Source organism: Psychromonas sp., assembly GCF_047632955.1.
Taxonomy (GTDB): domain Bacteria; phylum Pseudomonadota; class Gammaproteobacteria; order Enterobacterales; family Psychromonadaceae; genus Psychromonas.
The window spans coordinates 1-41,714 of the sequence record NZ_JBLIED010000030.1; the positions used below are offsets into that span (position 1 = coordinate 1).

Genomic DNA, 41,714 nt, shown 5'->3' on the forward strand with positions numbered 1-41,714 from the left:
AATTTGATCGTGAGCGTACTCGTGTATCGCTAGGTCTTAAGCAACTTGGTGAAGATCCATGGGTAGCAATCGCTAAGCGTTACCCTGAATCAACTCGTCTAACTGGTAAAGTGACTAACTTAACTGATTACGGTTGTTTTGTTGAGATTGAAGAAGGTGTTGAAGGTTTGGTTCACGTTTCAGAAATGGATTGGACTAACAAAAACATTCACCCGTCTAAAGTTGTTAACCTTGGTGACAGTGCTGAAGTTATGGTCCTTGATATCGATGAAGAACGTCGTCGTATCTCTCTAGGTCTTAAACAGTGTAAACCTAATCCATGGGAAGAGTTCTCTTCAACGCATGATAAAGGTCAAAAAGTTTCTGGTAAGATTAAATCTATCACTGACTTTGGTATCTTCATCGGTCTTGATGGCAACATCGATGGTCTAGTACATCTTTCTGACATCAGTTGGGAAGTTGAAGGCGAAAAAGCTGTTCTAGATTACAAAAAAGGCGATGAGATTGAAGCTGTTGTACTTCAAGTTGACCCTGAGCGCGAGCGTATCTCTTTAGGAATCAAACAGATTGCTATTGACCCGTTCAATAATTACTTAGCAGAAAACAAGAAAGGGTCTATTGTTGTAGGGACTATCTCTGAAGTTGATGCTAAAGGTGCAACTATTACTCTTGCTGATGGCGTTGAAGGTTACATTCGTGTAGCTGATATTGCACGTGAGCGTGTTGAAGATGCATCTACAGTACTTAAAGCTGGTGAGTCTATTGATGCTAAATTCGTTGGTGTAGATCGTAAAAACCGCGTAATTAGCCTTTCTATTAAAGCAAAAGATGAAGCTGATGAGAAAGAAGCAATTGATAGCTTGAAACAACAAGACGAAGCAAGCATGGGTAATGCGATGCTTGATGCGTTTAACGCAGCTAAAGGCAAATAATTATTGAGTGGCTGGTAATCAGCCACTCTTACCTGAATTACTTGGAAAAACATTTCCGATTTTCCAGATAGCTTGGGTAATAATTAGCATTAACTGGAGTCGGTTTACTGTATTCAAATTTGAGCACGAGGTAAGTTATGACTAAGTCTGATCTGATCGAAAGACTAACCAGTAAGCACTTTCAATTGTCGGTAAAAGAAGTGGAAGATAGCGTAAAAGAAACACTATCATTAATGGCTAATACACTTGCTCAAGGCGAACGTATTGAAGTTAGAGGTTTTGGTAGTTTCTCTTTACATTATCGTGCCCCAAGGGTTGGACGGAATCCCAAAACAGGTGATAGAGTTGAACTCAATGGTAAGTATGTCCCTCATTTTAAACCCGGCAAAGCATTGAGAGAGCGGGTAAATGCGACAAATGCTTAACTAAAAAATGGTGCTTTTAAAGCACCATTTTTTTATTTTCAATTCCTCTGCATCCTTTAAAAACATCAATCTTTATTTTTATCTGTTTTGTCTGCAATTCGCGCAATAAAATCTGCAATACATCCATATCAATGATTTATTCCCTGTTTAATATATACTAAACTGGTAACTCATCTTTTTTGCTAAGGTATCGCTATGAAACGTATTATTACTCTAATTATTACAATTTTATTCTTTGTGGTTGCAGCTTTACTCGGTTTAAAAAATCAGCAGTTAGTAAATATTAATTATTTGCTGGCGCAAAGTGAAATGCGTCTTGCTACATTATTAGCAATTATATTTTTAATTGGTGTTATTACATCGGGCATTATTGCCGTACTCTTTTCTTTGAAATTAAAAATAAAAAACAGGCAGTTACTTAAAATGAATAAAAAGCAGAGTAAAGAACTTAATGAGTTACGTGCTTTACCTGTAAAAGATTAACTTTTAGTGCAAGAACTGTTTTTTCTTTTACTTCCTGTTGCTGCCTTATATGGGTGGTATATGGGGGTGCGCAGCGTACATCAAAAGAAACAAAAAAAAGGCAATAAGCTCAGCAGAGATTACGTCCAGGGGTTGAATTTTTTGCTAAGTGATCAACCCGACAAAGCGGTCGATCATTTTATTGCGCTGCTGGAGGTTGATAATGAAACCATTGAGACACATCTCGCATTAGGCAATCTATTCCGCCAGCGTGGCGAGGTTGAACGTGCTATTCGAATTCACCAGAACTTAATTGCACGTCCCTCTCTGACCCTGGAACAACGGGATTTGGCCCTACTGCAATTAGGTAAAGACTTTTATCAGGCTGGTTTATTTGATCGCAGTGAAAAGATATTTATACAGTTAAAAGGATCGCCTGAATATCAGGAGGTTGCACTGGAAAACCTGCTGCTTATCTATCAGCAGCTTAAAGAGTGGAAAGATGCGGTGATGGTGACCGAATCTTTGTTTAAATTATCCAAGGGGATAAAAAAGCGCAGGACATTATCCTACCTCTACTGCAGTCTGGCAGAACAATTAAAAACACCGGATGACGACAAACAAAAAGTTAAACTTTATCAAAAGGCATTAACTATTTTTCCAAATTGTATACGCGCAAATATTGCTCTCTGCGATTATTATCTTGTACAAAATAACCCCCAAAAGGCGTTACAAATTTTACACTCAATTCCTGAATTGGATATTGATTTCACTGAAGTTGTATTAGACAGATTATTAAAATTACATCAGCAGCAGGGCAGTGAACAGGAATTAATAGACTACCTTTATAATATTGTCAGTATCGGCGCAGGAGCCAGTGCCGTTATATTATTAGCTGAACTTATTGCCAAATATCACGGCATTAAAAAAGCTCAGGAATTTATGTTGCAGGAGTTAAGCCGCAATACTACGATGAAAGGCTTTAACCATTTAATGACTTATCATTTACAGTTAGCCCAATCGACAAGTGAAAAAGAAAGTCTCACTTTTTTACAAAAGCTGGTGACAGAGCAGATTAAACTGCGTCCTAAATATCGTTGTCAAAAATGTGGATATTCGAGCAAAAAATTATATTGGCAATGTCCTTCCTGTAAAAATTGGGGAAGAATTAAACCTATTCGCGGGCTGGACGGCGAATAAAAAATGAATGCTTAAAGGCGGGAACGCTGGAAAGCAGGAAGGCTGGAACGCTGTTTAGTTTTCCGGCCTTCTCGTCTTAAAATTCAAATTATAGTTAAAAGACAGGAAATAGAATGAATCAGTTAGTAGATCCTAAGGTAGTGATCGCATTAGACTATCAAGACAAACAACAAGCATTAGATTTTATCAATCAACTGGATCCGACTAGTTGCCGCTTAAAGATTGGTAAAGAGATGTTCACCCATTTCGGGCCTGAATTTGTTAAACATCTGGTTTCCCAGGGGTTCGATGTTTTTTTAGATCTTAAATTTCATGATATTCCCAATACCGTCGCCAGTGCCGTTAAAGCGGCTGCTGATTTAGGAGTGTGGATGGTTAATGTGCACGCCAGCGGAGGACGGCGCATGATGGAGGCTGCAAAAAATATTCTGGCACCCTATGGAACTAAGGCACCGCTATTAATAGCAGTGACAGTGTTAACCAGCATGGATCAAAGTGACTTGTTAGAGTTAGGCATTGAGTTATCCCCGGCGGAACAGGTCAAGCGCCTTGCTAAGCTGGCTAAATTAAGCGGTCTGGATGGCGTGGTATGTTCGGCCCACGAAGCGGCAGAATTAAAAACCTTATTAGGTGCTGAGTTTAAATTAATAACGCCGGGAATTCGTCCGCTGGGCAGTGATGCGGGTGATCAGCGCCGTATTATGACACCCAGACAAGCAATTGATGCCGGTTCTGATTATCTGGTTATTGGCCGTCCAATCACCCAGGCACAAAATCCCGTTGAAGTATTAAAAAATATCAATGATAGTCTGGTTTGATGGTGTTGAGTGATAAACAGATATTTTCTTTCACCATTAACTTGGAATTATTAAATGAAACGATTTGATATTAATAAATATAAAATTGAATTTATGGGAAAGTTTGGCATTGATTTTAAACAATGGATGTCTCCTTCTATTCGAGATTATTATTCGTTATTCATCAAGAATGCGCATCGCAATAAAGGTCAGATTTTATCCTATGTGAAAGAATATGCGGTCTTAAAAGATGGTCATTCTGTCAAAGTAGCGCAAAAACCGGTGCAGTTGTTACCCGAAGCAAGAGAGCTGTTTTTATCTTTGCAAAATCAGATCGGAGAAGAAGTACATGTTGGTGAGTGGGTAACGGTTTCTCAACAGAGAATTGACCAGTTTGCTGATGTAACTGAAGATCATCAGTGGCTGCATAACGATGTTGATCGGGCAAAAAAAGATTCTCCTTTTAAAACCACCATTGCCCATGGTTTTCTTACCTTGTCTTTATTACCGCGTTTAACCGATAGTGTGAATCCTGAAAAACCGCTTTATCCAAATTCTAAAATGACAGTTAATTATGGCCTTAACCAAGTTCGTTTCCCCTATCCGGTTAAAACAGGCAGCGTTATTCGAGCTCATAGTCGTTTGATTAAAGTCACGCCGGTCAAAAATGGTTTAGAAATAGAAAAAGAGATTTCTGTCGAAATACAAAATACCCGTCGTCCAGGCTGTGTCGCCGTCTCTGTAGTGCGTGTTTATTTTTAAATTGAGTATCACAGAGAAACGATATTGGTCAGGTGTCTCTGTTGAACTGCTTGTTGACTGCGTTATTATTTTGTTTTAAATCAATAAAGTTTCAATAAAGCAGAAAACTGCTTGCTAATGGTAATAGTTATCATTAGTATCCTTTTTATCGATAACAATTCCTATTTAGGACAATAAAATGTTTATAAAAAAATTCCTGACCTCTGCTGTTATTTTGTCAAGTTTAAGTGTCGCCAGCTTTGCAGTTCATGCCGAAGAAGTAAATATTTACTCATTTCGTCAACCTTTTCTGATTGAGCCGATTATGGATAAATTTACAACAGAAACGGGTGTTAAAGTAAATATATTGTTTGCTAAAAATGGTCTGATTGAGCGAGTTAAGCGGGAAGGTAAATTATCGCCTGCGGATCTTGTATTAACCTCGGATTTTAGCCGCTTAATGATGATCAATGATGACCATCTTACCCAAGCCGTTGACAGTAAAATACTAAATGAAAATATCCCCAGCCAATATCGCGATCCGAAACAGCATTGGTTTGCATTAACAACCCGAGTACGTAATATTTACTCTTCTGCTGAGCGCATTGGCCCTGCTGCTAATATCACTTACCAAGATTTGGCCAGCCCGGAATTTAAAGGCAAGGTCTGTATGCGTGCAGGCAAGCATCCTTATAATGTCTCATTACTTGCTTCTGTGATTGCTCATGACGGTCAAGCCGCTGCCAAAACCTGGCTGGAAGGCTTAAAAGCTAACCTTGCGCGTAAACCACAGGGTAATGACCGTGACCAAGTCAAAGCGATTAAAGACGGTCTTTGTGATTACGCATTAGGTAATAGTTATTATCTGGGTAAGATGCTTGCCGATCCGCAACAGGTGAGTTGGGCTGAAGCCGTTAATATTAATTTCCCGAATCAGGCAACAACCGGTTCACATGTTAATGTCAGTGGTGTGGTCTTGACTAAGTATGCACCCAACAAAAGCAGTGCCATTAAACTGATGGAGTTTTTGTCAAGTGAAGCTGCACAGAAAATGTATGCAGAAGTTAATTACGAGTATCCGGTAAACAAAAACGTGGCGCCTTCTAAATTAGTCGCATCATGGGGCGAATTCAAAGCAGATTCCATTGCGCTTTCTGATATTGCCAAGCAGCATCAAACCGCTATAAAATTACTGGATGAAGTCAAATTTGATCTCTAGAGTCAATCTTTACAAGTTACTGCCATGGGCAGTAACTTGCCTTTTAATTGCGCCAATATTAGCACTTATTTTAAGTGCTTTTCAGATCGATGACAGCGGTAGTTTTCAACACTTAATTGATACGGTGTTGTGGGATTACAGTTTAAATTCATTGCTGATGATCTTAGGGGTGATTACTCTAAGTTTTATTTTTGCACTGCCCGTTGCCTGGTTTGTTGCCTGTTGCGAATTCCCCGGTCGCAGCATATTACAGTGGGCGTTAATGCTTCCCCTGGCTCTTCCGCCTTATATTGTTGCCATTGTATATACTGACCTGCTGGATTTTTCAGGTCCGGTACAGCATTTTTTGCGCGCATTAATGGGCTGGCAGCATACCTCTGATTATTATTTCCCCGATATCCGCACAATTTCCGGGGCAATCATTATTTTAAGTTTAAGCCTCTTTCCTTATTTGTATCTGTTATTGCGAGGTGCTTTTTTAGGGCAATCCGGTGGATTGTTTCAGGCTGCCCGCACTCTGGGTTTATCTCCGACACGCGCTTTTTTTCGTGTTTCTTTACCGCTTTCTCGTACTGCTATGGCCGTTGGTTTATCATTAATTGCCATGGAAACATTGGGCGATTTTGCAACGGTTCATTATTTTGCAGTCAGCACCCTAACCACGGCCGTTTATAATACCTGGTTGGAGCTCGGCAGTTTGACCACTGCTGCAAAAATATCATCGTTGATGTTATTAGCATTGGTTATTTTAATCAGCCTCGAAAATCACAGCCGGCGCAGACAAAAATTATACCAGCGCAGTGGTGCAACCCATACGGAGTTGCGTTTTGTCTTACGGGGCTGGCGAAAGTGGGGAGTATTAGTTTTTTCCTGGGGACTGTTATTTTTTGCTTTTATCCTGCCCTTAGCCGTTCTATTTTATTATGCGAGCCTCTATTTCAGCCAGTCACTTAACCTTTCTTTATGGACATACACCCTAAACAGCGTCTGGCTGGCAACGATTGTGGCCTCTTTAGCGCTGTTAATCGCATTAATTGTTAATTTTTACCAGCGTTTATCACCGGGAGCATTAGCCAAAGCGACGATCCGCTTATCCTCCTTAGGTTATGCGCTGCCGGGTACCGTGGTTGCAATTGCTGTTCTTATTCCCTTAAGCAGTCTGGATTTGTGGCTCGACGGACAACTCCTTGAGCATGGTTATTCAAGGGTAGGTTTGCTTTTTTCAGGCACGCTGTTTGTGTTAGTGGCCGGTTATTTAGTACGTTTTAGTGCGATAGCCGTGGGCAGTATAGACAGCAGTCTGGCGCAAGTTTCTCCGTCATTAGACAGTGCCTCGCGCACGCTTGGGGAAAGCGCGGCACAAACTATCCGCCGGGTTAATTTGCCGTTAATCAGCAAAGGCATGCTCAGTGCCTTTATTTTGGTTTTTATCGAGGCCATGAAAGAGCTGCCCACGGCTTTATTATTACGCCCGTTTAATTTTGAAACTCTGGCAACTTATGCCTATCAATTTGTTTCCGATGAGATGATAGAATACGCCGCCTTACCCGCTTTATTAATTGTTTTAATGGGGCTTGTGCCTTTTATTGTTGTCAGCCGTTTAATGGAGAAAGCCTCTTAATGTCGACCCTTACTGTTAATAAATTAAGCTGTTTTTATCAAAATAACCAAGTACTTAATTCGCTGGATCTGGCGCTCGCTGATAATGAAATAGTGTGTTTATTGGGAGAGAGCGGCTGCGGAAAAACAACCCTGCTAAGAGCGATTGCCGGGCTGCAGATAGAATTGTCCGGAGAGATAAAAATAAATGCTAAAACAGTGAATAGTATGGGCATTAATATTCCACCGGAAGAACGAAAAGTAGGTTTAATTTTTCAGGATTATGCATTGTTTCCGCACTTAAATGTGTTTGACAATGTCGCCTTTTCATTGCATAAACTCAGCCGCACCGCGCAGCAACAGGTTGTTACTGAAGTATTAACCTTGGTACGCTTAAAAGATTTTGCCGATCGTTTTCCACATCAGCTTTCAGGCGGACAGCAGCAGCGGATAGCGATTGCCCGTGCGCTGGCCTATCAACCTGAACTGATGTTATTAGATGAACCTTTCTCAAATTTAGACCATCATGTGCGTTTTAAGTTAATCGATGAAATCAGACAGTTACTTAAAGCGCATTCCATGAGCGCATTATTTGTCACCCATTCTAAAGAGGAAGGTTTTGCTTTTGCCGATAGAATTGCGTTGATGCAGGCCGGTAAAATAGTGCAAATTGATACTGCGCAAACATTATACAGTCATCCCAACTCAATGTATGTGGCTGACTTTATGGGCTTAAGTAATTATCTTCGAGTAACGGTAAAGGATAAATATTCTTATCAGTCGGATCTTGGTTTATTAAACTGTAATGCGATTATTGAACATTCGGTTAATACCCCCTTGACCCTGTTATTACGACCGGAGCAGCTTGCGGTTGAAGTCGATCCCCTAGGCAAAGGTACTATAACAAAGGTTGATTTTTTAGGTGCATACCAACATATCAGCATTGATTATTTAGGTCAGTCTTATATTGTAAAGCAGAGTAATCATTATGGTAACTGCATGCAGTTGAAGGTCGGGGAGAAAGTATCTTTGGCTGTATTAAGCCATGATTTTGTTGCCTTTGAAAGAGAATAAAATTAATGGCGAATGTTAACCCGCCACTAATTATTTAACATTGCTGGCTGTAAAATTTAATCACTCAGGGCTAAGCTTGGTCATTAACTGGGCTTTTAAGTTTTCTTCCTGCTGCTCAGTCAGTGCATTACCTTCAACCGTTGAAATAATAAAAAGATCCTCCGCACGTTCGCCAATGGTGGTTATTTTGGCCGTAAAAAGAACCATCCCGCTGAACCTGAAAATCTCGCCAATATCCGCTAAAATCCCCGGTGCATCAAAAGCGACCAGTTCAATTTGGGTACGTTTACGACGCGTCGGTAAAAAAGTCACCTGCGGTTCAAATTTGAATTGTCGTTTAACGCGTGCCAGACGAGTTTGTTGTCGGTTGACTTTTTCCGGTGCAAGCAGCGCCATTTCTATCGCTTTCTTGAGACGCTGAATTTTCTCAGGGTCAAGGTGGCTGCCATCTTCTTCTAATACGGTAAAAGTACTTAATGAGAAGTCATCTCTGCTGGAAAGGATTTTTGCATCATGAATATTGAGTTTTTTATTATCAATGATGGTCACCACGCTGGAGAACAACGCCGGCATCTCTTTCTGATAGACAAAAATTTCAGTTGCTTCGCTACTTTTTTGCTCACTGATTAACACCATCGGCAGGCTATGATCTTTATGCGCTAAAAGATTTTTAGTATGCCAAGCTATCTGTTGCGAGCGATAACGGAAAAAGTAATCGAGCTTAAAGCGTTTCCAAAGGGTTTTTGCCTGGGTGTCTGTAATGCCTTGCTCGCGTAAAATAGCGAGACTTTTACGCTGTCTGTCACGGATCAGGTCACGAATATCCGGCGGATTTTCCAATCCGCGGCGCAGTACTTTTAATGTGCTGAAATATAAATCGCGTAACAAAGCGGCTTTCCAACTGTTCCAGGTTTCTTCGTTGGTGGCGCGAATATCAGCAACGGTTAAACATTGTAATAGATTTAAACGTTTTTCATCACGCACTATTTTGGCAAATTTAATGACTACGCGCGGATCACTGATATCGCGACGTTGTGCCGTTACCGACATGGTCAGGTGTTCCTTGACTAACCAGGCGACGGTTTTACTCTCATAGCGGCTGAGTCCGTGTAACTCACAAAATGCCCGCGCATCAACAGCACCCAGTGTGGAATGGTCGCCCTTTTGGCCCTTAGCAATATCATGAAAAATACCGGCTAAAAAAAGCAGTTCAGGTTTATCCAGCTCATTATAAATATCAGTTGTCAGAGGGTAGATCTGTTTATTTGCAGTAAAATTGTAAATATTGTTAATCAGTTTGTGGGTATGCTCATCAACGGTGTAAGCATGAAACAAGTCAAACTGCATCTGTCCGACAATACGGCTCCACTGGGGAATATACGCGGCTAGAACGCCGTATTTATGCATTAGAGTGAATGCCAAACCCATCCCCCGGGGGTGCCTGATAATTTCCATAAAAATATCGCGGCACTCGGGAATGTTCTGCAGCCAGTGCGTTAAGCAGCGGCGCACACCATGGAGTTCACGCAGGGTGGGTGAGTAGATCCCCTTAATTTTTGGGTTTTCAGCGATATGCAGGAATAACTGTAAGATTGATTCTGGTTGCTCGTTGAATAATGATTTGCTTTTAAGTTCAATCATGTCTTCGCGTAATTGAAAGTTTTGATCAATATTTTCAATGTGCGTTGCAATATTGCCTAAAATAGCCTCGTCAAAATATTGCAGTAACATCTCATTGAGCTCTTTTACGCGATGAATAGTTTGATAAAAGGCTTTCATCATCTGCTCAACAGCGGTATTACCGGATCCGGAGTAACCAAGCAGGCGGGATACTTCTGTCTGATAATCAAATAGCAGACGATTATCGGGTCGATTGGTCACCGAATGCAGCGCAAACCGAATTGTCCAGAGCAACGCCTGGCAGTCGACTAACTCACGGTACTCGCCTTGTGTTATGTAGTTGGAACCGGTTAATTCTATCAGGCTGTTAACACCAAAATGACGCTTGGCAATCCAAGCTATGGTTTGAATGTCACGCAAACCACCACTGCCGTTTTTAAGATCCGGTTCGAGGTTGTAACCATCACCGCGGCAATTTTTATGGCGCTTAATTTGTTCCTCTTTTTTAATGGTAAAAAACTGATCCGACGGCCAAAAAGTTTTATCATCAATCAGGGCGGTCAACTCTTCAAAAGTTTGTTGGTTGCCGCTGAGATAACGTGCTTCAATCATACTGGTAGCAACGGTAATATCGGCACTACCCTGTTCAAAACAATCTTTTAGGGTACGTACGCTGTTACCAATATCAAGTTTCAGATCCCATAATTGAGTAATAAAGGCACTTATTTTATTTTCCGAGGCTTCATTAAACCCTTCTTTTGAAAGAATAAGCAGATCAATATCAGATTTCGGGTGCAGTTCTCCGCGACCATAACCGCCAACGGCAACCAGGCAGAGATCATCACATGACGCCAGTCCTAAATGATCCCACAGACGGCTTAAGAGTTGATCAATATAACGGGCACGCAGTGTCACAATTTCGGCTATTTTATGTTTGCGCTTAAAGCTCTCAAGCTGCCATTCGCGGAATTCATTTAAATGATTTTTCAGAAAGGGCAGCGTCAGGTTGTCTTTAGATATATTGTTCGGGGAAAGCGGTTCAAAATCCATGTCCATTTTGACCTCTGATTAGGGCTAATTGATGGGTGCAAAGCACCCGTGATATAAGAGAAAAGTTTAATTCAAAAGACTTAAATTAGTCATGATTAATAATACGTGCGATGGTTTCTTCAGGGCGAAGGGTTAATATTTCGACACCTGTTTCAGTGACTAACAAAGTATGTTCCCATTGTGCCGATAATTTTTTATCTTTTGTAATAACAGTCCAATCATCATTAAGGACTTTACAGGTTTTTTTACCTGCATTGATCATCGGCTCAATGGTAAAACATTGTCCTGCTTTCAGTGTTTCACCGGTTCCGGCTTTACCATAATGCAGCACTTGTGGCTCTTCATGGAAGCCTACACCAACACCATGTCCGCAATATTCACGTACCACTGAATAGCTGTTTTTTTCTGCATGTTTTTGAATTGCTGCACCAATATCGCCCAAACGTGTACCGGGTTTTACTAACTTAATGCCGATATATAAACATTCCTGGGTAATACGCGCTAAACGTTCCGCCATAATAGAGGTTTTACCAACCGGAAACATTTTTGACGTATCACCGTGATAACCGTCTTTAATGACAGTGATATCAATATTCATCATATCTCCTTCCTTCAATGCTTTATCATTGGGAATACCGTGACAGACCACATAGTTAAGAGATGTGCAGATTGATTTTGGAAAACCGTGGTAATTTAAAGGTGCCGGAATAGCTTTTTGTACATCGACAATATAATCATGGCAGATTTGATTTAATTCATTAGTGGTGGCCCCTTTTTTAATAAAAGGTTCGATCATCGTCAATACATCTGCAGCCAATTGTCCGGCAATACGCATTTTTTCGATCTCTTCGGATGTTTTAATGATTCCAGTCATGTTTTATTCTCTTTAATTGTTACTGATAAATTTAACTATTAACTATAAAGAATTTATAGCTATGAAGCCAGCGAAGTTAAACCCTTTTATTGCTATGGGAATAGTTGAGAAAGGTTACTCTTAGGTGATTGTGGATGAACAGGGGTGGGTTTTTTATTGCTTTTAAAGGGGCTGAGTTTTAATCTCAATGGCTATAAAAAAAACCTAAAAACCGTCACTAAAGCAGAAAAAACTCAAGGTTTTGCGCTTGTGGGGGTTATACAAGCGTTTGCCGGTGGGGGATGTAAAAATGCCCCTAGGCATTGATAAATCAGAAGATAGCTCTCATACACTTGACGTTTGATTATATTTTGACCGAGCGCATATTGTTATTCGATTGTGCTTGGTGTATTAATTACTTCCAACTGATTTTACAGTGGTAATAACTATGGAGCGCTTCATGGACAAGATTCAGCTCGATTATAATAAACTTTGCCTCTGCACTGAAGCCTTGAGATGTGCTTTAGAGCATCGGGATATCCACACCCAACGCCACTCTCAGCGGGTAATCGCTTTATCTGAAGCGCTCGGAATCGCCTGTCAATTATCAGCAACTGAAATAGGCATACTTAAAATAAGCGCCTCTTTGCATGATATTGGTAAAATTGGTATTCCAGATAATATTCTCTTAAAACCCGGTACATTGGAGCCAGATCAGTGGCTGATAATGAAAAGCCATGCACAGAAGGGCGAGGATATTATTAAAAAATTAGAGATACAAAACACTCCGGCCATTGCCAACATCGTACGCCATCATCACGAGCATTACGATGGCCAAGGTTACCCTGATCAATTAAGCGGAGAGCAGATACCTATTCTGTCGCGTATTCTTTCCGTGGCCGACAGTTACGATGCTATTACACAATCACGCTCCTACCATCAGGCAAAAACACACCATCAAGCAATGCAAATAATACACGGTGAAAAAGGTACAAAACTCGATCCAAAGATAGTTGATCTCTTTGCGCTGCTGATTGAAACCAGTCAATATAAAGCGCAATAGCAGCGCCGTTCTGTTGTACCTTGCTGAGCATTGAATAAGTTAACCAAATAAAGTGAAAAATTCAGCACAACAGCATCAATTATACTAAGATCACAACGAATTGAGCGAGTTAAAAACTTTAAACGGGGTGGTATGCCAGAAGAAGTTGCAGCCTCTATCGCTTTTCTTTTATCAGATGACGTACCTTAGATAACAGCTGCGTTTGTCGATATTGCTGGTGGTAAATAGCCGCCTGACTAACAATCTGTTAACAGTGTGTATATGAGGATTTAATAATGAAAATGGTTTATAGCAACGAAAATCAGTTTCTTGTGAGCAATGTAAAAAACCTCATTGAGGCGCAAGAAATAGATACATTTATTAAAAATGAATTTGCCCAAGGTGCAGCAGGGGAAATCTCACCCTTAGATTCTTGGCCCGAAGTTTGGATTTATAATGATTCAGATTTTGACCGGGCAGTAGAAATCGTAACATTATCACAGCGTCGTAGTACAACAGTTGATTGGATTTGTGAAAATTGTTCTGAGAAAAATGATCCTTCTTTTGAAATCTGCTGGAATTGTCAGCATGAAAAATCATAACAAATAAGGACAGACTGTGCGGGTTACATAAACCCTGTTATTGGATAAGCCGTCTTTTTATCTCTTCTGTTGGCCGTCAATATTTAATGTGTTTTTATCCTTAATCTTATTTTTTCAAATCATTGTTTGTAATTAAAGTGCGGTGTGGGACTTATGTGATCGATAGCGCGCCTGGTGTTATCACCTCTGTCATCATTTAATACCCGTCTTAGCCTTGATTTTTTCCCATGAGTTTTTTGTACTACGCTTATAATTCTAAAGATTAATGCCAATAATCAAACTCCCTACCAGAGTAATGAACACGGATTTTTAAAAAGTGGAAAGATTATTTAGTGTTATCTAAAAATTTTTCCCGCTTTCTTAAAGCGATCATTACAGAGCTTTGATAGTTGAAGTATCCACCGACACAAAGGAGAAAACAGCATGCGCATAGCCAAAGAAGATATAGACGTTAAGATGCAGATTCCAGGCGCCGTGATCCGTCAGCAAACTGAATTCGGCGATGCCACCGGGTTAGGTAAGATCAGTGGCGAGTACTTCAGTCTCTCGGCTGGTGTTGATACTACACCGTTATTCCAGGGACTTGATGGCGATATGTGTCAGTGCCCGCACTGGGGTTTTGTGTTGTGCGGGCAACTCACGACAACGGATGCGCAGGGCATGCAGGAAACCGTCAACGCGAATGATCTGTTTTACTGGCCGCCCGGGCACAATGTAAAGGTCAACGCCGACGCGGAGATAGTCATGTTTAGCCCTCAACAACTGCACAGCCACGTCATAAATCACATGATAGAGAAGGTCAAAAGCTAATCATCCCACAAACGCCGCCGCGCTCAAGTTCGAGTGTCAGGCGGCCATTCACTGGATTTTGCTTCTTGCTAATCACTTTATTGCTGCAGTGTCGCCTTTGAGTGCGTGTAGACGCGATCTTTTAACCGTAAAATAGGTATGCAAGCTTATAAGTCTTAATCGGCGTTCAATTCGTTGTGGTTTGCACCTGCTAAAACGTCCACATAAATGACCCTCCCTTTGCTGGCGGTTTTATCGATTTGAAAAGTCTGTGAATGCTAGATTGGAAAATAGTTTAATTATTGCTCTTTGTGTCAATATTCAGTTGGAGTTTTTTGGCCAGTGGCTCGATAGCCGCACCTTGAAAAAAAACCGATATTAAGACAATAAAAAACACCATATTGACGATAGTCAGCGCAGAGCTAACCCCCGCAGCTGCGGGGATCAAAGAAAATACAATAGGTGTGGCTCCTTTCAGCCCAATAGATGAAATAAACAGCCGTTTTTTCCAGCTTGCTTTAGGAAAGGCTAAATAACAGACTTGAACGGCTAAAGGTCTTGCGACCAAAATCAGCAATAGCGCAGGTATCAGAGAAAGGTAAAGAACATCAAAAAGCTGTTGTGGAAATATTTGCAGACCCAGCGCAATAAACATTAGCGCCTGAGCCAACCATGAAACGCTATTAAAAAAATGCTTAGTTATCTCTTTCCCTCGCTTGATACCATTTCCTATTACCACGCCAACCACATAGGATGCCAATAAAATATTACCGCCAGCAAACTCGCTACCGTAGGTTGCCAGTACAAAACTGGCGAGAATAAAAACAGGGATTAACCCATATTCCTCAAGCTTGATATGGTTAAGTAACCACACACTTAGCCGGCCGACAAAAAAAGCAATGGCTAATGCGCTTAAAATTTGAGTGACTAGCTCTGAGCCAATGGTGCTTATCGAGATTGGGTTATCAGGTGCGAGTGCCAGGTCGGTTAACAGTACAACTAAAATGAGTGCAATAGGGTCATTGGTGGCGGACTCAAACTCCAGTACGGTATCGGTTTGTTCTTTTAATTTAAGTTTTTTTGATTTTAAAATAGAGAAAACCGCGGCAGCATCCGTTGAGGAAACGATGGCTGCAAATAACAAACAATGAATAAAAGATAAATCTAATGTAAAAGAAAGTAATATGGAAAAAAATACTGTGGTAAGCAAGACCCCAAGCGTTGATAGCAGGCCTCCTTCTCGATAGGCAATACGAACGCTGGCCGTTGATGTGTTCAGGCCGCCAACGAAAACAATGATATTGAGGGCGATGTTTCCAACCAGTGATGTTAAAGATAAATTATCATAAACAAAATCAAATTCACCATTACCGATGACTAAACCAACTCCCATGAAAATCAGCAAAGATGGGATGCCAAAGGTACGTGATGGATGATGCAAAAGTATACCGATGCCAATCAAAGCCGCAATACAAATCAGTACTAGTTGATATGACATTTTTTGTTATTCTACCTTCTGTATTTGGTGTTGATTCATTCTGACGTGAGTCAACATATAAGTAATGATGGTAATCATCATTGTCGGTTTTTTACCGGCTAATTTGAAGCGCAATATTTTATTGCTGAGTTATGTAAAGCTTGAGAACCATTAAAGACAGGGTGCATCAAACTTGACTAGAAAAATTCAACGACAATCTATTCTAGTGGGGTCTAAGTATTTATACCAAAAGAACTAAAAAGGTGATCACCCTTGCTGGTTAAAATCACCCCTAACCACGTTGTGAGTTTTATTCAGAACATCCTGTTCTTCAGCACTACGTGGTCCGTTAAAGCTGTTCAACATTGTTCCATACAATTTTGTGAAGTGAGAACAACTATCTTCTACAACTCTCGCCTTGTTAGTGCTAATTTTTCCTTCGCAATACTTGCTCACTTCATTAATTCCTTTACTATAAATAGAGGGAAACGTTAAAACAAGCAGTGAATTACTTCTACTTTTTAGACATAATACTCATATAAACGGAACTTCAAAAGGTTTATATGTTGCCTTTTTTTGTTCTTAGTAAGACTTCGTTGATCTGTCTTTGCTGTTATTTTTGTTGTTGGAGTTTTGCCATTAACTGCGCGTAAACGATGATGATAAAGCGAAACACAGTCTGAGAGCGTTATGCTTATCAGCGCAATAGAAATAGGGTAAATAAATTTTTCCGTGATACTTTTTCGGTGTATAACTCAAATGCCTTATTTAGAGCCTGTCACGCTAACAAGACTGGACGGGGCATCTTTGGCGTTTTAAAACGGCTCCTACTACAACAAAAATGGACGGGCAATTTTTAACTGTATCACGTTGATTTATTTATAAAAAATCTTGGAGGTTTGCATTTTTTGGTGTGCTATAAAGATGAAATGACGGCTAGTTGAAGAAGTTGTAAATTGAATGTTTTATTTTATTCTGATTAAGTTTTTTTATTTTTTTTATAAATATATTGGCGATATGATGTTTGTTGTCGTTAAAAAAGCGCATACTCACAGGCACTGTGCTGTAATGTAGGGAACTTATAGGACAGGAACTTTATTAAATTCAAACTTATCCCTTCTGTTTAATCGCCTCCTATCGCTCAACAAACACTAAAAGAAGCACACCTGAATAAATATTTTTCAGTTCAGAGTGCCATCAAAATAATAGTGTCATTCGTCTGAGTGTTTGCAATTTAAATGTGCCAAGCGGGTTGATGAGATCACACGGGTTCAATTAAACACTATAAAAACGGCATCGAGTTTGCGACTAGCTTTACGACTAGTTTTTACAGCTAGTTTTACTGCAGAGTGCTTTCCTGAAAAAAAGAGAGAATGTCTCAACTATGTGCCATTTATAAATTTTCCCTATCGCCCATTATTTGCCTGATAAAAACAGGCTTAACGTTAATATAAGAAACTTAAGACAAACATTAAAACCCTAATGAAATTCAGTGACCGACAAACAGAACACAAACTTAATCACAATATCAACCGGTTAGAAATGCCGCTTGGTAGCTGTGAAGTTGATTCTTTGCGCTTAATTAAATATTCAAACGCCCAATACCTGCAATATTTAACCGCCAATGTAATGGATTATAGTCTTATTCGAAGGGTTGCCGATAACTATTCGCCACAATGCACCATTCCCCCATAGCAAAAAATATGCAACTTATTATGTAAAATCTAATTAAAATATATTTTGTAACATATTAGATTTAATAACATAACCAGGGAGAGTCTGTGAATATAACGTTCCGGACAGCATAGGGTTTTATTGACGATTTATATAAATATGTGCCACAAGCTGATTAAAGAAGCATAAATTTATTTAAACGAGCAGATTTTACAATCTTAAAATAATTAAATAAAACAGCGCCACAGTGCGCATTAGGCCACCAGATCATGATTAAAAGTGCAGAGTTCATAGAGACCGAAAATTCATTAACGATCAAAAAAATAATTAACAGAGAAAAAATGATGCCATCAAAAATAACAAAATATAACTCAAAAGAAGCCTTAGTCGATGCGTTTGCTGAACATATCTACGAACATGGATATAAGCGGGAAGAGTTTAAATTTTTAGATTCAGACGGCGGAAGGTCAGGTATGAAATTAGCTAAAGGGGCCGCCAAATACCTCCTCGAATTTATTGAGCGCTACGAAGCGGTGGAAATCGGTATACCTGAAACTGCAAGATGGTGCATTAACGGTTCTCCAGCATTCGGTTATGCGGAATAACAATTAAATGAAAACCGACCGGCGGCGGCAAGTCTTTTTAAGTTATCAAATGAACTTGATTATGCTGCACAGTAATTTTCCCTAATAAAGTCTGCTCTATTGGCGACAAACACTCTGTTAGGGTTGTTTTTACCCTGGCAATAGCGCGTTAATACAAACTATCAAGGTTTTTATTTTATTCAACAATTTTGGTAATATTAGCAAGATTTAATCCGCTTCTTCAAACTCCCGGAATTCTCTAGCCGCATCGGTTATTCGTAAGCTTTTGCTTGTGGGGTTGATAGTGTGATTTTTTTGCCGGTATTCTGCCTTTGACGGTGTGCTACTTTTTCCGTTGTCACGTTTTATGTAGTCAGATGCCGCATTTATTATTGGTAAGCTTTCGCTTGTTGCTGTTGGTTTAACTTTATTCTTGCATTGCTCAACCGCTTTTTAACCCACCATCTCCGACATTACGTCCCTGTACTGGCTGAGGTTCGATAAATCAAAGGGTCGCAGAGTTAGCCCGCTCATGAAACTGAACTGTCGTTCAATTCGCTCCATGTTTTCTCTTGCTAAAGCCGGCATTCATTTCAATAAAAATGGACGGGGAATTCGTAGCCGTATTGGTTTGGCTTATTTATCAAAAAATTTGAATATCTCCGCTTTTGATTAAACAGTAAAAAATAAATGGAAATTGCCTAGCGACCGTTAGGGTTATATTCATAAAAGTAGTGGGGTGAAATAAAAAAGGCTTATGTTCCCACTTTTGCTGGCATTACCACGCGATGTGACATGATAATGTGCCAGAGGACTCCAAACGTAAAGGACGACTCATGCATACTTCTATTTAATTTTTGGATAATATAAAAAATATACTCAGAGTGATTAAATAATGAAAAATAAAAGGTTTGATCCCATGACCTATAATTAATAACTAGTCATAAAACGAAGTAATATCACAAGGAATATCTATCCTAGGATGGGGGACGTTATTATTAAAACTTTAATATATTTATGTTGTTTAGTTTTTTTTATGGTGAGTGGTTTTAGCTATGCAGACTCACTTATTCCTTTAACTCAAGCATTTGAAATTGATAAAGGGAGTACATATAACGGACAATTTTTTATTTCTAGCCGTAAGATTTCAATGTTTGTGGCAGGCGTTGACAGTGCAAATGTAAGCTTTCAATTACCTGACGGAACGTCGATTAATCAGAGTAACGCAACAGATTACGGTTTTGATTGGAAGGATGAAATCAGCTCAATCGATGATGAGACTTTAGTAACGATTAGCTCAGACTCAGCAGTAAGCGGCACTTATTTTTTCGCTGCCAAAGCGCGCACAGAAGAAGGTGCAAGTTTTTCAGTATTAGAAACGCCAGGGTTACAGTATAAATCGATATTAGGAAATCCTTCGAAAAATATCTCTTCGAATACTGCCATAGCTTACTCTGTAATACTGTATCACGAAGCTCAACCAGCACTTGAGGCAACAGTAAACATTGATATATTTGATTCTCTCGGGAATACCACCAGTCAATTGACTTTAAAAGATGATGGTCAATACCCAGACGACTTGAAAGATGATGGTGTATATACGTCTATCTCAAAGTTTAGCGTTGCTGGAAATTATAACGCTTTGATACAAGTCAAATGGAATAACCACAATGGGAGAAGCACTGAATCCATCTCTGTTGCAAAATTAGATATTCAAATGTCAGGTCAGTATAGTGTAAATAAAGTTGATTCTGATGGTGACGGTTTGATAAACAAAGTTATTCTAACCTTTGAAGAACTCACTCCCAGAACAGAGGGTGAATACTCTATAACAGCGGAAATAACAGATGCGGATGGTAACAGTATTACTCAAACTTCACTTATTAGTGAAAGCGAATCAACATTGGATATGGGCTTTGATGTTGAAATATTTGATTCACTAAAATCACAACCGTGGAAAGTAAGTTCAATAAACATATGGAAAGGGGCTCAAATATTAGGTCTTTGGACTGATTTAGGCGAATTAAATATTGATACAAATAAGTTTGAACGAGATCCGTTAATCGTAACTGGAATAGCCGACGACCGAGGAGTCGATTCAAATAATGATGGGTTATTTGAAACCCTAGAAGTAGACATTACAATAGATACTGAAGTATCAGGAAGTTATGTGGTTTCTGCTGACCTCCGCTCTCTGGATCGCACTACTTTGGCTGGGGCTGATATTAGCATTGATCTGAACACCGGTATCAACACAATTACATTTGAGTTTATGGGAAGTAATATTGGCGGTAGTAATGAGAATGGGCCTTATCAATTAGCTAACTTTTTAATATATCCCAATTTTTCTTCAAATGTGACACTCTCACAATTAATTGCCCTGGTAGGGGAAACAGGGTCTTATTCCTGTCGTGAATTTATTGGTTGTGGCGCTGATATGGAAGCTGAAGTAATACGAATTGCCGCATCACTGTGTGTGAAATTGCAGCAAAATTTACTGAAAAAGTTAAATAAAATTTCAGTAACAGAAATCAAATATCCTGTTCTAGCAAAAAAGCAACTTGAAGCGCTTTATCATCGAGCGCAAGCATTAGAAAAATCCGGTGCATGCTCGGCAATCAATAATGTGAAGGGAGATAGTTAAGTTTTTATATTTCCAAATTAAATGAAATATTATAGAGAATGATAAATATGCACATGAAGTTGTTTAAAGTCTTTTGCTTAGGATTTCAAACAAATCAAACGTTCTTAACCTATAAAAACTTACTAATGGATGACCCCATGGCCCATTGTTAATTTCGGAAACATCTTTTTTGAGTCAACATATCTTTATCTGTTTGATCAAGCAGTTGTTCTATATTTGAAATTTTATTGACTAGTGTTGCTCCAAGCGTTGCTGTAAAAAGAGGTAATTCGGCGTGTTGGTAATCTCTTTTAATTGCCGAATTATTTTAAGATAGGTTTCATTATAGTCAGTGATTTTATTATCCATGACACAAAGGGTGCAGAAAGGGGCGCTCGATGGGCAAAGCACGGGAACTCCTAAATATGGGCACACACCTAACTGACTAACTTTAAAAAAATTTTTGTAACTGGAATCCGCAAGGGCATTGTTCAGGTTGCGAGGTCTTTAATCTTGAGTTTTAACAGACTGATTTTGTTTAAATTCAATACATTAGAATGCCAAACTGCGATGCGGTTTCTCATCCTCTACACGCCTTCAAGGGCGAAACTCCAACAAAGAAAGTTAAACCAAGCGCTTACAAGCGAAAGCTGTTGGCTGTCAGCCGATAGCCGACAGCCGTTATCAATTTATTTTTCTGTTTTCTTCTTATTCTTAAAATAACCCATCGCTTTCACCGCAACAACTGCACATAATCCCCAGAAAATGACATGATAAATAAGGTGTAATGACCCTTCACCAAGGGCGTGATCTTCATGGGCAAAGGCTTGTGTGCTAAGTAGCAGGGTAAATATAAAAGTAAAAAATTTCATGGTATTTCCTTTTTACGAGTTAGCGATAATAGGGCGCTTATTTAAGCATGCCTTCGGTTTCAATAAAGTCGATAATTTCAGCTAAACCCTGCTGGGTTTTCATATTACTAAAGATAAAAGGCCGGTCGCCGCGCATCTTTTTCGAATCTCGGTCCATTACCTCTAATGACGCGCCGACCAAGTCTGCAACATCTATTTTATTAATGATTAATAGATCCGATTTGGTAATACCCGGGCCGCCTTTACGCGGTATTTTATCACCCGCTGAGACATCAATAACATACAAGGTTAAGTCCGAAAGCTCCGGGCTGAAGGTCGCGCTAAGGTTATCACCGCCGCTTTCAACCAGTACAAAGTCAAGGTCGGGGTGACGCTCGTGCAGATCATCGATGGCCGCCAAGTTCATTGAGGCATCTTCACGGATGGCGGTATGCGGGCAGCCGCCGGTTTCCACCCCAATAATACGATCTTCCGCCAGGGCATTATTGCGGGTTAAAAACTGCGCATCTTCGTGGGTATAGATATCATTGGTGACCACTGCCATGTTGTATTTATCACGTAATGCGAGGCATAACTGGCTGAGCAGGGCGGTTTTACCCGAGCCGACCGGGCCGCCAACGCCGATGCGTAAAAGTTGTTTTTTTCTCATAATAAATAATCTCTCTGGTTAAATTTTTAAGATCTAAATTATTTTTTTTAGGATCTAAATAATCGCGTGTACTGGGTTTCGTGCCAGGCGCTGGCCATCGCTAAACGCGGTAAACTGCCGCCGATGTCATGGTCTTTCAATTGGTTGGCGATGCGCAGCAGATGATCCACTTTTGCGTTTAAATCAAATAAAAGGTTTTGTGCCTGGGTTTGTCCTAAGGGGACTAATTTGGTGGCTGCCGCAACCTGATTATCGATATAGGTCCAGCAAAAACCGCTTTGTGCTGAAATTAAATCGAGCTCACAAAGGTAAGCGCTAATAGCAAATACGCTCACAAAACTCAGTTCTGACTCATTTAATAAATCCAAATAAGGCGCACTGTCTAGGCTGTTGATCTGCTTTAATAAACGCACAAAGGCTTTACCCATGGCCAGATCCGCGAAGCGTAATTCACTGCTTTCACGGCAGGCGATAAGCTGCTGATTGGCGAGTTTAAAGCCTGCAAAATCACCGCTGTCTAAGGCCAAATAGAGGCGCTTTAAAATGGCCAGGTCGGTGCGTGCCAGTGACTCGCTTAAGTTTAGCTCAATCCACTCAAAGGTACTTTTTTGGCAGCTTATCCAGTCCATCTCAACCGCATACTCGAGTCCCTGTGAGAATGAAAACCCACCGACCGGCAAGTTAGCACTGCACAGCTGCAGTAAACGGTTAAGTTTCAGAGCAGCTCTCTGCCTATCAGCTGTCATGTGCATGGCTATGACCGTGGCTGCGTGCACCGTAGGCACCATTTTCAGGTTCAAAAACTGTGGGCTGATTATTCACCGATAAACCGTAATTTTCAGCCAGCTCTTCGAGTACATGGTCGGGTTTAAAGCGTACCCATAATTCGCCGATTTGCAGTGCGGTATGGCGGTTTCCTAGGTGGTAACAGACCTTGCTGAAATTCAGCCAGTCGCTTGCCACCGCGGTTGAAACCGCTTCAGCTTTACCTTTAACCTCAATTAGTAAACCGCATTCTGTTTTTAATATCTCACCCACTAATAACGGGTGACCACGCTGCACAAAAATACCGATATCCGCTCCATTATCTGTCACGCTTTTAATCCGCGATTTTTTGCGAGTATCGTGATCTAAGGTGATTGAATCATCAATTTCATCGTGGCTATGGTCGAGTCTTTCAAATACTTGTAACATTATTTGTTTATTCCCTATCTAATTTCTGCATGAAATAATACTTTTTTTGTACTGCGCAGATAAGCTACGCAGTACAAATTAAAATAGGCAGTAACGTTGTGTAAGTGGCAGCTCCGTGGCCGGTTCACAGGTTAAAAGCTCTCCATCGGCGCGCACTTCATAGGTCTGCGCATCCACTTCGATTTTTGGCTGCCAGCTGTTATGGATCATGTCTTTTTTGCCGATATTGCGGGTATTTTTACACACGCCTACCATCCGGGTCATGCCGATTTTTTCCGGCACACCTTGATCGATCGCCGCCTGCGATAAAAAGGTCATCGAGGTTTTCGCCGCCGCCGATCCGAATGAGCCGAACATCGGGCGGTAATAAACGGGCTGCGGTGTCGGAATTGAAGCATTCGCATCGCCCATCGGCGCCGCGGCAATAAAGCCTGATTTTATGATCATTGCGGGTTTAATGCCGAAAAAGGCTGGTTTCCATAAAACCAAATCGGCCAGTTTACCAACTTCAATGGAGCCTACTTCATGGCTGATGCCGTGGCTAATCGCGGGATTGATAGTGTATTTAGCGATATAGCGTTTTATACGGAAGTTATCATTGCGCTCAGTGTCCGGCGCTAACGGTCCGCGCTGCTGCTTCATTTTATGTGCGGTCTGCCAGGTACGGGTGATCATTTCCCCAACTCGGCCCATCGCCTGCGAGTCCGAGGCGATCATGCTGATGGCGCCCAAATCATGCATAATATCTTCGGCGGCAATACTCTCTTTGCGAATACGCGAATCGGCAAACGCCACATCTTCAGGAATGGAAGGGTCAAGGTGATGACAAACCATCAGCATATCAAGGTGTTCATCTATGGTATTGACCGTATAAGGGCGGGTCGGATTAGTTGACGAGGGTAATACATTGGGCTCACCACAGGCGCGGATAATATCGGGGGAATGACCGCCGCCTGCGCCTTCAGTATGGTAGGTATGAATAGTGCGACCTTTAAAAGCGGCCATGGTATCTTCAACAAAACCGGCTTCATTTAGTGTATCCGTATGAATGGCTACCTGCACATCGTAGCGTTCGGCAACGCTCAAACAGTTATCAATAGTAGCCGGAGTCGTGCCCCAATCTTCATGGAGTTTTAATCCGCACACACCCGCTTCAATCTGCTCTTCAAGCGCCAGCGGCAGGCTGGTATTACCTTTACCGAGAAAGCCAAAGTTCATGGCAAAATCGTTGGTAGCCTGAAGCATTTTATGAATATTCCACGGACCTGGGGTGCAGGTTGTGGCGTTGGTGCCCGTTGCCGGACCGGTACCGCCGCCTATCATAGTGGTGACCCCGGACATTTGCGCCTCTTCAATCTGCTGCGGACAGATAAAATGGATATGCGCATCAATGCCGCCGGCGGTTAAAATTTTACCTTCACCGGCAATCACTTCGGTGCCAGGACCAATTTCGATATTGATATTGTCCTGAATATCCGGATTGCCAGCTTTACCGATAATGGCTATTCGGCCTTCTTTAATACCGACATCGGCTTTAACTATGCCCCAGTGATCGACAATCAGCGCGTTGGTAATAACCAAATCTACCGTGGCATAACAAGAAGCCTGACTCTGTCCCATGCCGTCACGAATCACTTTACCGCCGCCAAATTTAACTTCTTCGCCGTACTGGGTATAATCTTTTTCAACTTCTAACCATAAATCGGTATCGGCTAAACGTACTCTGTCGCCGACAGTGGGGCCGAACATATGTGCATATGAATGCTTATCAATGGTTGCCATCTTTATAGATCTCCTTGAATGCCTGTGCGAAAGCCAAACGTACTCTGTCGCCGACAGTGGGGCCGAACATATGTGCATAGGAATGCTTATCAATGGTTGCCATCTTTATAGATCTCCTTGAATGCCTGCGCGAAAGCCAAAAACGCGGCGTTTGCCGCGATAGGCTATCAATGTCACTTGGCGTTGCTGCCCGGGCTCAAAACGCACGGCGGTGCCGGAGGTGATATCAAGACGATAACCGCGACACTTTTCTCGCTCAAATTTAAGGGCCGGATTGACTTCATAAAAATGATAATGCGAGCCGACTTGAATCGGGCGATCCCCGGAATTGGCCACCGTCACTGTTAATTGCTCACAACCCGCATTTAACTGCAGGTCACCGGAATCTGTTTTTATTTCACCTGGAATCATAAATTGCTCCTTAAAGTACGGCTGACAGCCTTCAGCCTTCAGCCTTCAGCTAGAAAGCTCGTAGCCCGTCACTCGCAGCCCGCCGCGTTAAATTATAGGGTTATGGACAGTGACTAGCTTGGTACCATCGACAAAGGTGGCTTCAACCTGGACGTCCGGAATCAGCTCCGCAATACCGTCCATCACCTGATCACGGGTCAGTAAAGTGCGGCCGTAATCCATCATCTCCGCCACGCTTTTTCCGTCACGTGCGCCTTCGATGATCTCCATGGAGATATAGGCCATGGCTTCGGGATAATTGAGTTTTAAACCGCGATTTAAACGTCGCTCAGCCAGTAATGCGGCGGTAAAAATCAGTAACTTGTCTTTTTCTCTGGGTAATAAGTCCATAATAATCTCTTTTTCTGATTGCCAATTAGGTGTACCAAATTCGCGGTTGCACGGCGCTTTTATTCAATAATAAAGGCCGTAATAGTTGCCATAAGCTTATAAATAACTGCTTGCACTCTTGGGCGTGATGCCCTAAATAACGGATTACTAATAAACCGTTAATCTCTGTAATACTGATTTTGTTCTGCGCCTTTTCCTCTGTTATTTTGTCACGCAGCAGATTAACTAAATTTTTGTGCTGCGGAGATTTATTAAGCTGCTGGGGTTGGTTGTGCGGCCCAGGGGTATTACAAAAGATAGGTGCATAGGCTAAAAATGTAGCAAAAACTGTGTTACCCGCGAGACCTGCCGGGTGTGCTAATAAATTATTGTCCGGCGACAGGCTGATACGATCATGATAAATAAGTTTAGTATCGCAAAATAGACGATTTAACTGGCAGTATTTGCCTCTAATAAAGGCTTGATCTGAATCGGGCAACCCCAGACAGGTGATATCCCAACCGAGATAAACACTCGTCGAGGTTAAGTTGATATCCACGCTGTTAAAGCCGTCGGCGCCTTCATAAACGATGGTTTCCTGGGGGAAATTTTCACATTTGGCTCGCGCCTCAAGGTCAAATTGGGTGATTTGAGTCTGCTGTGAATCGCCAATAGTGAGATTCTCACGGGCGCGGTAAAAACGTCCGGCGCCCGGCGTGGTAAACAACAGATGGGCATTTTTTTTAACCTCAACGCCAATGCGCAGTTCATCACCGGAGACGATTCCCGCGGGCGGATGCAGAAGGTAAATATGTGCGCAGTCAGACCCTTCGGGATAAAAAGCTTTCTGTACCGACAGCGGCCCTTTACGCCGGGTACGCGTGAGCTGCGTACCGACCGGAGTATCGCTAAATTCCAGCATTAAATGCGCCAGCCACTGGTTCTTTGGCGGTGCAGTGATTGGCGGTTTTGTCATCTCAGTAGTTAACATTTTTACCTTAATAATCATCGGCTGTTAAACGGCTAGATATTTACCCACAAGTTGATCCGTGAGTTCCTGCATCTCGCCGGAGGCGATAACCTGTCCTTTTTCCATGAGATGGAAATATTCACCGACCGCGCGTGCAAAGGGCAGTTTCTGCTCAACCAGAATAATGGTCATGCCCTGCTCTTTATTTAGCTTTAAAAGTACATCACGGATCAGTTGTACTATATTGGGCTGAATGCCTTCATTGGGCTCATCTAAAATAAGAATATCCGGATTGAGCACTAAGGCGCGGGCGATCGCCAGTTGCTGCTGCTGCCCGCCGGAAAGATCACCGCCGCGCCGATGGAGCATCTCTTGTAGCACAGGAAAGAGTTTAAATATGTGAGCAGGTATGCTTTTACTGGGTTGACGCGAACAATTTAAGCTTATTTTTAAATTTTCTTCAACACTCAGTTGCGGAAAAATATGACGCCCCTGCGGCACGTAACCGACGCCGATTTCAGGGCGCATTTCGACGCTACTTTTACTCATATCCTGACCGTTAATCACTAAACTGCCCGAGCTTATCGGCAATAAACCCATAATAGTTTTAAGCAGGGTGGTTTTACCTACCCCATTACGACCCATAATGCAGGTGCGTGATCCTTTTTTAATATTAAGAGAGAGATCCCATAATATCTGCGTGCCGCCATATTTTTGATTAACCGATTTTAATTCAATCATAATTCAGCCTGCTCCTCACCCAAATAAACTTCCCGTACATCTCTATTTTCCTGAATTTCATCCATCGACCCTTCCGCCAGTACTGAACCCTGATGTAAGACTGTGACAGTGCGGGCAATGGACCGCACAAAGGCCATATCATGCTCAACCACGACCACCGAATGTTTGCCCGCCAACGAGGTTAATAACTCTGCGGTACGCTCCGTCTCTTGCGCTGTCATGCCCGCAACCGGCTCATCAACCAATAACAGTCGCGGCTCTGCGGCAAGCAACATACCAATCTCCAGCCACTGTTTCTGGCCGTGGGATAAACGCCCGGCCGGGTAGTGGCGCTCGGTTATCAGCCCTATAGTCTCAAGCACTTCATCTATTTTATCTTGCTGCGCGCCACTGAGTTTATGAAACAGAGCGCTCCAGATGCCTTTATCACCTGCTAAACTCAGCTCGATATTTTCAAATACGCTGAGCGCCTCAAAGACAGTGGGTTTCTGAAATTTACGGCCGATTCCCGCGCGGGCAATCTGCGATTCATCGAGCTGCAGCAGATCTACCTGCTGCCCGAAACTGACTTTACCTGTGTCGGGGCGGGTTTTTCCGGTGATCACATCCATCAGGGTGGTTTTACCGGCTCCGTTGGCACCGATCAGGCAGCGCAGTTCGCCGTCTTTGATATATAAGTTAAGATCATTAAGGGCTTTAAAACCATCAAAGCTGACACTGACCCCTTCTACATATAGAATCATGCCGTGCGTGGTGTCCGGGCTAATCGACTCTTTTGAGGAGATTGGCGAGCCGTGTTTATCTACTATCATGATTTAACCTCCGCGGGGGTGGAAGTGGCAGAGGGTGGTTGTCCGTCTTTTGCCGGCAATGTATCAGTCGGTGCAGGAGGATCCAGTTTATTGAGCAGACTGGCAAACAGACCCGCCAGCCCTTTGGGTAATAACAGGGTCACTAAAACAAACAGTCCACCCAGGGCAAATAACCAGGCTTCGGGCATAATCGCGGTAAAACGGGTTTTCGCATAACTGACCACCACCGCGCCGATAATTGCGCCGTATAAAGTGCCGCGTCCGCCGATGGCGACCCAAATCACCATCTCAATTGAGTTCAGAGGTGAAAACTCACCGGGATTGATAATACCTACCTGCGGGACATACAGTGCACCCGCCAAACCCGCCAGCATTGCCGATACAACAAAAATCCATACCTTGTAATGCTCGGGTTTGTAACCGACAAAACGCACCCTGTCTTCGGCATCGCGAATCGCGGTGACCACTCGGCCCATTTTTGAGTTGACAATAAAATGGCTGACTGCATACCCAAAAGCCAGAGCAACGGCCGTGGCGACAAACAGCGCCAGTTTGGTATTCGGTGACTGCAATGAAAAACCAAAAATCTCTTTAAAATCGGTTAAGCCATTATTACCGCCAAAGCCCATTTCATTACGGAAGAATGACAGCAGCAGTGCATAGGTCATTGCCTGGGTCATAATCGACAGGTAAACGCCGCTCACTCGGGAGCGAAATGCCATGCTGCCGAAAATGTACGCGAGCAGTCCGGGGCCCGCAAAGACCAGCAACACCATCAGAACTACGTTATCTGATCCCGCCCAGTACCAGGGTAGTTCCGTCCAATTCAGAAAGACCATGAAATCGGGCAGATCAGGGTTACCGTAAACGCCGCGATCGCCTATCTGGCGCATCAGATACATACCCATAGCATAACCGCCGAGCGCAAAAAACGCGCCGTGGCCGAGACTTAAAATGCCGCAATATCCCCACACTAAGTCGACCGCCAATGCGAGCAGGGCATAACAGAGATATTTTCCGAGCAGACTGACCGTGTAATCACTGACGTAGAAAAAAGAGCCCGGTGCAAAGGCTAAGTTACACACTGTCACATACAGGGTTGAGATAAATAAAATCGCCAGCACAAAATGTAAACTGCTGAGCTTTTTAAAAGCTGCTGAATTAAGTAAATTTTTCATTATTCAACGGACCTCCCTTTTTGAGGAAACAAGCCTTTAGGGCGCTTTTGAATAAACAACACTAACCCGACCAGCACTATGATATTAGCGAGAACAGGCCCCATCGACGGCTCCAAGAATTTGTTAAAGGTGCCCAGGGTCATCGCGGCCACTAGGGTGCCCCATAGGCTACCGACACCGCCAAATACCACCACCAGAAATGAATCGATAATATAGGCTTGCCCGAGGTTAGGGCCGACATTGGTCAGCTGACTTAAGGCCACACCGGCGATGCCCGCAACCCCTGATCCCAAGCCAAAGGTGATCGCATCAACCCATGAGCTTTTTATGCTTAGTGCGCGCGCCATATCGCGGTTTTGTGAAACGGCTCGCACATGTAAACCTAACGAGGATTTTTTTAAAATCATTAATAAAGAGAAAAACACCATCAGCGCGAATATAATGATATATAGACGGTTATAGGTTAATGAAAAAATAGGATTAATTTCCAGTGAGCCACTCATCCACTGTGGCGCTTCCACCTGACGATTGAGTGGTGAGAAAACCGTTCTCACTAATTGCTGCAAAATCAGGCTAATACCAAAAGTCGCCAACAGCGTTTCTAACGGGCGTCCTTTTAGAAAACGGATCACGCCGCGTTCAATTAAAATACCGACTAAACCTGAAACAACAAAGGCAGCGGGCACCGCCATCAGCAGGGAATACTCAATTAAGCCGGGAAAGCTTTGCTGAATCACATAGGTGGTATAAGCGCCGAGCATCATCATTTCACCGTGCGCCATATTAATCACGCCCATTACACCGAAGGTAATGGTCAGACCAATCGCTGCCAGTAATAAAACCGAGCCTAAACTTAAGCCGAAAAAGAGATGATCAAGCAGTTGATAGAAATCCCCGTCCTGCTCCATTTTACCTATGGCATGGGTGAGTGCGTTGTAAAGTTCGCTATTGTCTTCAGTCGAGAGGTCTTGTGCAGTAGATAGGTCTTGTGAGGCAGATAAGTCCTGCGCTTTAGGTAATTTATTAAGCTCTTTTACCAGCGCGTTTTTAACCGCCGGCTCTAATCTTCCTGTTAACTGGCTAATAGCTGCGAGTTTTTCAGCTAGCGCGCCTTTCTCTAACTGCTCAACCAGCAGCACCACGGACATCAGTTCGTGTATCTCTTTTTGCTGCTCTGTTTTTACTAATCTTGTAAGGCTGTTAATGGCGGTTTTATTGGGGTTATCTAAAAGCTGTTTAACGGCCTGCAGGCGCACAGCCGGAGAGTCGTCGGATAAATAAATGTTGGCCAGCAGGTCGCGAATTTGACCACGAATACGGTTATTGGTTCGTATTTTCTTGAGCGCAGAACTGTTCACAGGGGCGAATTCGGTGGTCTTTAAAACAGACGTTAAATCATAGGTTTGTTGCAGATTTTTGTGTGCATAAACAAGCTGGTTAGCCGATTTCAGGTAATACAGCTGGCCCTTCATCAAGTTCATTAACAGCTCAGGTACCTGGGGAGCTGATTGTGCTGCGATTTTATTTACTAAGGGTGCCATTCTGGACAATTTTGTTGCCGGTAACTGCTTGATCAGCTCTTCGAACCCTGCATCGTGCTCTGTTGTCGGCATATCTGTATCAGCGGCCAGAGCATGGCACGACATGAGGAAAAAAAACAACAGGGAAAATATTCGTAACATTAGTTATTCCTTAATGTTAAAGAATCTACTTCTTATAGAAAAGAGAGGTATTGCTACCTCTCTGATAATCACTTTATATTTACTTTTACTGAGGGTTATTGACCTGAGCATTGCGCTGTTTTGATATTGAAGTTGCCGCAATTAACGGGGGCAGTCCAATCTGAAATCAAGTCTTTAGAACTTGGTAAAAAGTCTGACCATGCATCACCGATGACCGTATCAGGTGTTGACCAAACCACTTCAAACTGGCCATTTTCTTGAATTTCGCCAATCAGTACTGGCTTAGACAGATGGTGGTTGGAGTTCATTACCGCAATACCGCCGGTTAAGTTGGGTATTGCTATGCCAATCATCGCTTGTTCAACGGCGTCGACGTCTGTTGTACCGGCTTTCTCAACCGCTTTTACCCACATTTTGAAACCAATATAGGTCGCTTCCATCGGATCATTGGTTACCCGTTTATCATCACCGATAAATTTTTTCCAGTTGGCGATAAATTTAGTATTTTCTTCTGATTCAACACTTTGGAAGTAGTTCCAGGCTGCTAAGTGGCCCACTAGCGGGGTTGTATCAAAACCGGAAAGCTCTTCTTCACCGACAGAGAATGCCATTACAGGAATATCTTCAGCAGAGACCCCCTGGTTACCCAGCTCTTTGTAGAAAGGAATATTAGCGTCACCGTTAATGGTTGATACTACTGCTGTTTTCTTACCCGTTGAACCAAATGTTTTTACATCAGCAACAATATTCTGCCAGTCTGAATGACCAAAAGGGGTGTAATTGATCATAATATCTTTCGCTTCGACCCCTTTTGATAACAGGTAAGCTTCTAATATTTTATTGGTGGTACGCGGGTAGACATAATCTGTACCCAATAATACCCAGCGTTCTGCACCGATATCATTCATCAGGTAATCAACCGCAGGAATCGCCTGCTGATTTGGCGCCGCGCCAGTGTAAAATACATTTTGCGATGACTCTTCGCCTTCATACTGCACCGGGTAGAACATCAGACCGTTGAGCTCTTCAAGGACCGGCAGTACAGATTTACGTGATACCGAGGTCCAGCTGCCGAAAATAACATCGACTTTGTCTTTGGCCAGCAGTTCGCGCCCTTTTTCGGCAAACAGTGGCCAGTTTGATGCAGGATCAACCACCACCGCTTCAAGTTTTTTGCCGAGCAGACCGCCTTTGGCATTTTGATCCGCTATCATCATCAGTACGGTATCTTTAAGTGTGGTTTCACTGATCGCCATCGTGCCCGATAAAGAATGCAATACGCCGACTTTGATGTTCTCTGCTGCATAGGTTAAATTGGTCATTAACCCCGTTGCAACAATTGAACTGGCTAAAATAAGCTTTTTAAATTTCATAGTGAGTTTCCTTTTCTTTATCATTAGGTGTTAAAACTTTTTATCGGTTTAGATAACCGGCTGAAAAATCTTAAGCACAACCTTATTACAAGTGGTCTTAGTATCGTCTAATCATGGCAAGCATTAAATGCGCAGAAAGACGCAATAAACTACGTAAATCTACGCATATAACAGGGGGAGTGAGTGTCGTAGAATAGAGGGTTATTTGCTCAAAACTAAACCGATTCACTTAAATCTATTAACCTAAAGCTATTTAGTTAAACCTATTCATCTAACTAAGTTACTTAAGTTACTTAAAAACAAGTTACTTAAAAAAATTCACTTAAAGCAAGTCGGATATTATGATCGCTAATCAGAAAATAATAAAAGCACGGCGCACCTATAATAAGCTCGTTGCTAACGAGATGATGGAGGATTTTGCGTTACGTTTTACCGCCAGACGTGCCAGAAAGTGGTCATTAAACCGTATTTCTGTGACCGCATTAGGAACCATCTCTTTTCTGGTATTAGAAGCCATTGGCGGCGCTATTACGCTCAACTACGGTTTTGAAAATTCCGCCTGGGCTATTTTGGCGGTGACTTTTATTATCTTTTTTACCGGACTGCCGATCAGTTATTATGCGGCAAAATACGGCGTGGATATCGACCTGCTCAGCCGTGGTGCCGGGTTTGGTTATATAGGTTCAACCATTGCTTCCCTTATCTACGCTTCTTTTACTTTTATCTTTTTTGCCCTTGAAGCCTCCATTATGTCAATGGCGCTGCAGATTCTGTTTGGATTGCCCTTATCAATAGGTTATATCGTCAGCGCCTTATTGGTCTTGCCCTTAGTGACCCACGGCATTACTTATATCAGTCGCTTTCAGGTGTGGACGCAGCCCCTGTGGATTGCGCTGCAGCTGCTGCCGCTATTTTTTGTTTTTGCACACGCAGACAGTCAGCTCGATGCGTGGATCCAGTTTACCGGCAATGCCGGGGCATCCGGCGGGTCATTTAACCTTATCTTGTTCGGCGCGGCGTCTGCGGTGTTGTTATCTTTAGTGGCGCAGATTGGCGAGCAAGTGGATTTTCTGCGTTTTTTACCCGAAAAACCGCAACGGGGAGCCTGGCGCTGGTGGCTGGCGCTGATTGCCGGCGGACCGGGGTGGATTATTTTTGGCGCTCTGAAACTATTTTTAGGATCGTTTCTCGCCTATTTTGCGCTGCAGCAGGGGATTACGAGCGAACTTGCGAGCGATCCGGCGCATATGTATCAGCTTGCCTACAGTTATGTTTTTGCCAATCCTCAGGTCAGTATGATTGTCGCCTGCTCCTTTGTGGTGATTTCGCAGTTAAAAATCAACGTAGCTAATGCCTATGCGGGATCGTTGGCATGGTCAAACTTCTTTTCTCGGGTGACCCTTAACCATCCCGGGCGAGTGGTGTGGATGTTATTTAATGTCGCCATTGCTTTATTACTGATGGAGCTTGGGATTTACCAAACTATTGCCAGCATGCTGTCGGTTTATTCGGTGCTTGTTTTAGCCTGGCTGAGCTCGGTGGTTGCGGATCTTGTTATTAATAAACCGCTGGGGATAAGCCCCAAACATATTGAATTTAAACGTTCACATTTATACGATATTAATCCGGTCGGTGTCGGCTCAATGCTGCTCGCGTCATTGGCCGGCTTCAGCGCCCATCTGGGCTGGTATGGTGAAACTGTCAAAGCGTTAGCATCCTTTATTGCCTGTTTTTTACCTTTTGTCACCGTGCCCTTGATAGGCTGGTTAAGCAAAGGTAAATATTATTTAGTGGAAAGCGATAAGCCGCCTATTCCAAATATGACCAAGTGCCATATTTGCGAGAATACCTTTGATCCTGAAGATATGACTTTTTGCCCCGCCTACGGCAAAGCGATCTGCTCATTGTGCTGCAGTTTAGATGTGCGCTGCGGTGATCAATGCCGGCCGAACGCCACGCTGTCACAGCAGGCGCATGGTTTTTTCAGCCGTTTTTTAAGCACACAGCTGCTTAAAAAATTGGCCACCCCCTTGAGTCAGTTTCTCGCATTGACTTGCGCCTTAAGTCTTATCTGTGCCGGTATTCTGTTTTTGATCTATCTGCAAGTTCCTCTGGAGGAGCCGAGCGTTAAGCAGGTCTTTACGAATACCCTGGTTACAATATTTTTTTTATTGTTGATTATTATCGGGGTGGTGAGCTGGCTGTTTATTTTGGCGCGCAGCGGCAATCAGACAGCGTTAAAAGAGTTACGCTCCCAGACTAATGCGTTGGCTAAGGAGATCAACGCCCATGAACAGACGTCATCTGCGCTGCAGGTGGCCAAAGAGGTGGCGGAAGCGGCTAATGAAGCGAAAAGCCGTTACCTGGCCGGATTAAGTCACGAACTGCGCACGCCGCTTAATGTACTATTGGGTTATGCGCAGTTGCTCAGCCGCGATCCGGCTCTGCCCCTAAAGCAGCGTGAAATGATCACCATTGTCAAACGCAATGGGCAACACCTGGCGGATCTTATTGAAGGCCTTCTGGAAATATCTAAAATTGAAGCTGGGCGGGTCAATCTGCAGCGTGATGAATTTAATTTAAAAGCTATTTTACAGCAATTGGTTGATATGTTTCAGATGCAGGCCAGTAAAAAAGGGCTTAAATTCTATTATATTAGCAGTCCAAATCTGCCCGATTATGTGGCCACGGATAAGCAGCGCCTGCGGCAAATTCTGATTAATTTAATTTCCAATGCGATTAAATATACTGAGCAGGGCTCGGTCACTTTTAAAGTTACCTACCGCAGTGAAGTGGCGCATTTTAGCGTGATTGATACGGGCACGGGGATCTCTAAAAGTAATCAGGAACTGATTTTTAAACCCTTTGAGCAGATTAGAAATGAACATACGCAAGCTATCACCGGGACGGGGCTGGGGCTCACTATTTCTCGCTCACTGGCGGAGCTGATGGGCGGGGAAATAAGTTTAAGCAGCAGCATCGGCCAGGGTTCGACCTTTAATTTCCGTTTGATGCTGTTTAAATTGCATAAAGATCCAAAGGAGCCTGAGTTTAATAAATTGCAGGCGACCGGTTACAGCGGCAAAAAACAGACACTGTTAGTGGTCGATGACTCCCTTAACCAGCGTACTTTAATGTCTGCGCTGTTAAAGCCGATCGGTTTTGAGGTGTTACTGGCAGAAAACGCGCAGCAGGGTTTTACTTTGCTTGAAGAGCGGGATGTTGATCTGCTTTTATTGGATGTGCGCATGCCAGTGATGAATGGCTGGGAGATGGTTAAGCGCTTGCGTGAAAGTCATTATGCCATGCCTGTACTGATGGTTTCGGCAAATGCTCGTGATACCGAATATAATTTACAGGCAGAAGGTTACCATAGCGGCTATATTGCAAAACCGGTCAATTTAGATGCCTTACTGGGCAAAATAGCACAGTTATTGAATTTGCAATGGCGTTATAAAGAAAGTGAAAAACAACCCGTAGCCGCCATTAACAGGATAAAGAAACCGGCGGTACCAAGGGATCAGTATCAGGCATTAATCGCTCTGGCTGAAATTGGTTATTTGTCGGGTTTTAAAGATAAATTTACCGAGATAGAATCTCAATATTGTTATCCGCCAGCAAGTGCGTCGCAAATCAGGGAGTATGTTGAAGTGTGTAATTTTCCGAAAATTATTGAGTATTTAAGAGAGTTAAATCATGAAGCATGAAAACAGTGATGTGGTTTTAGTGGTCGATGATTCCCCTGAATCATTAGGCATGCTTAATGTTGCGCTTAACAGTGAGGGTTATACAGCCTTAGTTGCACTCAATGGTCGGCAGGCATTGGCTATCGCCGCTAAGGTGCCACCCGATGTGGTGTTACTGGATGCCATGATGCCGGAAATGGATGGCTTTGAGACCTGTCGGCGTCTCAAGCTTATTTTGCCTAATACCCCGATTATATTTATGACCGGATTAACCGATGTTGAAGATGTGGTTAAAGGCTTTGCAGCGGGCGGGGTTGATTATGTGACTAAACCGATTTCACCCGATGAAGTTATCGCGCGTATTAAAAGACATATTGAAACCGCGAAATTGGCCCTAAGCGCCCAGGATGCGCTTGAACATGCGGGTAAAAAAGTTTTTTGTGTCAGTGAGTTAGGCCGCCTTTCCTGGGCGACGCCCTATGTGCATACCTTAATAGAGCAAACATCAAAAAGTAGCCCAAGTCCGTGGACCAGTATGGCGCCGTTAATAGAAAAGTGGTTAAAAAGCGATAGACTGCAGAACCTCAAAATAAACTGTTTTTCGGAACCGATAGAGGTGTACTACGAACGTCAGCAGGAAAAAATGCATCTGTTGCGCATTGTTCAAAAAGCGCAGCCCAAAAATCCACAGGATTTAAAAAATAAACTGCCGATAACCAAACGTGAATCGGAAGTGCTGTATTGGGTCTCTTACGGTAAAACAAGCTGGGAAATTTCCCTTATTTTAGAGATGAGTCCGCGCACTGTTAATAAACATTTAGAGCAGATTTTTAAAAAATTGGGGGTCGATAACAGAACATCTGCTGCGGCGATATCAATTCGCATACTAGAGTCTTAACTCGCAAGGTTATAAGTTTGAAACACCAGAGTAAGGAGTTGTTTTAAAAATTGGAGGTAATAGTGCTGATATCAGTAAATAATACAATCAGCAGACAATATATTCGAGATACAAAATAAACAATACCCAGCTATTTGAATATGCATATTAAAATAGCGGATATTGGTTTTATGGATCCAGTGAAAGTTATCTGTAAGCTTTTTTAAGCTGCATCTTCACTTGGCAAACGATGTTTTTCTGCAATAAGTAAAAATCGCGATGCTTCGCGCGCTTGTTCTTCTTTGCCAGCCATTATTGCTGCATAAATTGCGCGATGCTCGCCAATGCAGACGCCACCATCTTTTGACGAATAGGCGATAAAACTCATAAAAATGGTGGCTAAAACATTACCAAAAGGTAAATAAAAGTCATTACCCGTTGATAGGAAAATCAAACGATGGAACTGCATATCCACTTCTGCCCAACGGGCATGGTCAAAATCTTTAGCAATTTCTTCCATCTTCTGAAAAGTATCTGAAAGTTCGATGCGTTGTTCTGCCGAAGCATTTTTTGCGGCTAATGCGCAGGCTTCAGGTTCAATCGCTTTTCGTAAACCAAGAAATTGTTGATAAAAAACCTTTGAATTTTCAAGGCCATCTATCCATTCAAGTAATTGCGGGTCGAGAAAATTCCAATTGGTTTTATCCATTACCGTTGTGCCAATTTTAGGTTTAGAGCGCAACAGACCTTTTGAACTGAGTAATTTAATCGCTTCACGTAACGCTGTGCGACTAATACCGAATTGCTCACATAAATCCATTTCATTGGGAATTTTTGAACCTTGAGGTAGATCACCGGACAAAATGCCTCGCGCAATGGTACGAGCAACTTGAAGATGCAAATTGCGGGATGAGCCTGATATTGTGCTAAAACTGGAAGACATTGGGACCCTTATGGAGAATATAATACAGGAGTAAATATGAATATTAGCAATAATAATATTGATTACTGCTGTATAAATTAACGATAAATTACAATAATTTATGGTGCATTATAAGACTTCGTTAGTAATAAATCGAGCTACGTACGACAATAACACATTTTTTTTTACTAACTGAAGGTTATTAAATTTTATACAAAGTATATTTAAGCGCCGAAAGTGACGCTTAACTATTTGATATTTTTATAAATCGTCTTTTTCCAGTGCGGCTTCTAATGCTACGCGTTGTTTCTTTTTAAGTTTTAATGTTGAGTAGACAGAAAAGACGGCGAATAAAATAAACGCTAAGGCGATTGGACGCTCATACAAGAATGACCAACTGCCATCATACATTATCAGCGATCTTCTCAAGTTAGTCTCTGCCATTGGTCCTAATATTATCGCCAGCAATATCGGTGAAGATGGGATATCCATCTTATTCAAGACCAAACCTAATAAACCAAATACGATCGCAATACCTACGTCAAACATCGAGTTATTAATGGCGTACGCACCAATAATAGAGAGAAATATAATGATTGGGATCATAATGATTTTCGGTACTTCAATGATTCGACAGAAAAAGCGAATACCTAAAAAACCAATCAGTAACATAATTATATTAGCGACGATCATTGAGCTGAAAATACCGTAAACTATTTCTGGGTTTTGGGTGAATAATAGTGGCCCTGGCGTTAAACCTTGAACAATAAGGGCGCCTAATAATACCGCAGAAACCGCATCACCGGGAACGCCAAGTGTTAATAAAGGAACCAACGATCCGCCCGTGACACCATTGTTACCCGCTTCCGCAGCAGCTAAACCATGGATAGAGCCATTACCGAACTCCTCTGGATTTTTAGCAACACGTTTTGCTTCGTTATAACAAGCAAATGCCGAAATGTCTGCTCCGGCTCCGGGGACAGATCCTATTGCAGTGCCTATCAAGCCGCTTTTAATGGCGGTTGGTAATATCTTTTTAAAGTCTAAAAAGCTTAATACTTTGTGATTAAATTTGGGCACAATGTCCTGCTGGTTAGCAGAGAGTTTCTCCAGTTGATTTAGTGCTTCTGAAATGGCAAATAAACCGATTAATACGGGAATAATATTGATGCCACTGTATAAATCCATGATGCCAAAAGTAAATCGAGGAACACTACTGATGGGATCTAAGCCAACCATAGAAACTAATAAACCTATAGTGCCCGCTAAAAGTCCTTTCATAATATTTTTAGCAGAGACACTGGCAATAATAGTTAAACCAAATAATGCCAGAGCAAAGTATTCCGGCGCATTAAAACGCAGCGCAAAATCTGCCAATATGGGGGCGATTGCGATCAGTACAATCGTACTTAACAATCCGCCAATAAAGGAAGCGACTGCAGCAATACTTAATGCTCTTGCTGCCATACCTTTAATTGCCATGGTATGACCGTCAAGTACGGAAGCTGCTGAAGCGGGGGTGCCTGGGGTTTTCAGTAAAATAGCGGCAATGGATCCTCCGTAGATGCCACCGATATAAACACCTATTAACATAACCAGTGCGGGTGTTGCTTCCATGCTAAAAGTGAAGGGCAGTAATATGGCGACCCCCATGGTGGCCGTTAAGCCCGGCAGAGCCCCTAATATGACCCCGCCAAGGACACCAAGGACCAATACTGGAAAGATTGACAGACTAAATGCTGCCATAAAACCGCTAAGTAAATAATCTATCATAATAACAACCTAATAAAAAAGTAAACCTTCTGGCAATGAAATAACAAAAACCTCACCGAAAAGAAAATAGATAGCAAATACAAATATCCACGCTATGACATAATAAAGTGGTTTTTTGATTTTGTAATAAAGTAGATAAAAGGTAAAACCAATAAGGCTTGCAATCAGGTAACCAACAAGGCTGATCAGTATCGCGTAGCTAATCACAAAAGAGATACCAAATACGGATTTACCGGAAAGAAGGGGCGCTTCTTTGGCTGCTTTGTTGTTCTTTTTATATTGAATGATTAAAACAGCGCATATTAAAATTTGAATGATTGCCACTATGGTTGGGAAAAAACCAGCACCAAAGGATGAATCCTGGTACATAGGCTCAGAAAATTGGGTAATGATCCCTAAAATAGCTGCACTTAACAAAATCATTAAAGTGGGAAAGAAAATGTTGCGATTGAGCATAGTAAATTCTCTTTAAACCGCTAAGACAGCCGGCGTTAGGGTAAATAAAAAGCCAAGGTAAGTGTTCTTTACCCTGGCTTTAGCTTTATTTAATTAATTTGCCAAGTAGTTCAGTATCTTGCTTAACAAAATCCGTAAACTCTTGCGCTTTTAGCGGATGAATAGTCATCGCGCCTTTTGCCATAAAGTCTTTGAATTCAGCAGAAGCCATTGCTTGATCAAAAGCGTTACCTAAGATTTCAATGATTTCATCTGGCGTATCTTTAGGTGCGCCAATACCACGCCATGTACCCGTTGTAACATCGATACCCTGTTCTTTTAGGGTTGCTACATCAGGGATGTAAGAGATACGTTCAGCAGACATAACACCTAATGCTTTAAGCTGACCTGAACGCAGCTGAGCAATCGCTTCACCAGGGGTTACCATGGTTACTTGTGTATGGTGACCTAAAACAGAAGGGATCGCTTGTGAAGAGCCGTTGTAAGGGACTGCATTAAGTTTGATCTTTTGAGATTTTTCCAGTGCCATCAAATAAAAGTTAGGCGCTGCGGTAGACGCAAATAGAACTTCACCCGGATTTTTCTTTGCTTCAGCGATTAAATCATTAATAGTGTTAAAAGGGCTGTCTGCAGGCACTAATACAACGGCAGGATCTAAGTTAACCATGCGGATTAGTTTAAAATCATCGGCTGTATTTTGCATCAATCCCATCTGCGGTAATGAAGCGATTTCGCGTGTAACCACTGTCAGCGTATAACCATCAGGACGTTGTTGAGCGCCATAACTCATACCCACTGCGCCTGCGCCGCCGGTACGATTCATGACAGAAATACTGGTGCCAAGAATATCTTTTGCACTGTTTGCAAGCGTACGACCGACCGCATCCGTACCACCACCTGCACCGAAAGGAACCACTAAGCGAATATTTTTAGACGGATAATCAGCAGCAAAAGTACTTGCTGACATGATCAGGCCTGCGGTAATTAATGCAGTTTTAAGTAGTTTTTTCATGTTTACATTCCTTATTAAAGACTAAAATTAACTTCTATAGGTTTGGGTTGGGTTTTCTATTTTATTGGTTTGATATTCATGTATTGCTAACTGCTCAATAGCGACAGCAATCCAGCCACTGACTAACATATCAAACCATTGTTCTACTCCACTGCAGGCGACAACAATATTTCCATAAACAAAAGAGCCATA

General features: G+C 42.2%; 38 protein-coding genes. 17 read left to right on the plus strand and 21 right to left on the minus strand.

Going from position 1 to position 41,714, the window contains the following annotated elements:
• From ACJAZP_RS14920 to ACJAZP_RS14960, 9 genes are all read left to right on the plus strand, one after another.
• Window positions 1-932 (plus strand): S1 RNA-binding domain-containing protein (locus tag ACJAZP_RS14920; RefSeq protein WP_415231537.1); only part of this gene is annotated, 932 nt, incomplete at its 5' end.
• A gap of 137 nt (window positions 933-1,069) precedes the next feature.
• A complete protein-coding gene (gene ihfB / locus ACJAZP_RS14925) occupies window positions 1,070-1,357 on the plus strand; it encodes an integration host factor subunit beta (RefSeq protein ID WP_415231538.1) in 288 nt (95 codons plus the stop codon).
• 195 nt (window positions 1,358-1,552) lie between these two features.
• Window positions 1,553-1,840, plus strand: a complete 288-nt coding sequence (locus tag ACJAZP_RS14930) for a LapA family protein (protein ID WP_415231539.1) — start codon at window positions 1,553-1,555, stop codon at window positions 1,838-1,840.
• 6 nt (window positions 1,841-1,846) lie between these two features.
• The gene (lapB, locus tag ACJAZP_RS14935) at window positions 1,847-3,019 is read left to right on the plus strand and encodes a lipopolysaccharide assembly protein LapB (RefSeq protein ID WP_415231540.1); all 1,173 of its coding nucleotides are present in this window, start codon (window positions 1,847-1,849) and stop codon (window positions 3,017-3,019) included.
• A 113-nt stretch (window positions 3,020-3,132) separates the two neighbouring features.
• Window positions 3,133-3,837 (plus strand): orotidine-5'-phosphate decarboxylase, encoded by a 705-nt coding sequence (gene pyrF / locus ACJAZP_RS14940; RefSeq protein WP_415231541.1) that lies wholly within the window; start codon window positions 3,133-3,135, stop codon window positions 3,835-3,837.
• 54 nt (window positions 3,838-3,891) lie between these two features.
• Window positions 3,892-4,578 carry a MaoC family dehydratase gene (locus ACJAZP_RS14945; protein ID WP_415231542.1) on the plus strand — a complete coding sequence of 229 codons (687 nt, stop codon included), beginning with the start codon at window positions 3,892-3,894 and terminating at the stop codon, window positions 4,576-4,578.
• A 178-nt stretch (window positions 4,579-4,756) separates the two neighbouring features.
• Window positions 4,757-5,776, plus strand: a complete 1,020-nt coding sequence (locus ACJAZP_RS14950; RefSeq protein WP_415231543.1) for a Fe(3+) ABC transporter substrate-binding protein — start codon at window positions 4,757-4,759, stop codon at window positions 5,774-5,776.
• Window positions 5,754-7,397 carry an ABC transporter permease gene (locus ACJAZP_RS14955; protein ID WP_415231544.1) on the plus strand — a complete coding sequence of 548 codons (1,644 nt, stop codon included), beginning with the start codon at window positions 5,754-5,756 and terminating at the stop codon, window positions 7,395-7,397. Before ACJAZP_RS14950 ends, ACJAZP_RS14955 begins: the two co-directional genes overlap by 23 nt.
• The gene (locus ACJAZP_RS14960; RefSeq protein ID WP_415231545.1) at window positions 7,397-8,449 is read left to right on the plus strand and encodes an ABC transporter ATP-binding protein; all 1,053 of its coding nucleotides are present in this window, start codon (window positions 7,397-7,399) and stop codon (window positions 8,447-8,449) included. The genes ACJAZP_RS14955 and ACJAZP_RS14960 overlap by 1 nt, the downstream gene beginning before the upstream one ends.
• Window positions 8,450-8,509: 60 nt before the next feature.
• Here ACJAZP_RS14960 and glnD read toward each other — a convergent pair whose 3' ends face one another.
• Together glnD and map are read right to left on the minus strand one after the other, a co-directional pair.
• The gene (gene glnD, locus ACJAZP_RS14965) at window positions 8,510-11,119 is read right to left on the minus strand and encodes a [protein-PII] uridylyltransferase (protein ID WP_415231572.1); all 2,610 of its coding nucleotides are present in this window, start codon (window positions 11,117-11,119) and stop codon (window positions 8,510-8,512) included.
• An 85-nt stretch (window positions 11,120-11,204) separates the two neighbouring features.
• The gene (map, locus tag ACJAZP_RS14970; RefSeq protein ID WP_415231546.1) at window positions 11,205-11,993 is read right to left on the minus strand and encodes a type I methionyl aminopeptidase; all 789 of its coding nucleotides are present in this window, start codon (window positions 11,991-11,993) and stop codon (window positions 11,205-11,207) included.
• Window positions 11,994-12,432: 439 nt separating this feature from the next.
• Here map and ACJAZP_RS14975 point away from each other — a divergent pair, with 439 nt between their 5' ends.
• The 3 genes from ACJAZP_RS14975 (at window position 12,433) to ACJAZP_RS14985 (ending at window position 14,426) form a co-directional block, all read left to right on the plus strand.
• Window positions 12,433-13,035, plus strand: a complete 603-nt coding sequence (locus ACJAZP_RS14975) for an HD-GYP domain-containing protein (protein ID WP_415231547.1) — start codon at window positions 12,433-12,435, stop codon at window positions 13,033-13,035.
• 275 nt (window positions 13,036-13,310) lie between these two features.
• Window positions 13,311-13,616, plus strand: coding sequence for a DUF2007 domain-containing protein (locus ACJAZP_RS14980; protein WP_415231548.1), 306 nt, complete (start codon window positions 13,311-13,313; stop codon window positions 13,614-13,616).
• A 423-nt stretch (window positions 13,617-14,039) separates the two neighbouring features.
• Window positions 14,040-14,426, plus strand: a complete 387-nt coding sequence (locus ACJAZP_RS14985) for a hypothetical protein (RefSeq protein WP_415231549.1) — start codon at window positions 14,040-14,042, stop codon at window positions 14,424-14,426.
• A 274-nt stretch (window positions 14,427-14,700) separates the two neighbouring features.
• On the opposite strand, the gene ACJAZP_RS14990 is transcribed toward ACJAZP_RS14985, so the two are convergent.
• Window positions 14,701-15,903 (minus strand): potassium/proton antiporter, encoded by a 1,203-nt coding sequence (locus ACJAZP_RS14990; protein WP_415231550.1) that lies wholly within the window; start codon window positions 15,901-15,903, stop codon window positions 14,701-14,703.
• Window positions 15,904-17,825: 1,922 nt separating this feature from the next.
• On the opposite strand from ACJAZP_RS14990, the gene ACJAZP_RS14995 reads away from it, so the two are divergent.
• From ACJAZP_RS14995 to ACJAZP_RS15005, 3 genes are all read left to right on the plus strand, one after another.
• Window positions 17,826-18,161, plus strand: a complete 336-nt coding sequence (locus ACJAZP_RS14995; protein ID WP_415231551.1) for a hypothetical protein — start codon at window positions 17,826-17,828, stop codon at window positions 18,159-18,161.
• A gap of 511 nt (window positions 18,162-18,672) precedes the next feature.
• Window positions 18,673-18,816 carry a hypothetical protein gene (locus tag ACJAZP_RS15000; protein WP_415231552.1) on the plus strand — a complete coding sequence of 48 codons (144 nt, stop codon included), beginning with the start codon at window positions 18,673-18,675 and terminating at the stop codon, window positions 18,814-18,816.
• Between the two features lie 306 nt (window positions 18,817-19,122).
• On the plus strand, window positions 19,123-20,784 hold the full coding sequence (locus ACJAZP_RS15005; protein WP_415231553.1) for a choice-of-anchor X domain-containing protein: 1,662 nt from the start codon (window positions 19,123-19,125) through the stop codon (window positions 20,782-20,784).
• Window positions 20,785-21,452: 668 nt separating this feature from the next.
• Here ACJAZP_RS15005 and ACJAZP_RS15010 read toward each other — a convergent pair.
• From ACJAZP_RS15010 to urtA, 14 genes are all read right to left on the minus strand, one after another.
• A complete protein-coding gene (locus ACJAZP_RS15010; RefSeq protein ID WP_415231554.1) occupies window positions 21,453-21,635 on the minus strand; it encodes a hypothetical protein in 183 nt (60 codons plus the stop codon).
• Between the two features lie 37 nt (window positions 21,636-21,672).
• Window positions 21,673-22,284: an urease accessory protein UreG gene (gene ureG, locus ACJAZP_RS15015; RefSeq protein WP_415231555.1), complete on the minus strand. Its 612-nt coding sequence runs from the start codon at window positions 22,282-22,284 to the stop codon at window positions 21,673-21,675.
• A gap of 47 nt (window positions 22,285-22,331) precedes the next feature.
• On the minus strand, window positions 22,332-23,036 hold the full coding sequence (locus ACJAZP_RS15020) for an urease accessory protein UreF (protein WP_415231556.1): 705 nt from the start codon (window positions 23,034-23,036) through the stop codon (window positions 22,332-22,334).
• Window positions 23,020-23,478, minus strand: a complete 459-nt coding sequence (gene ureE, locus ACJAZP_RS15025; RefSeq protein ID WP_415231557.1) for an urease accessory protein UreE — start codon at window positions 23,476-23,478, stop codon at window positions 23,020-23,022. Before ureE ends, ACJAZP_RS15020 begins: the two co-directional genes overlap by 17 nt.
• 78 nt (window positions 23,479-23,556) lie before the next feature.
• Window positions 23,557-25,260 (minus strand): urease subunit alpha, encoded by a 1,704-nt coding sequence (gene ureC / locus ACJAZP_RS15030; RefSeq protein WP_415231558.1) that lies wholly within the window; start codon window positions 25,258-25,260, stop codon window positions 23,557-23,559.
• Complete coding sequence (locus tag ACJAZP_RS15035) at window positions 25,247-25,363, minus strand: hypothetical protein (protein ID WP_415231559.1); 117 nt, start codon at window positions 25,361-25,363, stop codon at window positions 25,247-25,249. Before ACJAZP_RS15035 ends, ureC begins: the two co-directional genes overlap by 14 nt.
• 2 nt (window positions 25,364-25,365) lie before the next feature.
• Window positions 25,366-25,671: an urease subunit beta gene (locus ACJAZP_RS15040; RefSeq protein ID WP_415231560.1), complete on the minus strand. Its 306-nt coding sequence runs from the start codon at window positions 25,669-25,671 to the stop codon at window positions 25,366-25,368.
• An 87-nt stretch (window positions 25,672-25,758) separates the two neighbouring features.
• Window positions 25,759-26,061, minus strand: coding sequence for an urease subunit gamma (locus tag ACJAZP_RS15045; RefSeq protein ID WP_011771248.1), 303 nt, complete (start codon window positions 26,059-26,061; stop codon window positions 25,759-25,761).
• A gap of 25 nt (window positions 26,062-26,086) precedes the next feature.
• Complete coding sequence (locus tag ACJAZP_RS15050) at window positions 26,087-27,031, minus strand: urease accessory protein UreD (RefSeq protein ID WP_415231561.1); 945 nt, start codon at window positions 27,029-27,031, stop codon at window positions 26,087-26,089.
• Between the two features lie 24 nt (window positions 27,032-27,055).
• Complete coding sequence (gene urtE, locus ACJAZP_RS15055; protein WP_415231562.1) at window positions 27,056-27,751, minus strand: urea ABC transporter ATP-binding subunit UrtE; 696 nt, start codon at window positions 27,749-27,751, stop codon at window positions 27,056-27,058.
• A complete protein-coding gene (urtD, locus tag ACJAZP_RS15060) occupies window positions 27,748-28,563 on the minus strand; it encodes an urea ABC transporter ATP-binding protein UrtD (protein ID WP_415231563.1) in 816 nt (271 codons plus the stop codon). Before urtD ends, urtE begins: the two co-directional genes overlap by 4 nt.
• Window positions 28,560-29,741, minus strand: coding sequence for an urea ABC transporter permease subunit UrtC (urtC, locus tag ACJAZP_RS15065; RefSeq protein WP_415231564.1), 1,182 nt, complete (start codon window positions 29,739-29,741; stop codon window positions 28,560-28,562). Before urtC ends, urtD begins: the two co-directional genes overlap by 4 nt.
• Window positions 29,741-31,423 (minus strand): urea ABC transporter permease subunit UrtB, encoded by a 1,683-nt coding sequence (gene urtB, locus ACJAZP_RS15070; protein WP_415231565.1) that lies wholly within the window; start codon window positions 31,421-31,423, stop codon window positions 29,741-29,743. Before urtB ends, urtC begins: the two co-directional genes overlap by 1 nt.
• Before the next feature lie 95 nt (window positions 31,424-31,518).
• Window positions 31,519-32,817 carry an urea ABC transporter substrate-binding protein gene (urtA, locus tag ACJAZP_RS15075; RefSeq protein WP_415231573.1) on the minus strand — a complete coding sequence of 433 codons (1,299 nt, stop codon included), beginning with the start codon at window positions 32,815-32,817 and terminating at the stop codon, window positions 31,519-31,521.
• A 320-nt stretch (window positions 32,818-33,137) separates the two neighbouring features.
• On the opposite strand from urtA, the gene ACJAZP_RS15080 reads away from it, so the two are divergent.
• Together ACJAZP_RS15080 and ACJAZP_RS15085 are read left to right on the plus strand one after the other, a co-directional pair.
• Complete coding sequence (locus ACJAZP_RS15080; RefSeq protein WP_415231566.1) at window positions 33,138-36,503, plus strand: ATP-binding protein; 3,366 nt, start codon at window positions 33,138-33,140, stop codon at window positions 36,501-36,503.
• Window positions 36,493-37,380 (plus strand): response regulator, encoded by an 888-nt coding sequence (locus tag ACJAZP_RS15085; protein ID WP_415231567.1) that lies wholly within the window; start codon window positions 36,493-36,495, stop codon window positions 37,378-37,380. The genes ACJAZP_RS15080 and ACJAZP_RS15085 overlap by 11 nt, the downstream gene beginning before the upstream one ends.
• 202 nt (window positions 37,381-37,582) lie before the next feature.
• On the opposite strand, the gene ACJAZP_RS15090 is transcribed toward ACJAZP_RS15085, so the two are convergent.
• The 4 genes from ACJAZP_RS15090 to ACJAZP_RS15105 form a co-directional block, all read right to left on the minus strand.
• Window positions 37,583-38,302 (minus strand): FadR/GntR family transcriptional regulator, encoded by a 720-nt coding sequence (locus ACJAZP_RS15090; protein WP_415231568.1) that lies wholly within the window; start codon window positions 38,300-38,302, stop codon window positions 37,583-37,585.
• Window positions 38,303-38,542: 240 nt separating this feature from the next.
• Window positions 38,543-40,054, minus strand: a complete 1,512-nt coding sequence (locus tag ACJAZP_RS15095) for a tripartite tricarboxylate transporter permease (RefSeq protein WP_415231569.1) — start codon at window positions 40,052-40,054, stop codon at window positions 38,543-38,545.
• A gap of 9 nt (window positions 40,055-40,063) precedes the next feature.
• Window positions 40,064-40,510 carry a tripartite tricarboxylate transporter TctB family protein gene (locus tag ACJAZP_RS15100; protein ID WP_415231570.1) on the minus strand — a complete coding sequence of 149 codons (447 nt, stop codon included), beginning with the start codon at window positions 40,508-40,510 and terminating at the stop codon, window positions 40,064-40,066.
• Window positions 40,511-40,595: 85 nt separating this feature from the next.
• A complete protein-coding gene (locus ACJAZP_RS15105) occupies window positions 40,596-41,522 on the minus strand; it encodes a tripartite tricarboxylate transporter substrate binding protein (protein ID WP_415231571.1) in 927 nt (308 codons plus the stop codon).
• Between the last annotated feature and the right edge of the window lie 192 nt (window positions 41,523-41,714).

Bases quoted from the DNA above. Each gene is read 5' to 3' on its own strand.
- ihfB (WP_415231538.1), top strand. From the start codon at position 1,070: ATGACTAAGTCTGATCTGATCGAAAGACTAACCAGTAAGCACTTTCAA.
- ACJAZP_RS14930 (WP_415231539.1), top strand. From the start codon at position 1,553: ATGAAACGTATTATTACTCTAATTATTACAATTTTATTCTTTGTGGTT.
- pyrF (WP_415231541.1), top strand. From the start codon at position 3,133: ATGAATCAGTTAGTAGATCCTAAGGTAGTGATCGCATTAGACTATCAA.
- ACJAZP_RS14945 (WP_415231542.1), top strand. From the start codon at position 3,892: ATGAAACGATTTGATATTAATAAATATAAAATTGAATTTATGGGAAAG.
- ACJAZP_RS14950 (WP_415231543.1), top strand. From the start codon at position 4,757: ATGTTTATAAAAAAATTCCTGACCTCTGCTGTTATTTTGTCAAGTTTA.
- ACJAZP_RS14955 (WP_415231544.1), top strand. From the start codon at position 5,754: ATGAAGTCAAATTTGATCTCTAGAGTCAATCTTTACAAGTTACTGCCA.
- ACJAZP_RS14960 (WP_415231545.1), top strand. From the start codon at position 7,397: ATGTCGACCCTTACTGTTAATAAATTAAGCTGTTTTTATCAAAATAAC.
- glnD (WP_415231572.1), bottom strand. From the start codon at position 11,119: ATGGATTTTGAACCGCTTTCCCCGAACAATATATCTAAAGACAACCTG.
- map (WP_415231546.1), bottom strand. From the start codon at position 11,993: ATGACTGGAATCATTAAAACATCCGAAGAGATCGAAAAAATGCGTATT.
- ACJAZP_RS14975 (WP_415231547.1), top strand. From the start codon at position 12,433: ATGGACAAGATTCAGCTCGATTATAATAAACTTTGCCTCTGCACTGAA.
- ACJAZP_RS14980 (WP_415231548.1), top strand. From the start codon at position 13,311: ATGAAAATGGTTTATAGCAACGAAAATCAGTTTCTTGTGAGCAATGTA.
- ACJAZP_RS14985 (WP_415231549.1), top strand. From the start codon at position 14,040: ATGCGCATAGCCAAAGAAGATATAGACGTTAAGATGCAGATTCCAGGC.
- ACJAZP_RS14990 (WP_415231550.1), bottom strand. From the start codon at position 15,903: ATGTCATATCAACTAGTACTGATTTGTATTGCGGCTTTGATTGGCATC.
- ACJAZP_RS14995 (WP_415231551.1), top strand. From the start codon at position 17,826: ATGATTAAAAGTGCAGAGTTCATAGAGACCGAAAATTCATTAACGATC.
- ACJAZP_RS15000 (WP_415231552.1), top strand. From the start codon at position 18,673: ATGAAACTGAACTGTCGTTCAATTCGCTCCATGTTTTCTCTTGCTAAA.
- ACJAZP_RS15005 (WP_415231553.1), top strand. From the start codon at position 19,123: ATGGGGGACGTTATTATTAAAACTTTAATATATTTATGTTGTTTAGTT.
- ACJAZP_RS15010 (WP_415231554.1), bottom strand. From the start codon at position 21,635: ATGAAATTTTTTACTTTTATATTTACCCTGCTACTTAGCACACAAGCC.
- ureG (WP_415231555.1), bottom strand. From the start codon at position 22,284: ATGAGAAAAAAACAACTTTTACGCATCGGCGTTGGCGGCCCGGTCGGC.
- ACJAZP_RS15020 (WP_415231556.1), bottom strand. From the start codon at position 23,036: ATGCACATGACAGCTGATAGGCAGAGAGCTGCTCTGAAACTTAACCGT.
- ureE (WP_415231557.1), bottom strand. From the start codon at position 23,478: ATGTTACAAGTATTTGAAAGACTCGACCATAGCCACGATGAAATTGAT.
- ureC (WP_415231558.1), bottom strand. From the start codon at position 25,260: ATGGCAACCATTGATAAGCATTCATATGCACATATGTTCGGCCCCACT.
- ACJAZP_RS15035 (WP_415231559.1), bottom strand. From the start codon at position 25,363: ATGGCAACCATTGATAAGCATTCCTATGCACATATGTTCGGCCCCACT.
- ACJAZP_RS15040 (WP_415231560.1), bottom strand. From the start codon at position 25,671: ATGATTCCAGGTGAAATAAAAACAGATTCCGGTGACCTGCAGTTAAAT.
- ACJAZP_RS15045 (WP_011771248.1), bottom strand. From the start codon at position 26,061: ATGGACTTATTACCCAGAGAAAAAGACAAGTTACTGATTTTTACCGCC.
- ACJAZP_RS15050 (WP_415231561.1), bottom strand. From the start codon at position 27,031: ATGTTAACTACTGAGATGACAAAACCGCCAATCACTGCACCGCCAAAG.
- urtE (WP_415231562.1), bottom strand. From the start codon at position 27,751: ATGATTGAATTAAAATCGGTTAATCAAAAATATGGCGGCACGCAGATA.
- urtD (WP_415231563.1), bottom strand. From the start codon at position 28,563: ATGATAGTAGATAAACACGGCTCGCCAATCTCCTCAAAAGAGTCGATT.
- urtC (WP_415231564.1), bottom strand. From the start codon at position 29,741: ATGAAAAATTTACTTAATTCAGCAGCTTTTAAAAAGCTCAGCAGTTTA.
- urtB (WP_415231565.1), bottom strand. From the start codon at position 31,423: ATGTTACGAATATTTTCCCTGTTGTTTTTTTTCCTCATGTCGTGCCAT.
- ACJAZP_RS15080 (WP_415231566.1), top strand. From the start codon at position 33,138: ATGATCGCTAATCAGAAAATAATAAAAGCACGGCGCACCTATAATAAG.
- ACJAZP_RS15085 (WP_415231567.1), top strand. From the start codon at position 36,493: ATGAAGCATGAAAACAGTGATGTGGTTTTAGTGGTCGATGATTCCCCT.
- ACJAZP_RS15090 (WP_415231568.1), bottom strand. From the start codon at position 38,302: ATGTCTTCCAGTTTTAGCACAATATCAGGCTCATCCCGCAATTTGCAT.
- ACJAZP_RS15095 (WP_415231569.1), bottom strand. From the start codon at position 40,054: ATGATAGATTATTTACTTAGCGGTTTTATGGCAGCATTTAGTCTGTCA.
- ACJAZP_RS15100 (WP_415231570.1), bottom strand. From the start codon at position 40,510: ATGCTCAATCGCAACATTTTCTTTCCCACTTTAATGATTTTGTTAAGT.
- ACJAZP_RS15105 (WP_415231571.1), bottom strand. From the start codon at position 41,522: ATGAAAAAACTACTTAAAACTGCATTAATTACCGCAGGCCTGATCATG.